Here is a 57,671-nt window from a genome sequence, read left to right as displayed (position 1 = left end):
CGTTGACCACCGGCGCGACCGCGATCGCGTTGTCCGAGCTGTACGCGCCGGCGACGATCACGCAGCCTTGCTCGACGAGCCACTTGTAGCCCGCGATCGCGTTGTGCGCGGAGCCGTTCGGCAGCCCGTCCTCCTCGTGGATCACGTGCTCGACGCCGCGCGTGAAGACGCCTTGCTCGCGCGCTTCCTCGAACGCCATCCGGTGGATCTTGTCGTAGCCGCCGCCCTCGCCGTCGAGGCAGGCGCCGAGCCAGCCGACCTTGACCGGCAGGAACTCGTTGCGCGCGCGTCGCGCCATCGTCTCAACCCTCCCTGCGGCCGGGCGTGAACGAGATCGGCATCGCGGCGAAGCCGCGGACGTTCATCGAGTGCACGCGCTCGAGGCCGCTCGGGTCGATCTCGAAGTCCGGCAAGCGACGGCACACCTCCTCGAGCGCGACCCGTCCCTCGAGGCGCGCGAGCGACGCGCCCATGCAGAAGTGCGTGCCCTTGCCGAAGGCGAGGTGCGCGCTCGCGTCGCGCCGGACGTCGTAGGCGTCGGGATTCGGGAAGACGCGCTCGTCGCGGTTCGCGGCCCCGATCAGGATCAGCACGCGCTCGCCGTCCTGCAGGCGCTCGCCGTGCAGCTCGTAGCCGCCGCGCACCGTGCGCGCGAGCATCTGCGTCGAGGGATCGTAGCGCAGCGTCTCCTCGACCCACGCCGGGATCAGGCTCGGATCGGCGGCGACCAGCGCGCGCTGCTCGGGGTTGCGCCACAGCCAGTAGAGCGCGTTGCCGAGCAGCTTGGTCGTGGTCTCGTTGCCGGCGATCACCATCAAGAACAGAAACGAGATGATCTCCTTGTCGGTGAGGCGGCGGCCGTCGACCTCGGCCGCGAGCAGCGCGCTCGGCAGATCCTCCGTCGGCCGCGCGTGGCGGTCCTTCACCAGGTCCTGGAAGTAGGCGACGATGTTGAGCGCCGCCTCGATGCCCGCCGGCGGGATCTCGCGCACGCCGTCCTCGCGGTGCAGCAGCGTGTCCGCCCAGTGGCGCAGCGTGTCGCGGTCGGCGACCGGGACGCCGAGCATCTCGCTGATCACGTCCATCGGCAGCTTGCCGGCGAAGTCCTTGATGAAGTCGCAGCGTCCCTGCTCGATGACGCGGTCGATGTGCTCGGTCGCGAGCGCGCGGATGCGGGGCTCGAGCTCGGCGACGCGCCTCGGCGTGAAGCCGCGCGCGACGAGCCCGCGCATCACGTCGTGGCGCGGCGGGTCCATGGCGAGGAACGACGCCGTCTCCGACGGGTCGCCGTGCGACGACTGCTCGAGCGACACGCCCTTCGCGTTCGACAGCCGCTCGGTGTCCTTGAACGCGGCGAGCACGTCCTCGTAGCGCGAGATCGCCCAGAAGCCGACGCGCGGGTTGTGGTAGGCGGGCGCCTCGTCGCGCAGCCAGCGGTAGGTCGGGTAGGGGTCCTCGTGGAAGCTCCAGTCGTAGGGATCGAACTCGCGCATCGTGTCGCTCGCTTCGCTCATGTCCCGACCGTCAAGAAGAAGCGCGCGCGGCGTTGCCGTCGAGGACGGTCGCGAGCTGGCGCAGGACGTCGCCCGCGGTGACCGGACGGTCGTGCTCGGCGGGCGGCTTGCCGGCGCGCTCGGAGAGCGGCGTCAGGTCGACGTCCTTCGCCTGCGCGCGCAGCGCGCCGACCGTCGCCTGGTCGCGTCCGCCGACGAGCCCGAGCGCGTCGAAGTGGAAGAAGCGCAGCGCGTTCTGGTGCGTGATCTTGTCGATCTCGTCGTCCGGCACGCCGTGGAGGCTCTTCATCAGACGCTCCGGCGCGTGCGGCCAGGTGCTGTCGGAGTGCGGGTAGTCGCACTCCCAGGAGATGCCGTCGACGCCGATCGCGTCGCGCAGCCGCACGCCGGTCGGGTCGTCGATGAAGCAGGTCAGGAAGTGACGGCGGAAGACGTCGCTCGGACGCTCGCCGCCGAGGTCCCAGCGCGTCCACGCGCGGTGACGCTCGTGCAGGTAGTCGAGGCGGTCGAAGAGGTACGGGATCCAGCCGATGCCGCCCTCGGACAGCGCGACGCGCAGCTCGGGGAAGCGCCGAAAGACGTCGGAGTAGATGAAGTCGGTCGCGGTGTGCAGGCACGCGATCGGCACGCCGGCCATCATGGTCTCGGGCGCCGAGTCGCGCGACGGCGGCTGCGGCTGCCAGACGCTGCCGATGTGGATCGCGAGCACGACCCGCTCGTCGCAGCAGGCGCGCCAGAACGGATCCCACGCGCGGTCGTGGATGCTCGGCAGGCCGAGCAGCGTCGGGTTCTCGGGGAAGGCGACCGCGTGGCAGCCCTTCTTCGCGACGCGCCGCACCTGTTGGGTCATCAAGTCGATGTCCCACAGCGGCAGCTGCGCGAGCGGGATGAAGCGTCCGGGGTAGGACGCGCACCACTCGTCGATGTGCCAATCGTTGTAGGCCTCGAGCATGACGTGCGCGGCCTGCTTGTCCTTCGAGCGCACCCAGAGGATGCCGCAGAACGACGGGAACGAGCCGAAGCACATCGACGCGAGCACGCCGTTCACGTTCATGTCGCGGATGCGCTCGTGCACGTCGTAGCAGCCGCGGCGCATCTGCTCGAAGCTCGTCGGCTCGAAGCCGTACTCCTCGGGCGCGCGCCCCGCGACCGCGTTCAGGCCGACGTTGGGGCGGATCTGGCCCTCGTACGACCAGACGTCGTCGCCGTTCGGCGTGCGGATGACGCGCGGCGCCTTGTCGCGCCACGCCGCCGGCACGTGCCGCTCGAACATGTCGGGCGGCTCGACGACGTGGTCGTCGACGCTGACGAGAACCATGTCTTCGAGGCGCATCGCTCGTCCCTCCGTTCAGACTCGTTCAACCGGCGCGGCGCGCGCGTCGTGCCGGCGTCGCGCGGTGCCCGCCGCTGCGCACGGCGTCGCCGCGTACCGCGGCAGCGAGCTCGGGATGATGCTCCGGGCGCACGACGCCGTAGAGCAGCAGCCGCTTGAGCTCGCGCAGGTAGCGCCGCGTCGCGGCGGCGCTCGCCGACCCGCTCTGCACGCGCAGCGACCACAGCATGGTCGCGCCGAGCAGGATCACCGCGAGCATGTCGGCGTCGATCCCCTCGCGGCTGCCCGGCCCCGTCGCCAGCGCGCGCACGCGTGCCACGTAGTCGCGCCACAGCTCCTCGCTCGGGTGCGGGATCCCGGCGAGCATGCGGAACAGCGACACCCGGATCAGCTCCGGGTGCTCGACGAAGTACTTGACGGTGGCGTCGACGCGCGCGTCCAGGCTCGGCGGCGCGTCGGCGTCGAGCGCTTCCTTGGTGCGACGCCCGAGCCGGTCGAGCACCTCGGCGATCAGCCGCTCCCGGGTCGGGAAGTGCTGGTACGCGGTGCCGCGGTTCACGCCGGCGCGCCGCGCGACGTCGCTCACCGTGACGCCGGACGGCCCGTGCTCGGCCATCATCGCCTGCGCGGCGGCGAGGATCGCCTCGTGCGTCGCCTCCGGGTCGCGCACGCGAGGACGCGTCGCTCCGCGCGCCGGCTCGCTCGTCCGCATGCGCGCGCACTATCCGCGCTCCGGGTGGGTAGTCAACAGGGTTGTTCATTTGGGCGGGCCGTCGTCGGACGCCTGCGCGTCTGCTAGAGGCTCGCGCGATGAACGGCGTACGTGGCTACGAGGACGTGGTGGGGCAGGTCGACGAGGGCGCCCGTGCGCTCGCCGAGCAGGCGCAGAGCGTGCGCGGGATCGCCGCGACGCGAGCCTGGCAGGCGCTGGTCGATCGCATCGTGCGGCGCGCGGAGCGCACGCCGTACCTGCACCTCGACGGCTACATGGAGCGCTTCTGGCTCTTCCGCACGCCGCTGGTGTCGGCGCGCGTGCACCGGATCCTGCGCAGCGACCTCGACCGCGACCTGCACGACCACCCGTGGGACTACGCGAGCGTGATCCTGCGCGGCGGCTACCTCGAGATCACCGAGTCGGGCGAGCGCTGGTACGGTCCGGGCTCGGTGATCGTGCGCAGCGCGACGCACCTGCACCGTCTCGTGCTGCCGCCGGGCACGGCGGCGACGACGCTGTTCATCCACGGCCGCAAGCGCCGCGAGTGGGGCTTCGCGACCGAGCGCGGCTGGGTGCACTGGCGGCAGTACGTCGCGGCGCGCGGCGAGGAGCTGATCTGAGCCCGTGCGCCGCCGCGCCGCGGCCGCGTGTGCGAACCGTCTGGCGTCAAGCAGCGCGCACGCGGCGGGCGTCTTCGGTCGCCCGCGAGCGTCGGAGCGTTCCGAGTCCGGCTCAGCGCGCGTGGCACACCGCGCACTGCACGGCGGAGTCGGCGACCAGCTCGGGATCGTTCGAGGGATCGTCGTCGCTGAAGCGCGCGGCGAGCTCGTCGGCGGTCGCGATGCGCTCCTCGAGCAGCGGGCGGAAGCCCCAGCTCGCGTACGACTCGAAGAGCTGCGCGTTGCCGTAGAGCGCGCGCGCGAGCTCGCCGCGGCCCGCCTTGGCGTACGCGTCGCCGACGAAGAGCCACGTGCCCTCCCAGTTGTGCAGGGCGAGCGGGCCGTTCCAGCACACGCGGTCGGGACCCGAGACGTCCTTCCGTGGAGCCTCGAGCGCGAGCGCCGGGGTCGCCTCGCTCACCGGCAGCTCGCAGGCCGCCATCGTGCGCTCGATCGCGGCGAAGGTGCCGGCGAAGCGCGGATCGTCGCGCTCGAGCCGCGACAGCACGAGGATCGCGACGAACGCGTTGAACTCGGGGTGACGCGCGATCCCGGCCTCGATCTCCGCGAGCCCGCGCGCGACCAGGTCCGCGTCGCCGACGCGGAGCCCGATCCGCATGCGCACGGCGCCGATGAAGCCGTCGATGCGCGCGTCGTCCGGCGCGAGCCGGCTCGCGCTCTCGAGCTGGGCGAGCGCGTCGAAGGCGTGCGTCGCCTCGCGCGCCGGATCGCCGCCGATGCGGCTGATCTCGGCCGCCCCCCAGAGGTTGGCGAGCGCGAGGGTGAGGCCGACCCTCGGGTCGTCGGGCGCGGCGGCCGCCGCGCGCTCGAGGTCCTCGACCAGCGCGGGGACGAGGTCGTAGCGCTGCGTCTCGAACGCTTCGCGGAAGGCAAGGACGGCCGGCGGGTCGCTGGCCGGGCCGGAGAGCTCGGCGCTTCCGCCGCCGTCACCGCACGCGGCGAGCACGGCGAGCGCGAGGAGCGCCGCGCGCGCGGCGAACCGTTCCCTCGGCGCGGCGGCGCAACGCGGACCGTGCCCGGCGTGCGGGCGGAGCAGGGCGCGATGGACGGTCGATGCGTTCTTCATGCCGTGCACGCCTAGCGCAGCTCGCGTCGCGCGAGGATGACCGATCGCGACGAAGGATTGACAAGTCGCGCCACGGGCCTCCTTGATCGGCTCGTGCCGCCGCGACCCACGCAGCCGAGCAGCGACCTGCGCGCGCAGCTCGCCGCGCTCGCCCGGCTCGGCTACGACGCCGAGCGGCTCCGCGCCGCCGCCGGCGTGTCGCGCGAGGACCTCGACGACCCGGAGAAGCGCTTTCCCTACGAGGTGTCGGCGGCGGTGCTCAAGGGCGCCATGGCGGAGCGGAGGCTCACGCACTTGGGTCTCCGCCTTGCGGCGAGCGTCCCGTTCGGCGCCTACGACGTCGTCGACTACCTGGTGTTCAGCTGCGACACCGTGCGCGACGGGCTCGAGCGCCTGGCGCGCTACTTCGCGACCGTGACCCAGGCGGTCTCGCTGCACGTGAGCGACGAACCGGACGAAGCGGGCGTGCGCTTCGAGGTGCGCGACGCGCTCGGCGCTCCGGGCACCTTCCGCTTCGTCTCGGAGTTCACCGCCGCGATCACCGCGCGCCGCCTGCACGAGGGAACGGGCGGCCGCTGCCGCGCGCGCTACGCGGCCTTTCAGCACGACGGCGCGAGCGACGCCGAGCTCGAGGATCTCGTCGGCTGCCCGATTCGCTTCCGCGCCGCGTGGTCCGGGCTCGCGCTGTCGCGCGACGCGGCGGCGCTGCCGTTCGAGCGTCGCGACCCGGTGCTCCGCCGGCTCCTCGAGGACCACGCGCGCGAGCTCGACGCGCGCGTCCTGCCGCTCGAACTCGGCGTCGCGGTGATCCGGCGCGCGGTCGCGGCCGAGCTCGCGAGAGGTGATGCGCGGCTCGCCACCGTCGCGCGACGCCTCGGTACGACGTCCCGCACGCTGCAGCGCAGGCTGCGCGCCGAGGGGCTCTCGCACCAGCAGCTGCTCGACGAGGCGCGACGCGAGGCCGCCGAGCGCTACCTGCGCGAGTCGTCGCTCGCGATCGCCGAGATCGCCTACCTGCTGGGATACTCCGAGCCGAGCGCCTTCCACCGCGCGTTTCGCCGCTGGTCGGGGACGACGCCGAGCGAGGTGCGCGCGCGGGCCGCGGCTCTCCCGTCCGGCGCGACTCAGCCGCCGGCGAGCGGCGCGAGAAGGTAGATCTCGTCGCCGTCGGCGAGCACGCGCTCGCGGTTCTCCTCGACCGGGCAGCGCTCGCCGTTCAGCATCAGCGTGTGCGCGAGGTGCGGGCTCGTCGCGAGCGCCTCGCGCAGACGGATGCCGCGGCGCTCGGCGGCGTCGAGCAACGTCGCGAGGGTCGCGCCCTCGGGCAGCGCGAGCTGCTCGTCGACGTCGTACCAGCCGCTCCCGGTGCGACCCTTGAGCAGGACGCGCACGCGGATCGTGCCGCCGCGCGCCTTGCGGCCGGCGAGGCGCTCGCGCAGGCGGCCGAGGAGCGTCATCCCGCGCTCACCCGTCGACGTACCCGGCGAGGAGCTCGCTCATGCCGAGCCGCTCGGCGCGCTCGCGCGACAGGTGGCCGGTGACCGGGTTCCAGCCCATGGCGCGGTAGTAGTCCTCCTTGAGCTGGATCAGCGGCACCTTGATGCCCTTGAGCGGGCCCTTCTGCAGGTTGCCGTCGCCCTCGCCGAGCATGCGCGGGTGCGGCTGGAAGTCCGACGGCTTGATGCCCTCGCGGCGGTTGAACGCGGCGCGCAGGTTCTGGATGCGCTCGCCGGCGAGCAGCAGGTCCTTCTCGGTCATGCCCCAGCCGGTGAGGGCGTTGACCAGATCGAGCCACGGCAGCCCGCCGGTCAGGTTGGTGAACATGCAGAGACCGAGGCCGTTCAGCACCTGGTGCGCGTTCGAGAAGTGCGCCTGCGCGACGCCCTTGCCCTCGGTGCCGTGCCACGCGACCGTGACCTCCTTTGGGTCGACCGCGTTCGGGATCGGGAACTTCGAGTTGAAGGTCTCGTTCCACGACGCGCTGCCGGCGGTGTGCCGTCCGGGCGTCGGATCGGCGATGTAGGTGACGCCCATCAGCGAGGTGAAGCGCGAGTCGTGGTAGGCCGGCTCCTGGCCGTGCACGTGGATCGCGAAGCGCTCGGCGCCGCGTCCGATGTGCGCCGCGGCGCGCGCGCTGCCGTGACGCAGCCAGGCGCCGCAGCCCTCGCCCTTGCCCATCTTGATGGTGAGCGCGAGCGCCGCTTCGCCGTTGCCCCAGCGCATGTCGATGCCGTCGAGGTCGTCCTTGGTGAGGATGCCCTCGTCCATCAGGTCGCAGACCCAGGCGAGCGTCGCGCTCGCGCTGACGGCGTCCATGCCGTAGCGGTTGCAGGCGTCGTGGCAGGCGGTGACGATCTCGAGGTCGTCGTTGAGCAGGTTCGCGCCGAAGCCGACGATCGTCTCGTAGTCGGGACGACGCACGTCGGAGAGCCCGCGCTTCTTCACCGCGACGATGCCCTTGCACGGCATCGGGCAGTCGCCGCACGACAGCTTCTTGGTGATGTACTTGTCGACTTCCTTGCCATCGAGCTTCCAGCCCTTGCTCGCGAGCGGGAAGTCGACCGCGCCGACGCCCTTCCAGTTCTTGATCGGCGCGTCGCCGTTCTCGACGCTGATCGCGACCGCGCCGGTCGTGCCGCGGTCGCTCCACAGCTGACGCATCGCCTGCGCGGGCGCCTCGACCTTCATCCCGAGGCGCGTCATCAGGCGATACATCCAGCCCATCCAGCGCTTGGGCTTGGTCATGTAGACCATGAAGCGCATCCGCCACGAGAGCGCGCTCTTGTACTCCGCGGTGATCTGCTGGCAGAGCTCGCGGAAGCGCTTCGGATCGGCGATCGGCACCTCGCCCGAGCCCGAGACGACGATCGCCTTCAGGTTCTTGCTGCCGTAGATCGCGCCGAAGCCCTGGCGGCCGAACGCGTGGTAGCGGTCGTTCATCACGCTCGCGATGCGCGCGAGCTGCTCGCCGGCGGGACCGATCGCGCTGACGCCGACCTCCGACTTGCCGCCGTAGCGCTCGCGGAGCGCGTCGAACACCGGCGGGATCTCCTGACCCCAGAGGTCGCCGGCCGGATCGAAGCGCACCTCGCCGTCGCGCACCACGAGCACGGTCGGCTCGCTCGCCTTGCCGGTGACCAGCAGCGCGTCGTAGCCCGCTTTCCGTAGCTGGATCGCGACGCTGCCGCCCGAGTTCGAGTCGGCCCAGGTGCCGGTCAGCGGCGACTTGCCGACGATCTGGATGCGGCCCGAGAACGGCGTCCGCGCGCCGGTCAGCAGCCCGGACACGATCGCGAAGCAGGCCTCGGGCGCGAGCGGATCGGTTCCCGGCGGGAAGTGGCGCCACATCAAGTATGCACCCAGCCCGTAGCCGCCGAGGAACATGCGGTAGACCGACTCGTCCAGCTCTTCCGTCCGGCTCGTCCGGGTGGTGAGATCGACGATCAGCACCCGACCATGGGTGCCGTAGCGTCCGTTACCGCGAGGCGATTGCTCGGTCATCTGCCGTCCTCCGCGCGAGACTGTACCCGGAATCTCGACGCGCCGTAAGGGCGCGGCAGCGAGGCGCGAGGGGGACGCGAGGCTCATGGAGGACAGCGGCTGTCGGCGACGACGACTAACCCGGCGAGGGTCACCATTTGGGTGATGCGCGCGCGCCTCGTCCGCGGCACGCTCGCCCCCATGGCCAGGGAATCAGCAATGGTCTCCGAGTCCGAAAACGAGTCGTCCTACGCTCGCTACGCCGCCGCGTATCGAGAGGCGGCTGGCCGCGACCCGCGCGACTTCCCGTTCGGCTACCTCGCCGGCGACCCGGCGAGCGGAGCACGCGGCTGCTTCGTGTGGTTCGCGACAACGGGCGAGCTGATCGACTTCATGATCGATACCGAGGTCGGCCTGCTGCAGTTCGACGAGCCCGACGCGAACGTGATCGCCGCGGGCATCCGGCGCGTGATGGCGCGCACGTTCGACCTGTCGCGCGCCCCGCGCGACGAGCTCACCGAGGCCTTCTGCGGCTGGTGCGAGATCCTCTGGCTCGGCACCTTCGGGAACCTCTGCTCGCGCGGCGGCGACGTGCAGACCAGCGTCCGTCTCGCGTTCCGTCGCGCGCGCTCGCTCGGCGAGCACGCGGGGCCGATCGCCGACGACGAGGTGGACGCCTTCGTCGAGTTCCTGCGCGAGCTCGCCATGGCGAGCGTCGAGCTCTGAGCCGCGCGCCGCGCGCGGCTCTCGCGGGCGCGCGCGGCTAGTGCTGCGGATCGGGCTTGCTGCCGAACCAGATCACCGCGAACTCGCCCTTCATCGCGGCGCCCATCGCGGGGAAGGGATCGTACTTCGCCCACGTCTGCTGGTTCAGCAGCACCGCGCGGTGCGCGGGGCTGCTGGTCATGAAGTCGAGCACCATCTGCGGCGTCGCGTACCAGCCGCGGTAGGCGAGCTCGAAGCCGTTGCCGGTGTAGCGGACGTAGCCGAGGGCCGAGCTGATCTCGCCCGGCTTGTTCCACATGCAGCTCGCCTGCGAGTGGCTGTCGTCGTAGCAGCAGCCGCTCCACATCGAGCTCGACGACCAGCTGTGCAGGTTGCACGGCGGGGTGGGGAGGTTGGGGTTCTGCGCCAGGTCGTGCACGTGCGCGCCAGCGACCGCCATCATCGTCGGCGTCACCGGGACCGGCGCCTTGCCGTGCGCGACGCGGTACTGGTTGACGAGCTGCGCGAGCTGCGCGCCGCCGGATCCGGTCGGGAAGGGCTGCGGCCCCGGCGCGGTCGGCTGCGGGGTCGGCGTCGGGTGCGGGGTCGGCGAGGGCGCGGGGTTGCAGAGCCCGCTGTCGCGATCGTCGAGCAGCAGGTCGCCGTTGGTGTCGGCGGCGTCGATGCAGTGGGTGAACCCGAAGCACGGGTGCTTCGTCTGCTTGCCGTTGCCCACGCAGCGATCGCCCGGCGCCTTGATCGCGCACGAGACCTTGCCGTTGCTCGCGCGACGTACGCAGGGCGCCGCGTTCGCCTCGGGCTTGCGGCCGCACACGGAAACCGACTCGAGGCGGCGCACCTGGCTGCGACACTGCGGACGCAGCGCCCCGCTCGCGACGCCCGCCTCGACGACCTCGCGCACGCAGCGCATGTAGGCGCCGCGTGCGCGATCCTTCGAGCCGTCGAAGCGCGAGCACGGACAGCTCGCCGCGATCGCGACGCGCAAGTCGGCGATTGCAGCCGCGTCGGTCTCGCGCCACGAGCCCGTCAAGCAGCCGGATGCGCCCCAGGCCGGCGTCGTCGACGTGGCCAGAAGGGCAACGACGAGCGGAACGGACAGGAGCGGCGCGATCGCGGCCAGCCAGCGGGCTCTCATCATCACCTGCACCTCCGGACCTTCGCTGCCAAAGCGCGACGTCCGCGCCCGTGGTGCGCTGGGTCGGGGCCGGACCGCGTCGCGCGTTTATCGCGACCGAGCAAGCGGCGGTCAAGGCAGAAACCGCTTCCGGCCGCGCCGTGGGCACGATCCGTCGGGCACCACGGCCGGAGGGGCGCGATCCTCGCCCTTCTCCCGGCAGTCGTGGTAAGCGCGCGCCGGTGGGAATCGCCCTCGTCACCGGAGCGACCGGCAACGTCGGCAACGCGATCGCGCGTGCGCTGCTCGCGGAGGGCCGCGCGGTGCGCGCGCTGGTGCGCGATCCCGAGCGTGCGCGGCCGCTGCTGCCGTCCGCGTGCGAGCTCGTGCGCGGCGACGTCACGGCGCCCGAGACGCTCGCGCCCGCGCTGCGCGACGTCGAGGTCGTGTTTCACGCGGCGGGACTGCCCGAGCAGTGGCTGCCGGATCCGACGACCTTCGAGCGCGTCAACGTCGGCGGCACGGAGAACGTGCTGCGCGCCTCGCGCGAGGCCGGCGTGGCGCGCTTCGTCTACACCAGCACGATCGACGTCTTCGCCTGGCGTCCCGGCGTGGCGTTCGACGAGTCGATCCTCGACCCGCAGCCGAAGCACACCGCGTACGAGCGCTCCAAGCAGGCGGCCGACCGCATGGTGCAACGTGCGGTCGACGAGGGAGTGCACGCCGTGTTCCTGCACCCGTCGGCGGTCTACGGCACGTCGCCGACCACCTCGCCGGGCGTCAACGATCTCTTGAAGCGCCTCGTCGCGGGCGAGATCCCGCTGCTCTTGCCCGGCACGATGCCGATCGTCTTCGCGGACGACGTCGCGCGCGGGCATCTGCTCGCCGAGCGCGCCGCGCCCGGAAGCCGCTACATCCTCAGCGAGTCGGTGTGGACGCTGCCCGACCTCGCGCGCGAGATGGCGGCCGCGGTGCGCGACGTGCTCGGGATCGAGGTGCGGCTGCCCGGCGTGCTGCCGGTGTGGGTGGCGCGCGGCGTGTCGATCGCGACCGAGGCGCTGTCGAAGATCACACGGCGCCCGCCGCTGCTGCCGGCGGGACAGCTCGAGTTCCTGCTCTCGGGCGCGACACCGGTCGCGGATCGCGCTCGACGTGAGCTCGGCTGGAGCCCGTGCAGTGCACGCGACGGCTTGCGCGCCACCGTGCGCTGGCTCGCGGACCGCGGCGAGATCCCGCGCGCGCGTTGACCTTCGGCGTGACGCGCTCTAGAAACGCCCGTTCGCGCGCCACGGGGGGCTGGGGCACTTGCACACCGTAGCGCCAACGCAGTAGCTCGTGAAATAGGATTCGCCCCTGGAGGGAGACGATGACGCCAATTCGTTCTCGATGGATGCTCGCCGTGGCGCTGCTGCTGACGGCCTCGGTGAGCCACGCCGCTAATCCCGGCGAACGCTACGACGCCTCGAACGTCGACAAGATCGCGGACCTGATCTCGCCCGGCGTGCGGTGGTGCGTCGAGCGCGGCATGCCGATCACGATCGTCGAGACGAAGTCGATCGCCATGCCGAAGCGCTACCTCGAGGCGACGGAGAAGTACTCCGGTCAGGTGCGCCTCTCGGCCGATGGGCGTCGCGTCGAGAACTACACGGCGGGTCTGCCGTTCCCGAACATCGACCCGAACGATCCGCAGGCGGCGATCAAGATCATGTGGAACTACGACTACAAGCCGCTGATCACGGACGACGTCGACCTGCGGAACTTCGACGCCGACACCGGCACCATCGGCACCGGTGGCAGCGAGCTGTCGATCGAGCGCCACTTCCTGCTCGACCACCTGCGCGCGATGAGCTTCATCGGGCGCCTGTTCGTCGACCCCAAGCCGGAGTTCACGCCGAACCCCGACGGCGTGCGCTCGAAGCAGGGCCTCTACCCGATCCTCGAGCCGTTCGACCTGAAGGGCGTCGGCACGATCTCGTACCGCTACCTCGACCCCGACCGTCAGGACGACACCTGGCTCTACCTGCCGTCGCTGCGTCGCGTGCGCCGTCTGTCGTCGGCGCAGCGCTCGGACGCGCTCTTCGGCCAGGACACCGACGTCGACAGCTACTACGGCTACGCCGGCAACCCGGCCTGGTTCGACTGGAAGCTGCTCGGCGAGAAGGAGATGCTCGGCGTCTTCCACGCGCAGAACTTCCCGGTGAAGTGGGCCGAGGGCAGCGCGAACTTCGCCTTCGACGACGTCTGGGAGAAGCGCAAGGTCTGGGTGATCGAGGGCACGCCGAAGATGGCGCAGTACGCGTACTCGAAGCGCCTGATCTGGATCGACAAGGAGACCTACGCGGTCCTCTACTCGGACATCTTCGATCGCGCCGGCAACCTGTGGAAGGTGTGGCTGAACGACTTCAGCTTCCGCAAGCAGGCGTTCCCGGGCGCGTCGATCACCTACGAGGACGAGATGGGCTTCCTGCCCGCGATCGTCATGGTCGACATCCAGGCGGCGCACGCCACCAAGGCGAGCCTCCCGAGCCCGCGCTTCCCTGGCGAGCAGGGCTGGTACTTCAACCAGGGTGCGAAGAGCGGCACGACGCCCGACTACTTCACGGTCGCGGCGATGATCTCCGCCGGCCGCTGATCCATCACGCTGCTCGGGGGCTCCGACGCGGAGCCCCCGAGCACGCTTTCCCTCCGGAGCGCCGCCCGGCGTCGCGGCGCTTTGGTTGACAATCGCCGGCAAAGGGAAGAAGCCCGACCCATGCCGGCGCAGCCCGACGCCGCCCTCCCGCCCGATCCGTCGTTCGCGCCACCGCTCGCCGATCCGCACTTTCACGCCGGCGATCCGTTCGACGTCTACCGCGCGCTGCGCGCGGCGCCGACGCTGCACCGCCACGCGGAGCCCGCGTTCTGGGCGGTGACGCGTCTCGAGGACGTCGTCGCGGTGTCGCGCGACCCCGAGACCTTCTGCTCGAGCCGCGGCACGCTGCTCTCGGACATCTCCCGGCCGATCATCCCGCGGCAGTCGGTCCTCTACATCGACCCGCCGGAGCACACGAAGTACCGCAAGCTCGTGCAGCCGGCGTTCTCGCCGGGGCGTCTGCGCGCGCTCGAGCGCTGGATCCGCGACACGACGCGCGCGCTGCTCGACGCGATCCCCGACCCGAGCAGCGTCGAGTTCGTGTCGGCGTTCGCCGCCGAGCTGCCGCTGCTGGTGATCGCGGAGATGCTCGGCGTGCCGGGCTCGGATCGCGATCGCTTCAAGCGCTGGTCGGACGCCACGATCGCGGCCGGCACCGATCCGACGCCGGAGAACATGGCGCAGTCGGCCGAGCTCTTCGAGTACTTCGCGGCGGCGCTCGCCGAGCGCCGCGTGCGTCCCGGCGACGACGTGCTGTCGACGCTGGTCGGCTCGGAGATCGACGGCGAGCGGCTCTCCGAGTTCGATCTCTCGAGCTTCTGCTTGACGCTGCTCGTCGCCGGCAACGAGACGACGCGCAACCTGCTGTCGCACGGTCTGCACGCGCTCGCGACGCACCCCGACGAGCTCGCCCTGCTGCGCGCCGACCCGAGCCTCCTGCTGCGCGCGGTCGAGGAGATGCTGCGCTGGGGGAGCCCGATCCTCGCCTTCATGCGCACCGCGACGCGCGACGCCGAGGTGCGCGGCACGCGGATCCGTGAGGGCGACCGGCTCTTCCTGATCTACGCCGCGGCGAACCGCGACGAGAGCGTGTTCGGCGACGACGCGGAGCGCTTCCGGATCTCGCGCGACGCGAGCCGGCACGTCGCCTTCGGCTTCGGCGAGCACTTCTGCCTGGGCGCGGCGCTCGCGCGCATGGAGGCGCGGATCGCCTTCGAGGAGCTGCTCGCGCGCTTCACGCGCTTCGAGATCGTCGGCGAGATCGAGCGCGTGCCGTCGATGATCGTGCGGGGCATCGAGCGCCTGCCGGTCGCGCTGCGCGCCTGAGCGCGTTTCGCCGCGTGGCACGCACGGGACGGCTCGCCGCGTCGTGCGCGGGACCGGGGCGCCAAGACGCACGCGGCGCGCGCCGCCGGGTGAGGCCGGGCGACGCGCGCCGCGCAGAGCGAACGAGCAGGGCGCGCCGCACGACGTGGCGCGCCCGCCGAGGTCGGAGATCAGTACGTGATGACGCTGCGGATGACCTCGCCCGCCTCCATCGCCTTGAACGCGGCGTTGACGTCCTCGAGCTTGATCTTCTTCGACACCATGTGCGTCGTGTCGAGGCGCCCGGTCTCGATCAGGTCGATGAAGCGCTGGAAGTCGCGCCGCACCTGCGCCGAGCCGTACTTGCTGCCGAGCACCTTCTTCTCCTCGTAGAAGAGCTGGAAGGCGGGCAGGGTGACCATCGCGTCGGCGCGCGCCATGCCGACGATGCACACCGTGCCGCCGTTGCGCGCCATGTTGTAGGTCGTGACGATGGTCTCGGGCAGGCCGACGACCTCGAACGCGTAGTCGACGCCGCGGCCGCCGGTGAGCTCCTTCACCTGCGCGACGGGATCGCCCTGCGCCGGGTCGACCGTGTCGGTGGCGCCGAACTTGAGCGCCTGCTCGCGCTTCATCGCGACCGGGTCGACTGCGATGATGCGCGCCGCGCCGGCGATGCGCGCACCCTGCACGACCGCCTGCCCGACGCCGCCGCAGCCGAGCACCGCAACCGTCGAGCCGGGCTGCACCTTGGCGGTGTTGAGCGCCGCGCCGACGCCGGTGGTCACGCCGCAGCCGATCAGCGCGAGCTGCTCGGCCGGGATGTCGGTCTGGATCCGCACCACCGAGTGCTCGCTGGTGGTGACGCGCTCGGCGAAGGTGCCGAGGCCGGTCATGCAGATGTAGGGCGAGCCGTCGGGACGCGTCCCGCGCGGCGTCATCATGATCTGCTGCTCGAGCTCGCAGTGGTTCGACTGGTCGTGCTGACAGAACCAGCACGAGCCGCAGGCCGGGATGAACGACGCGACGACGCGGTCGCCCTTCTTCACCTTGGTCACGTCCTTGCCGACCTCGACGACGCGGCCCGTGCCCTCGTGGCCGAGCACCACGCCGGGCGGCAGCGGCACGTAGCCGCGCGCGAGCGACAGGTCGGAATGGCAGACGCCGCTCGCCTCGATCTCGACGACGACGTCCTGAGGCCCGGGATCCGCCGGCTTCAGGTCCTCGATCGCCAGTTGCTCGCTTCCCACGAAAACTGCTGCTCGCACGTGCTCACCTCGTTGTCTTGAAAAGTTGCGCCGCGCACGCGGCCGACGTCCCGGGCGGGACCGTGGTTCGTCGTCGTAGCAGGTTCCACGGACGGGGCGGAAGCGCAATGACGCGCCGTGCCAGACGCGAGCGCCGGGCAGCCACTTGCTCCGCCGCCGAGCCGCGTGCGACTTTTCTCGCCATGTCCACCACCGGGACGGCCCGCTCGACACGTCGACGTGCGCCCTCGCGCGCACCCAACTACGGCTCCGCCGGCCGCATGATGCGCGCCCTGGTCGCGATCCTGCGCGCGCCGCACGGCCGTGAGCTGTCCGCGCTCGCCGACGAGCTCGACGTCTCGCACAAGACCGCGGAGCGCTACGCCCGCGTCATGGTGAACGAGCTACCGGCGCCCGACGGGCTGCCGCTGCTCGAGCTGGTCAAGCCGAACGGACGGCCGCTGCTGCGTCTGCGCGGCTTGGCTGGCGCGGTCGACTCCACCGCGTACCAGGCGGCGTCGGTGTTCTTCGGGCTCGCGGCGTTGCGCGTGCTGCAGGGCACGGTCGTGCACGACGGCGCGACCGAGGTCTGGGACAACTTCAAGAAGAACTTGCCGAGCGACACCCGCAGGCTGCTCGAGCACGTCGAGCGCAAGTTCTTCTACGTCCCGTTCGCGGGCAAGAGCTACGCGAAGCTCGACGACCACATGGACACCATCCTGCGCTCGGTGCTGAAGCAGGAGGTGCTCGACATCGACTACCGGCACGCGAACCGGCGACGGACGAAGCACCGCTTCTCGCCCTACACCGTGGTGCTCTACCGCGACGCGCTCTACCTGCTCGGCGCTTCGAACCGGCACCAGAAGCCGATCTACCTCGCGGTCGACCGCATCGAGAACGTCAGGCGGACCGGCGAAAAGTTCGCCCTGCCACCGAACTACTCGCCGCGCGCGCTCACCGACGGCGTGCCCGGCATCTGGTCGGGCCCCGAGACCACGGTGTCGCTGCGGCTGCGCGGTCGCGCGGCGGAGCAGATCCCCGAGCGCCTGATCCACCCGTCGCAGATCTTCACCGAGCTGCGCGGCGGCGAGACGCTGATGCGCATGACGGTGCGCGGCTGGCAGGAGCTCGCCTGGTGGATCCTGTCGTGGGGCCCGGACATCGAGGTGCTCGAGCCCGAGGATCTGCGTCGCTTCGTGAAGCGCACGCTGCAGGCGGCGGCCGCCGTGTACGCGCGTCCGGCGCGCGCTAGCTGACGCGACCGGTGCTCGCGCGTGCCGCGTGACGTGGCAGCGGTCGCGCGTCGACTGACGCGAGCGCTGCCCGCGCGCGCGGCAGGCGCTGCCGAAACGCGCGGCACACGCCGCGCGAGCGCGCAGAATTTGCCCGTCGCGGCACGCGTTTCTCGCGTCGCCGCGTGGCTCGGGCGTTGCTTCGCTGTCGCGTCGTGCTCGGTCTCGTCCTCACCGCGGGCGGCGCGCGAGGTGCCTACCAGGCTGGCGTCCTGAAGCGGATCGGCGAGATCCCCGCGCTGCGCGACGGGCCGTCGCCGTTCCCGATCGTCACCGGCGCCTCGGCGGGCGCGATCAACGGCGCCGCGATCGCGGCGCGCAGCGACGGCTTCGGCGAGGCGACGCGCGAGCTCGCGCGTCTGTGGTCCGAGCTGAGCGTCGAGCAGGTGTTCCGCACCGACGCATCGTCGCTCGCGCTCGGCGCGCTGCGCTTCGCGCGCGACCTGGCGCTCGGGCCGCTGCTCGGCAGCACCGTGACGCAGTCGCTGCTCGACGCATCCCCGCTGCGCGCCTTCCTCGCGCGCGTGCTGCCGCTCGACGGCATCGCGGACGCGATCCGCGCGGGCCACCTCTACGCGGTCGCCGTGCTCGCGACGAGCTACCACTCGGGGCGCTCGTTCACCTTCGTGCAGGGGCGTCCGGGACATCCGGTGTGGGTCAAGAGCCGGCGCGTCGTGCTGCCGGTGCGCTTGACGGTCGACCACGTCGCGGCGTCGGCGGCGATCCCGATCGTCTTCCCGCCGGTGCCGATCTCGTCCGCGGTCGGCGACGTCTACTTCGGCGACGGCGCCTTGCGCTTGACGACGCCGTTCAGCCCGGCGATCCGTCTCGGCGCCACGCGCGTGCTCGCGATCGGCATCCGCTCGCCGCGCGCCGCCGACGCGCTCTGGCAGGAAGAGCTCGGCGTCGCCGACCCGTCCGGCGTGCACGCGCCCGGCATCCTCGCGCCGCCGCTCGCGCAGATCTGCGGCGTGTTCCTGAACGCGATCTTCCTCGATCACCTCGACAGCGACCTCGATCACCTGAAGCGGATGAACGAGCTGGTCGCGACCTACGGCGCGCACGCGCCGTCGGCGGAGCAGGCGGGGTCGCAGGTGCGCGAGCCGATGCGCATCGTCGAGCCGCTCGTCGTCTGCCCGTCGGAAGACCTCGCGCTCGTCGCGCAGCGCTTCGCGCACCGCATGCCGCGTCTCGTGCGCCTCATGCTCGAGGGGCTCGGCACGCCCGACGCGCAGAGCGCCGACATGATGAGCTACCTCCTGTTCGATTCCTTCTACACCCGCACCCTGGTCCAGATCGGCTACCGCGACGCGAGCGAGCGCATCGACGAGATCGAGGCCTTTCTGCGCGAGGCGCAGGAGGCGAGGCAGCGCGCGAGCGCGGACGACGAGCCGCGCGCGAGCGCAGACGACGCGATGGACACGGGGGAGGCGGCTGCGGTCGACGGCGCCGCGGAGCGCGCGGTCGGCTGAGGGAGCCGGTCGCGCTGGGGAGGAATCGTGAACGAAGGACGTTACGTCAGGCTCTCGGGCCTCGACCACGCGTTCCTGCACTTCGAGAGCGAAGCGGCGTACATGCACGTCGCATTGACGGCCGTCTTCGAGGCGGGCTCGCTTGCGCGCGCGGACGGCGGCATCGACATCGCGCGCATCCGCGCGCACGTCGCAGGGCGTCTGCACCTCTTGCCGCGCTACCGGCAGCGCCTGCACTACGTGCCGCTGACCAACGATCCCGTGTGGGTCGACGACGCGGACTTCGACCTCGACTTCCACGTCCGGCACAGCCACCTGCCGCGTCCGGGGAGCGAAGCGCAGCTCAAGACGCTGGTCGCGCGCCTCCTCGAGCGTCCGCTCGATCGCCGCCGCCCGCTCTGGGAGATGTGGTTCATCGAGGGGCTGCCCGGAAACCGCTTCGCCATGCTGTGCAAGGTCCACCACTGCATGGTCGACGGCATCGCCGGCATCGACCTGCTCGCGGCGCTGCTCAGCCCGACGCCCGAGGCGCGCATCGAGCGGCCGCGGCCGTGGACGCCGGCGCCGCCGCCGACCTCGGCGCAGCTGCTGCGCGACGAGCTGCGCCGCCGGCGCGACGCCTCGCTCGACGCGCTCCGCGGCCTCACCTCGCTCGGCGGACGCGACGTCCAGTCGCTCGGCGCGCGGCTCGGCAGCCTGTGGAGCCTGCTCAGCACCGGCGTGCGCGGCGCGGCGCCGACGCCGTTCAACGCGCCGATCGGCCCGCACCGCCGCGTCGAGTGGCTCGGCTTCGACATCGCCGAGATGAAGGCCGTCAAGCAACGCCTCGGCGGCACGCTCAACGACGTCGTGCTCGCGACCGTCACCGGCGCGCTGCGCCGCTACCTCGCGCACCACGGCGCCGGCGTCGCCGACGGCGAGCTGCGGGCGCTGATCCCGGTCAGCACGCGCGCGCCGAGCGAGCGCGGCGAGACGGGCAACCGCGTCTCGGCGTGGCTCGCGCCGCTGCCGATCGACGAGGCGCGGCCGCTCGAGCGCTACCGGCGCATCCGCGCCACGACCGAAGCCTACCGCACGAGCCACCAGGAGCGCGGCGCCGAGGTGCTGGCGAAGACCGCCGAGTGGACGACCGCGCTGCCGCTCGCGGCGGCGGTGAAGCTGATCGGCCGCACGCGCGCCTTCAACGTCATCGTCACCAATGTCCCGGGGCCGCCGGTGCCGTTCTACCTGCTCGACGCGACGATGATCGCGGGCTACCCGCACGTGCCGCTGTTCGAGAACCAGGGGCTCGGCATCGCGCTCCTGAGCTACGCCGGCAAGCTCTACTTCGGCCTGGTTGGCGAGTGGGACCTGGTGGCGGACATCGACCGGCTCGCGCACTGGGTCGAGGCGTCGTACGCCGAGCTGCGCGAGGCGGCCGACGTCGAGCCCGTGCGGCCGCGGTCCGAGCGCAGGCTGCGGCGCGTGCACGCGGTGGCCTGAGCGGGCGCGCGTCGCCGTCCTGCGTGAGGCGTGGCGTCTGCAGGATGCGTGTCGTCTGCAAGCGGTGGGGTGACGCGACGCCCGCGAGCCCGCGTCAGGCGGCGTCGTGCGCGACGGTGCGGACCGGCGTCAGCGGCGGCACGGGCCGCGCCGGCAGGGCGCACACGCCGTCCGCGCTGAAGCCCTCGGCGCCGTAGCCGAGCGCGTGGTTGATGCGCGCGCGCAGGTTCTCGTGCGCGATCGCCGCGGTGAGCTCGACGATCTGCGCCTCGTCGAAGTGCTCGCGCAGGCGCGCGAACTCGTCCTCGTCGATCACCACGGGCGTCGCGGTCATGCGGTCGGCGTAGGACAGCACGAGCTTCTCGAGCGGCGAGAACGCGTCGCTCCGGCGCCAGTCGTGCAGCTCGCGTACTTGACGATCGCTGACGCCCGCGCGGCGCACCAGCGCCGAGCCGATGTCGAGGCAGAACGGGCAGCCGACCAGCGAGGCGACGCGCAGCTCGGCGAGCTGCCGGAGTCGTGGGTCGACGCGGCGCGCGCGCTCCATGCCGACCTCGAGCGCGACCGTCGACGCGAGCACGGCCGAGCTCGTGGCGTAGCCGCGCAGCGGCTGCACGTCGCGTCCGAGCTGGCGGCGGACGTACCAGAAGACGAAGCGCACGAACGGATTGCGCGTGCGCGGCGAGGCACCCTCGATGCGTGGCATGCGAACCTCCATGCGAGGACGTCGCGCGACGCGGCATTGCGTCGTGCGCGCCCTCGACCCCACCACGCTCGAGAGACGCGCGAGATTACACGTTCTGGTCGAGCCGCTCGTGCGAGCCGCTCCGTCAGCGGCCTGGGCGCGCTCCTGCGAGCGCGCGCTCGCGCGCAGCGACGCCGCGCGGAGCACGCGACGCGCTGCGCGCCCGCGTCGGCGTCTCAGCCGCCGTAGAAGGTCTTCTCGCCCAGGTCCTTGAGCCACAGCGTCGCGTCGTCGGGACGCCCCTCGGGCTCCTTCGCGACGCCGGCCTCGACCACCTCGCCGACGAACACCGAGTGGTCACCGCGCTCGACGGTGTCGACCAGCTTGCACTCGACGTAGGCGGGCGTGCTCTCGAGGATCGGCGCGCCCGTGGATCCGGCGCGGAAGCGCTCGCCGGAGATGGTGTCGCCCGAGACCTCGGCGGGCTTGAAGAAGGTGAAGGCGAGCTTCTGCTGACCCTTGCCGAGCACGTTCAGCGCGAACGCGCCGGACGTCTTGATCACCTCGTGCGCCGCGGAGTCGGTCTTGACGCCGACCACGACCAGCGGCGGCGCGAACGACGCCTGGGTCACCCAGTTGACGGTCGCGGCGGCCACCTGGCCGTCGCTGGTGCGCCCGGTGAGGACGTAGAGGCCGTAGGGGATCATGCGCAGAGCGGTCTTCTTCGCGTTGGGGTCCATGGCTGCTCCTGAAATTGATCTGCGAATGGATCGTGCTCGCTGACCTTCTACGCCACGAGGGCCGTCGCCGAAAGCCCGTCGGCCAGCGCGACGTCGTGATCGGTGCTACAAGCGGCGCCGCGAGGGAGAGGAGGCGGCGGCGATGTGGCTCGAGGGCGCGTTGGTGGTGGGGTTCGTCGTGGCTTCGCTGCTCGCGCTCCTCGCGGTGCGCCGGCGCGTGCCGCTCGAGGCCCTCCAGGAGCAGCACGACGTCGCGGCGGCGTGCTTCGCGGTGATCGGCGGTCTCTGCGGCATCGTCGTCGCCTTCGTGATGGTGTCGTCGTGGGAGCGCTTCGAGGAGGCACGTGAGCGCACCGAGGTCGAGGCGGACGCGCTCGCGGACCTCTATCGCCACGGTGCGGCGCTGCCGGATCCGGGCGGCGCGCGGTTGCGCGAGCTGACGCTCGCCTACGCGCGCAGCGTGGTCGAGGACGAGTGGCCGGCCATGGTCGAGGGCCAGCCGAGCGAGAAGACCTACGGCATCTTCCGCGAGCTCTGGCGCACGCTGCTCGCCACGAACGCGAGCGAGGCGAAGGACGTCGCCGTCTTCCAGAACACGCTCGGCAAGATGGACGACCTGAGCGACGCGCGCCGCGACCGTCTGACGTACGCGCGCGTCGGGCTGCCGTGGATCGTGTGGGCGTTCCTGATCGGGTCGGGCGCCGTGACGGTCGCCTTCAGCTACTTCTTCGGGCTGCGTCAGATCGCATCACAGCTCATCATGACCGCGGCGCTCGCGCTGACGATCGCCGCCGCGCTGCTGCTGATCGCGGAGATGCAGACGCCGTTCACCGGCGCCGTGCAGGTGCCGCCGCACGGCTTCTCGCGCCTGCTCCAGAGCACGCACGAGGAGGCGCGCTAGCCTCGCTCCGGGCAGGCGGGCGAGGGCCCGCGCTGCGCCCGGGATTCAAGCAGAGAATCACTGGGCCCGCGCGGAACGCACGGCCTTCAGTCGAGCGGCCCTTCGACCGCGGAGCTCGGATCCTCGCCCCACTCGGCGAACGCGAAGCGGAAGTCGTCCCAATTCGTGACCAGCATCGCGGTCATGAGAAAGCCGAGCAGGGCGACGACCAGGGCGAAGAGCGTCTCCTGGCGGCGCGTGATGGTGCGCGGACGGGTCCGGCGAATGGTTGCGTGCCGTGCGATCATGGTTCTTCCGGGTCGGTGGGGGAGAGATCGGGTCTACGGTCGGGGGATGGGCAGCGCGACCACGCGGCCGCTTGGCCTCTCGAGTGGCTCCCTTTTCGCGTTCGCGTCGGTTGGAATCAAGTCGGTTCTCGACAAAAATTCGCGAAAGCGCAGTCTTTTCAGGTGCATGAAAGATCGGGCGGCGGCGCGCGCGCGCCGGCGCGTCCGTCCGGTCGGTCGCGAGCCGGCGTGCGCGCTGCCGGGCGGATCGCTAAGCGGACTCTCCGCTCACGTCATTCACACCTGCCAGGAGTTCGCCACGCATGCGTCGAGACGTCTTCACCGAGGACCACGAGATGTTCCGCGAGCAGTTCCGCCGCTTCGCGGAGCGCGAGATCGTCCCCAAGATCGAGGGCTGGAACGCGGCCGGGATGACCGACCGCGAGACCTGGCGACGCATGGGCGAGGGGGGCTTCCTCGGTGCGCACGCGCCGGCCGAGTACGGCGGCGCGGGCGGCGACTTCCTCTACGACGTGGTGGTGATGGAGGAGCTCGCATCGCTGCGCGCGCACGCGCTGATGATGTACCTGCACTCCGACATCTGCATGCCCTACATCACCGTCTATGGCAGCGAGGAGCAGAAGCGCCGCTACCTGCCGCGGGTGATCTCCGGCGAGATGGTGATGGGCATCGCGATGACCGAGCCCGGCACCGGCTCGGACCTCGCGAACGTCCAGACCCGCGCCCGGCGTGACGGCGACGGCTGGATCCTCAACGGCTCGAAGATCTTCATCTCGAACGGGCAGATCGGCGACCTCTTCGTCGTCGTCGCCAAGACCGACCCGGACGCGCGCCCGCCGCACAAGGGGATCAGCCTGTTCCTGGTCGAGTCGAGCTTCCCGGGCTTCGTGCGCGGCCGCAAGCTCGACAAGCTCGGGCTCAAGGGTCAGGACACGAGCGAGCTCGCCTTCGAGGACTGCCGCCTGCCGAAGGATGCGCTGCTCGGCCGCGAGGGCGAGGGCTTCCGCATGCTCATGGAGATGCTGCAGCAGGAACGGCTGTGCATCGCCGTGACCGCGCTCGCGTCGTGCCGTCGGTCGCTCGCCGACACCATGGCCTACGTCAAGGAGCGTCGGGCCTTCGGTCAGCCGATCGCGGCGTTCCAGAACACGCAGTTCAAGCTGGTCGAGCTCGCGACCCAGGTCGAGGTCGGACAGGCGTTCGTCGACAAGCTGCTCGCGGCGCACGTCCGCGGTGAGAACATCGTCACCGAGGTCAGCATGGCGAAGTGGTGGACCACCAACCTGCAGAAGCGCCTCACCAGCGAGTGCCTGCAGCTGCACGGCGGCTACGGCTTCATGACCGAGTACCCGATCTCGCAGGACTACGCCGACGCCGCGGTGCAGACGATCTACGCCGGCACCAACGAGATCATGAAGGTGATCATCGCGAAGCGGCTCGGGCTCGCGTCCTGAGCCGCGCGCGTCGCGTGCCTCAGGCCATCTCGGCGCGGATCGCGGCGCCGTGCTCGTCGAGCCGCGGCGCGCGCGGACCCGTCGGCGGATCCGCGTAGCCCGCGATCTTGATCGGGTTGCCCGGCGCCTTGAGCCCGTCGACCTCGACCAGCATGTTGCGCGCCGCGACCTGCGGGCTCTCGGCGATCGTCGCGACGTCGTTGATCGGCGCGCAGGGGATGCCGGCCTCCGTCAAGCATGCGAGCCACTCGGCGGCGGACCGCGTGCGCAGCGTGCGCTCGAGCTCCGACTTGAGCGCCGGCTCGTTCTCCGTGCGCCGCGCGTTGTCGGCAAAGCGCGGGTCGTCGGCGACGTCGTCGCGGCCGAGCGTCGCGCAGAGCCTGCGGAACAGCCCGTTCTCGCCGGCGCAGATGACGATCTGCGCGTCGGCGGTCGCGAAGGTATCGAACGGCGTGATCGACGGATGGCGGTTGCCGATGCGTCCCGGCGCGCTGCCGTAGGCCGCGAGGTGCATGAAGCCGTGCTCGAGGAAGCTCAGCATCGCGTCCAGCATCGCGACGTCGATGCGCTCGCCGCGGCCGGTCTGCTCGCGGCGGTAGAGCGCGGTCGTGATCGCGGCGACGGTGTAGACGCCGGTCGTCAGGTCGGCGATCGAGGCGCCGACCCGCGTCGGCGGTCCGTCGGGAAAGCCCGTCTCGCTCATCAGGCCCGACACCGCCTGGATCACGGTGTCGTACGCCGGTAGCCGGCTCCACGGACCGGTCTGCCCGAAGCCCGACGCCGAGGCGTAGATCAGGCGCGGGTTCTCGGCCGAGAGCGCGTCCCAGCCGAAGCCGAGACGGTCCATCGTGCCCGGACGGAAGTTCTCGACCAGCACGTCGGCGCGGCGCGCGAGCCGCAGCAGGACCTCGCGGTCGGCGTCGTTCTTGAGATCGAGCGCGATGCTCTCCTTGCCGCGGTTGATGAACTCGAAGTACAGCGAGCGCCCGTCGAGGAACGGGCCGAAGCCGCGCGCCGGGTCGCCGCGCGGGTGCTCGACCTTGATGACGCGCGCGCCGAGCTGCGCGAGCAGCAGCGTGCAGAACGGACCCGCGAGCACGCGGGTGAGGTCGAGCACGAGGATGCCGTCGAGCGGTCTGGGTGCGGACGCTTGCACGCGGCGCAGTGTCGCGACGGCGAACGGCGGCGTCAAACCGCGTGCGGCGCCGCGCTCATCGCGGCGCGCACCGCGATGCGCTCACTGCGGCGCGCACATCGCGACGCCGTCCTTGCGCCAGCCGTTCTGCGCCATCGTGGCGTAGACGCTCCAGCTCGTCGTGTAGCGGAAGTGCACCGCGCGCGCGCGGCGGACCGACGTCCGGTAGACCGGGTCGAAGCCGCTCGGACAGGCGCCGTTCTCGGGCGGGTAGAGGTAGAACGCGACCTCGTCGTTCCTCGGCGCGGGCTCGCCCCGCACGTGGCTCCGCACGTTGCGGAACGTGAGCAGGCTCGAGGTCGGGAGCCCGTCCTGCGATCTCGCGCGTACGACCGCGCGCGGTCCGGGGATCGAGTTCGCCGGTCGCCGCCACGCGGGGAACGAGTACCCGGTGCGCCGCCAGCCCGCGGGGCCGAGCGTCGCGAGCAGCGCCGCTTCCTCCTCGAGCGACGCCGCGAGCAGGTAGCGGTCGAGATCCGGGTGGTAGAGCTCGACCACCTCGACCAGGTCGCGCCCCGCGGGATGCTGCGGGTCGCGCGGCTCGGCGAGATCGCGGATCCACTCGCTCACCAGCCCGACGGCCGCGATGTCGACGACGTGCGGTCCGAGCGGCGGCATGCGCGGCAGGTCGGGCGCGCCCGCCAGCATGAGGAGCAGCGCGCTGCGCTCCGGGGCGCCGGGCTCGATCAGCGTGCCCCGTCCGCGCCGCGAGGTGAGGCCGATCGCGCTCTCCGTCTCGCGGTGCTCGAGGCTGAAGCCGAGCGTGGTCGCGAGGCCGCCCTCGGCCGAGTGGCAGTGCGCGCAGTTCGCGTGCAGGTAGCCGCGCGCGGCGGCGTGCAGCCAGTCGGCGCCGGCGACGGTCGGGGGCGGGGCCGCGTGCCGCGTCGAGAGCACGCCCGCGTCCTCGAGCGCGCGCACGGTCGCGAGACCGAGCTGCATCGGCTCGAAGCCGATCACGACGTCCGCCTGGCGCGCGTGGCAGGCGCGGCACTGCGCGACGCCCGGGATCTCGTAGGTGAAGCTCGGCGGCACGGCGCCGCGCACGCCGGACATCGCGAGCTCGATCGGGCGTCCGTCGCTCAGCGTCGCCTCGGTCTGCTCGGCGTTCCAGACGTAGGTGCCGAAGCGCCAGCCCTCGGGTCCCTTCTGCAGCACGCGCGTCTCGATCTCGCGCCGCGTGCCGTCGTGCCGCGTGTAGCCGAAGTGCTTGACGACCAGCGTGCCGACCGGGAACGTCCAGCGCTCCGGATCCGAGCTGTCGATCGACGTGCCGGGCGGCAGCAGCAGGAAGCGCTGCTTGTCGGCGCCGTCGCTCCAGAGCGCGAACTGCGGCGCGAAGGGGATCGCGCGCTCGAGCGGGGTGAGCTTCGGGAACTCCGGGTAGAAGCCCGTGTCGGAGAGGAACTTCGGCAGCGGGTTCGTCGGGTGGTCGACCAGCGGCGGACCGCCGATCGGCGGATCGGGCGGCGGCGCGACGTTCGGCCCCGTCAAGCGATGAATCTCGACGTGGCCGAGGTCGTTGCCGAGCAGGTAGACGTAGCCGTCGGGACCCTGCACCAGGCCGGGGATCAGGCCGTCGTAGTGCAGCAGGTGGCGGTCGGCGAGCACGCGGCCGTCCTCGCTGAGCAGCGCGCCGCGCACCCAGCCCTGCACGAAGTCGGTGTAGAGCAGGACGTCGTCGAGGTAGCCGTCGTAGCGGTCGCCCGAGTAGACGGGTCCGACGACCAGCGCGGTCACGTAGACCGTCCCCGGCGGGCCCGGCGTCGCCTCGGGATCCTCGTCGAGGAACGGATCGTCCTTGCGGTAGCCGTGGATCGGGTCGACGAAGCCGGCGCAGGCGTCGAGCGACGGCGCGAACGCCCAGCACGGTCCCTGGAAGATCGGCCAGCCGTAGTTCGGCGGGCTCGTCACCGGCGCGGTCGCGTTCGCGACGACGTTGACCTCCTCCCAGGCGGCGCCGTCGTCGGCGCCGACGTCGCCGATCACGAGCGAGTCGCCGAAGAACGTGCTGGTGAACGGATTGCGCAGGCCGCGCGCGACGATCACCGGCGGCTCGGCCCCGGTCGGGTCGACGCGCAGCACCTTGCCCCAGAAGCTGTCGAGCCTCTGCGCCTGGTTGTCCTGCAGGTTCTTGCCGCCGATGCCGCCGTCGCCGATCAGCACGTAGAGCTTGCCGTCGGGGCCGAACAGCGGGTTGCCGCCGTTGTGGTTGTGCAGGTGCAGCGGGTCGCTCGCGATCTGCGGCTTCGGCACCTCGAGCACGAGGTGGCGCGAATTCCAGATCCCCGCGAGGTTCGTCGGATCCCACGTCAAGCGCCAAATCTGAATGCCGCTGCGCGGCTTCGGGTTCAGGTGGACGTAGAAGAAGCGGTTGCTCGCGAACTGCGGGTCGAAGGCGATCCCGAGCGCGCCCTCGTTGTCGTGGAACTCGCCCGAGCGCTGGAACTCGGCGAGGCTGTTCGCCGACGGCACCGCGAACGCGCCGCGGATCGAGAAGTCGGCGCCGAGCCACACCACGGTGCCGGTGCTGAGCAGCAGCAGCGACTCGCCCGAGCCGTCGGGGAAGAACTCGAGGTCCGACGGTGCGATGCCGGGCGGCGGCTGCGGCGTCCCGGTGCTGAGGTCGGGGAAGGCGTCGACGTCGAAGCGCTTCACGAGCTCGAGGCGCATCTCGGCGCCCGGGGGAGGGGAGAGGAAGCTCAGCGAGCCGGCGCGCGACGGCGGTGCGAAGGCGAGAAGGAGCGTGACGACGAAGAGCACTGCCCGCGCGAAGGGCCAGGTGGAACCGCGCACGCGACCTCGCGTAGCAGACGCACGGGCGCCCTGCAGGCGCGGCGCACGACGCGCGCACGCGTCGCCTCGGCGTGCTTCCTTTCGACGGTGGAGCGGCAGCGTTCCCTCCTCGGCCAGGCGACCTCGGTCGATCGTCGGAGCATGTGGAAGATCGTCGGGTGATCGCCGGGCCGCGTTCGTAAGGACGCGCGAAGGGCCGCGGTCTTACCCCGCTCGTCCGTCCGATTCCGCCTTGCCCCGCGCGCCGGGGGCGTGGTTCATTCGACCGTTCGCGTCGCAGCGTCTTTCGCGACCGACGAGCGAAGGAGCTGACCGTCCATGACCGAGACGACCCACTCGAGGCTTGCGCGGCGCGGCGTACGCCGTCGACTCGGGAGCGCGGCCGTGGTGGCCGTGCTGCTCTCCACCAGCGTCGCCCAGGCCGCCGTCAACCACCCGTTCGGCTCGCATCCGTTCACCTACGTGAACGGCGCGATCCGCCCGAACCACGTCACGCAGGCGCAGCTCGATCAGGCCGTGCGCACCTTCTACGACGCGTGGAAGGCGCAGTACCTGGTGCAGACCTGCGGCCCCGGCCGCTGGGTCGTGCGCGCCAACGCGGGCGGCGGCAACCTGACGGTCTCCGAAGCGCACGGCTACGGCATGATCATCATGGCGCTGATGGCCGGGCACGATCCGCAGGCGCAGCAGATCTTCGACGGCATGTTCGCCTACTTTCGCGACCATCCGTCGGCGATCACGCCGAGCCTGATGGCGTGGAACCAGAACGACTCGTGCCAGAGCGTGGGCGGCGTCAACACCGCGTCCGACGGCGACCTCGACATCGCGTACGCGCTGCTGCTCGCCGACAAGCAGTGGGGCAGCTGCGGCGCCGTCAATTACCTCGCCGAGGCGCAGAACGTGATCGCCGGCATCAAGAGCGGCGACCTCGACCAGTCGGGACAGTACGTCAAGCTCGGCGACTGGGCGCACCCGTCGAACCCCTGGTACTACGACTCGACGCGCTCGTCGGACTTCATGCCCGACCACTACCGGAGCTTTCTCAACGCGACGGGCGATCCGGTGTGGACCAACGTCCTGAACCGCACCTACCAGATCGTCGCGTCGCTGCAGGCGTCGCACAGCCCGGCGACGGGTCTCTTGCCCGACTTCGTGCGCTTCCCGCTCGGCACGCCGGAGCCCGCGCCGCCGGGCTTCCTCGAGGACGCGCAGGACGGCGCCTACGACTACAACGCCTGCCGCGACCCGCTGCGTCTCGGCACGGACTTCCTGGTGTCGGGCGACGCGCGCGCGAAGACCGCGCTCGACAAGATCAACGCCTGGATCCGCAACGCGACCGGCGGCAACCCGAGCGCGATCCGCGCCGGCTACCGGCTCGACGGCACGCCGAGCCCGGGCACGGACTACCGGTCGATGGCGTTCATCGCGCCGTTCGGCGTCGGCGCCATGGTCGACGCGACCAACCAGGCGTGGCTGAACGCGATCTGGGATCTCGTCGTCGCGACGCCGATCGGCGCCGAGCACTACTACGAGAACACGCTCAAGCTGCTGTCGATGATCGTCATGTCGGGCAACTGGTGGCCGCCGCAGGCGGTCACCGGCGGCTGCGAGCCGAGCGGCAACTCGCTCTGCACCGGCGGCGGGACGATGCAGCGCGTGCGCATCCAGCTCGGGCGCCTCGGCGGCAAGCCGAACGACGAGACGCTGCAGCTCCGCGCGCGGATCTTCTTCCCGCAGGGCGTCCCCGTGACGTCGCTCACCGAGGGAGCGCAGATCCGCGTCGAGGACCTCGGCGCCGGAAGCGCGGCGATCTTCGACTTGACGGAGGAGGCGAGCACCCCGGTCCCGGCGGTGTCGGCGGGCGTCTGCGACGCGAAGAAGGACGGCTGGAAGGTGACCAAGGTGATGACGCGCTACCGCAACGGCTCCACGGCGCTCGATCCGCCGACCTGCACGGCGGGCTCGGCGCGCGGGCTCGCGCTGCTCAAGTACCGCAAGCTGGGCGACCGCGACCTCGACGTCGTCGTGCAGGTGCGAAAGAGCTCGCTGCCCACACCCGTCGGACCGCTGCGCGCGACGCTCGTGCTCGGCGCCACGCAGGCCGCGGGCGACGCCGGCGCCTGCGGCACCAGCGCGCCGGTCGCCTGCAGCGGCAAGGGCGGCGTGCGGCGCTGCAAGTAGGCTCGCGAGGCCGGGCGAAGGAGAAGACCGCCGCGCCCGCGTGCGGTCGCGGAGCGGCGGCGGGCGCTCGAGTATCTTGCACTGAGGCTGCGAATAGATTTGCGTCCGAGCGAGCGCCGCTGCTACGAGGACGCATGGGCCGCAAGATCCTCCTCGTCACCACCGACCAGCAGCGCTTCGACGCGCTCGGGTGCAACGGCGGCACGATCGCGCGCACGCCGGTCGCCGACCGGCTCGCCGCGACCGGCGTCAATTACAAGCGCGCGCACAACCAGAACGTGGTGTGCATGCCGGCGCGCTCGACGATGCTCACCGGTCAGTACGTGCGCACCCACGGCGTGACCGCGAACGGCATCCCGCTGCCGGTCGACGCGCCGAGCGTCGCGGCCTACCTGCACGAGAAGGCGGGCTACCGCACGGCGCTGCTCGGCAAGGCGCACTTCGAGCCCGCCTTCGACCCGCAGCAGCGCTGGTTCGAGAACCGCATGGCGCGCGAGGGATCCACCGGCCCGTTCCGCGGCTTCGAGCACATGGAGCTCGCGATGCACGTACCGCTCGGCGGCTGGCACTACTCGCTGTGGCTGCGGCGCAACCACCCCGACGCCGTGAAGGGCTTCGCGCCGCTCTTGAGCGCGGCGGGCGGCGGCGAGACCGGCGCGCCCGAGGTGACCTACAACCCGATCCCGCGCGAGCTCTACCACACCGACTGGGTCGCCGATCGCACGATCGCGTTCCTCGACTCGCTGTCCGACGACGAGGACTGGTTCGTGTGGATGAGCTTCCCCGACCCGCACCACCCGTGGGATCCGCCGGCCTCGGAGGCGAAGCGCGTCCCGTGGCGCGAGCTCGACCTGCCGCCCGGCCACCCCGGCTCGGACGAGAAGATCCGGCAGATCCTCGCGCAGAAGCCGCGCCACTGGCTCGCCTGGTACGAGGGGCGCTGGCCGAACATGGAGGGCGGCCCCGCGACGTTCGCGCCCTGCACGCTGACGCACGACCAGATCCGCGAGGTGAACGCGCTCACCCACGTCGAGATCGAGCTCATCGACGAGGCGCTCGGCCGGGTGCTGGCGCGCATCCGCGAGCGCGGCTGGGACGCCGACACCGACGTGATCTTCACCACCGACCACGGCGAGCTGCAGGGCGACTTCGGCCTGCTCTACAAGGGCCCGTACCACGTCGACGCGCTGATGCGGATCCCGCTGATCTGGCGTCCGGCGCCGTCGGCCGGGATCGCGCCGGCCGTGATCGAGGAGCCGGTCGGACAGCTCGACCTGGCGCCGACCTTCTGCGCCATCGCGGGCCTCGAGCCGCCCGACTGGATGCAGGGCGAGCCGCTGCCGACGGCGCCTGGCTCGGGCCGCGAGCGGGTCATCACCGAGTGGGACAGCCAGTTCGACCGCTGCGGCATGCACCTGCGGACGATCTACCGCGACGGACTCGTGTGCACGGTCTACGAGCCGAGCACGTGCGACGTCGGCTTCCCGGCCGAGCCGGTGCTCGCCGCGAGCGGCTGGCAGGGCGAGCTGCCGTCGATCGTCTACGACGGCAGCGAGGGCGAGCTCTACGATCTGCGCGAGGATCCGCTACAGTGGCGCAACCTGTGGAACGACCCCGCCTGGCAGAAGCGCAAGAAGGAGCTGATCGCGGATCTCTACGATCACCTGCCCGCACCGCGCACGCCCGGGCTCGCGGTGGAGGCGCCGGCGTAACGCGGCCGCCGGCTTCGCGCGCATGCGCGTGCTCGTGATCGAGGACGACCGCGAGGCGGCGCGCTACCTGACCAAGGGCCTCGCGGAGAGCGGCCACGTCGTCGACCACGCCCCCGACGGCCCGCAGGGCCTCGTGCTCGCGACGAGCGGCACCTACGACGTGCTGATCGTCGACCGCATGCTGCCCGGGCTCGACGGGCTGTCGATCGTCGAGGCGCTGCGCAAGAACGGCAGCACGGTGCCGGTGCTGATCCTGTCCGCGAAGAGCAGCGTCGACGACCGCGTCGCCGGGCTGCGCGCGGGCGGCGACGATTACCTGACCAAGCCGTTCGCCTTCTCCGAGCTGCTCGCGCGCCTCGACGCGCTCGTGCGCCGCAGCCGGCCGACGGCGGTCGAGACCGTGCTGCGCGCCGCCGACCTCGAGATGGATCTGCTGTCGCGCACGGTGACGCGCGGCGGCCGCACGATCGAGCTCAAGCCGCGCGAGTTCCGCATCCTCGAGTACCTGCTGCGGCACAAGGGGCAGGTCGTGACGCGCACGATGCTGCTCGAGAACGTCTGGGACTACAGCTTCGACCCGCAGACCAACGTCATCGACGTCCACATGAGCCGGCTGCGCCAGAAGATCGACGCCGACACGGACCGGCCGCTGCTGCAGACCGTGCGCGGCGCCGGCTACCGGCTGCGCGACGATTGACGCGAGGCCGGGTACGGAGGGCGACCTGAAGCGCAGCCTGATCTTCCGTTACACGCTGGTCTACTCGGCGATCTTCTGCGCGCTGGTCGCCTGCGTGCTGGGCTTCGTGTACTGGTCGACCCTCGCCGTGCAGCAGAGCCGCGTCGACGCCGACATCGCGCGCGAGACCGAGCGTCTCTACGGTCAGTTGCGCGACAGCAGGACGGTCAGCGAGCGCGCCGCGGTCGTGACACGCACGACGATCGGCCCGCGCGGCCGCACGACGATCTACATGCTCGCGACCGAGCGCCGCGAGTACATCGCGGGCAACCTCCACGACTGGCCCGGATTCCGCGAGGGCGCGAACGGGACGCAGGGCGTGCAGGAGTTCCCGCTCGGCAAGACGGAGCAGGGCAGGGACGCGGTCGCCCGCGGTCGCGTCGTCACGCTGCCGACGGGCGAGCGCCTGCTGGTCGCGCGCAACGTGACGGAGCTCGTCGAGCTGCGCGACCTCGTGACGCGCTCGCTGCTCGCGGCGCTCGGCATCACGGTCGCGCTCGGGGTCGGCGGCGGCTGGCTCGTGAGCCGGCGCCTGTCCTCGCGCCTCGACGCGGTCGCGCGCAACAGCCAGGCGATCCTCGAGGGCGACCTCTCGCGGCGCATGCCGGTCTCGTCGCGCGGCGACGAGTTCGACGCGCTCGCCGAGAGCCTGAACCGGATGCTCGACCGGATCGAGGCGCTGATGAACGGCATGCGGGAGGTCTCGGACTCGATCGCGCACGACATGCGGAGCCCGCTCTCGCGGCTGCGGAGCCGCATCGAGGTCGCGCTCATGCAGCCGCCCGACGCGCACGCGTACCGCGAGGTGCTCGAGCAGACCGTGCGCGACATGGACGGCATCCTCGCGATGTTCAACTCGTTGCTCACCATCGCGCTCGCCGAGTCCGGCGCGCCGCGCGAGCGCTTCGTGCAGGTCGACCTGCGCGCGATCGCGCAGGACACGGTCGAGACCTACGAGCCGGCCGCCGAGGAGCGCGGCTTGCGCTTGACGCTGGAAGCCCCCGAGCCGGTCACGCTGCGCGGCGATCCGCACCTGCTCGCGCAAGCGCTCGCGAACCTCCTCGACAACGCGATCAAGTACGTCCCCGGTCCGGGCCGGGTGACGGTGCGCGTGCGCGGCGGCGAGAACGCCGTGCTCGAGGTGGCGGACGACGGACCCGGCATCCCGCCGTCGTTCCGGGCGCACGCGTTCGATCGCTTCACGCGCGTCGAGCAGAGCCGTACCACGCCGGGCAGCGGGCTCGGGCTGAGCCTGGTGCGCGCGGTCGCGCGTCTGCACGGCGGCGAGGTGACGCTCGCCGACGCCAGCCCCGGCCTGATCGTCGGGCTCCACCTGCCGCGCGCATGATCCTGCCGATCGGAGACGCCCCGAACGTCCGCGGCCACGTGCCGTGGGTGACCTACCTGCTGATCGCGGCAAACGTCGCGGTGTTCCTGCTGATCTCGATGCCGCTCTCCGAGATGCGTCCGCCGCGCGGCCCGCTGCTCGACGAGTACATACGGATGCTCGCGCGCGCGGCCGACAGCCGCGCGGAGTTCCAGCAGGCGCTGCGCTCGATCACGGCCTACGACCTGTTCGTCTTCCAGTACGGCTTCCGTCCGGCGTCGCCGTCGCTCACCGATCTCTTCACCTCGATGTTCCTGCACGCGGGCTTCCTGCACCTGTTCGGGAACATGCTGTTTCTTTGGATTTACGGCGACAACGTCGAGCACCGCCTGGGCTCGATCCGCTACCTGCTCGCGTACCTCGGGACGGGGGTGGCGGCGGTCGCGTTCCACGTCGTCTCGTCGCCGGGATCCGAGGTGCCGATGATCGGCGCGTCGGGCGCGATCTCGGGCATCCTCGGCTTCTACTTCCTGTTCTTCCGCCGCAACCGCGTGCGTCTGCTGTTCCTGCTGCCGCCGTTTCTCATGCAGGTCTTCGAGGTGCCGGCGCGCCTCGTGCTCGGCATGTACCTCGTCTTCGACAACCTGCTGCCGTACCTGTTCGCGGCGCGCGACGCGGGCATCGCGCACGGCGCGCACATCGGCGGCTTCATCGCCGGGCTCGCCGCCGCGTGGCTGATGGACCGCCGTCAGGTCGAGGCGCAGCCGCACGCGTTCGAGGCGGGACCGACGCCGGCGACGATCGGCGAGAGCATCGCCGAGGCGATCGACGACGAGGACTTCGAGCTCGCGGCGCGCAGCTACTTCGCGCTGCCCGCGCACGCGACGCGCAGACTCTTGACGCCCGGCCACGCGCTCGAGCTCGCGCACTGGCTGCGTCGGCACGGCTACGACGACGCGGCGCTGACCGTCCTGCGCCGCACGCTGCGCGACTATCCGATCGGACCGCCTGCTGCTGCGGCGAGCCTCGCCGCCGGCGAGATCCTGCTCGAGGACGAGGACCAGGGCGCCGCCGCCTACCAGTACTTCCTCGACGCGCTCGACCAGGGCGGCGACGATCCGACCATCGCGGGCGCCGCGCGGCGCGGGATCGCGACCATCGAGGCGCGCCAGAAGCGTCAGATCGGCAGAAGGTACGGACGATGAAGGTCTTTCTCGTCTCGCACACGCACTGGGACCGCGAGTGGTACCGGACGTTCCAGACCTTCCGCGCGCGTCTGGTCGACACCGTCGACCGCGTGCTCGAGCTGCTCGAGGAGGACGAGGGCTTTCGCTTCCTGCTCGACGGCCAGACGATCGCGCTCGAGGACTACCTCGAGGTGCGGCCCGAGCGTCGCGCCGCGCTCGAGGCGGCGTGCCGCGCGGGGCGGATCGCGATCGGTCCGTGGTGGGTGCAGCCGGACTCGCTGCTGCCCGCCGGTGAGGCGCACGTCCGCAACCTGCTCGAGGGACGCCGCGTCGGCGACGCCTTCGGGCCGACGTCGCGCGTCGCGTACACGCCGGACTCGTTCGGCCATCCGGCGCAGCTGCCGCAGCTCTTCGCGGGCTTCGGGCTCGGACCGTTCGTCTACTGGCGCGGCAACGGCGACGAGCTCGACGACCTCCCCGCCGAGTGGACCTGGCAGGGACCCGACGGCAGCACGGTGCTCGCGCACCATCTCGGCGAGGGCTACTTCGCGGCGTCGGGTCTGCCGCACGATCCGGACGAGGCGGCGGCGTTTCTCTCCGATCTGGTCGCACGTCTCGCGGCGCGCACGCGCAACGACGCCGTGCTGCTGATGAACGGCTTCGACCACGCGCCGCCCGAGGCGCACGGCGGCGTCGCGGCGGCGGCGCTCGCCGCCGCGAGCGGCCACGACGTACACCGCGCGCTGCTCGAGGACTTCGCGGCCGAGCTGCGCGCGGACGCGCCGACCTTCCGGGGCGAGCTGCTCGGCGCGCGCACGGCGAACCTGCTGCCCGGGGTCTGGTCGACGCGCATCCCGCAGAAGCTCCGCAACCGCCGCGCCGAGACCGAGCTGCTCGCCTGGGCCGAGCCGTGGAGCGCGCTCGGCTCGCTGCTCGGTGGTCCGGACGAGCGCGCGGCGCTGCGCGCGGCGTGGCGCGAGCTTTTGCGCAACCAGGCGCACGATTCGATCTGCGGCTGCTCGCAGGACCGCGTGCACGAGCAGATGGAGGCGCGCTACGACGCCGCGACCGAGCTCGCGCGCGAGACCGCGACGCGCGCGATGGAGCGCATCGCGGGGCTCGGCGTCGAGCGGCGCACGCCGCCCGGCGCCGAGATCGAGCTCGCGGTCTTCAACCCGTCGCCGCACCCGCGCACCGACGTCGTGCGCTTCGCGCTCGATCCGACGCGCTGGTTCGAGTTCGGCGGCGACGGCGGCCATCGCCTCGATCTGCACCCGCTGCTGCGCGCGAACCTCGAGCGCGGCTTCACGGTCGACGGCGAGCCGGCGCGCGTCGTCGCCGACGACGACCCAGGGCGCGTCCGGCTCGTGCCCGAGCGCGCGCCGCTCAGCGTCGAGTTCGTCGTGCGCGACGTGCCGGCGCTCGGCTGGAAGCGCGTGCGCCTCGCGCCGGCTCCGGACGCGGCGGAAGAGCAGGTCGACGACGGACGCGAGATCGCGCAGGGCGACCTCGCGGTTCGCGTCGCGGACGACGGCACGCTCGACGTGCGCTTCGGTGCGACGACCTTCACCGGGCTCTGCGCCGTCGAGGACACCGGCGACCGCGGCGACACCTACGACTTCGATCCGGTTGCGGGGGAGGGCGCGCGCACCGTGGGCGTGCGCGTGCGCCGTCTGCGGGACGCGAGCGGGCTCGAGCACCTGGTGGTCGAGCGCGAGCTGTCCGTGCCCGCGGCGCTCGCACCCGACCGCAGCGCGCGCAGCGACGAGCGCGTCTCGATGACGCTCGAGGTCGAGGCGCGGCTTGCGCTGGGCGTGCGGCGCGTCGACCTGCGCGTGCGTCTCGTGAACACGGCGCGCGATCACCGTCTGCGGCTGCTCTTCCCGACCGGGCGCCCCACGGAGGCCTGCGACGCCGCGACCACCTTCGACGTCGCCCGCCGCACGACGGCCCCGCGCGAGGCGCACGGCTGGGTCCACCCGCCGCCGCGCACGTTCCCGCAGCAGGGCTTCGTGCACGCGAACGGCTTGACGGTGGTGGCCCCGGGTCTGCCGGAAGCGGAGGTCACGGAAGGCGGCGTCATCGCGCTGACCCTGGTGCGCGCCGTCGGCTGGCTCGCGCGGATGGATCTGCGCAGCCGTCCGCAGATCGCCGGGCCGACCGTGCCGACGCCCGGCGCGCAGTGTCTCGGGGCGATCGAGGCGCGGCTGCATCTTGTCGCGGGCCTCGATCCGGCAGCGGCGCACGATGCCGAGGTCGGACTGCGCGCCGTGGGAGCGGGTTCTGCGCCGCTCGCGCCGGAGGGTGTGGCGCTGCTCGAGGTCGAGCCCGGCGCGCTCGTTCTCTCGGCGCTCAAGCCTGCCGAGCGCGAGCGGGGCGTCGTTCTGCGCCTCCTGAATCCGACGGACGCCGAGCACGAGGCGCGCGTGCGGCTCGGCTTCCCGGTGTCGCGCGCGCTCGCCGTGCGCCTCGACGAGACGTCCTGCGAGCAGCCGGTCGAGCTGCGCGGGCGCGAGCTCTGCCTGCGCGTTCCGGCGCACGCCCTGCGCTCGGTGCTGCTGCTGCCGTGAGCGAAGGGGCGCGACGTCCTCGCGCCCCATCGTCCGACCCGGGCCGAAGCGTGCGCGCCCGGGCGAGCGCTTGCGGACGCGTCTCTGCAGGGAGCGTCAAGCGCTTTCTCGCGCACTCTCGCTGCAGCGCACTCAGGGATCTCCCCAGTCGCCGCTGGCTCACGACGCTCGCGCGCGCCGACTAGGGTGATCCACCTAGTCCTCGCAAAAAAATCGACCATCGGCGAACCGTTGAGACAAAATTTTCTTGACACGACATGTGCGCCGTGAGATCCGTCTAGCCCTCGGAATTCGACGTCCGACGCTTCGTGCGACGGCCAGGGACGGTCATGTCAAGGCGAGGATTGCGCATTTCGGCTCGCCCTTCTGCTGTGTGGCCCCAACCGGGCCCGTCGGCGGTTCGAACCGCGGGTCGTGTCTCGCGTCCTCGCGCTCGAGGCGTCGACGCCGAAGCGGCGACTCGGTTGGCCGTGCTGGGGTCGCGCATGGTGTCCCGCCGCGGAAACGGAGGCGGTCTATGCGATAGGCAGAGTCGAGCCCACTGAAGCACCGGGCGACCGTCGGAGCGTCAAGCTGAAAGCTTTGCTGACGCTCGCAGCTTCCACCGTCGTGACGCGGCGGACGCTGCGACGCGACACCGAAGCGAGCCTTCTCTCGGAGGAGGATCCCGGTCGACGGCCGCGCTTTTCGTCCGCAGAGCTCGCACCGCACGAATCCCGGCGCTGCGAGCGCAACCTCTGAAGGAGAAAGTCATGGCCAGGAACATGCGTTTGCTTCCCCTCGGGGTGATCCTCGGTGCCGCCTTCGCGCTGCTGCTCGGCGTGCAGCCGGCGCTCGCGATCCAGTCGGGAGCGTCGCTGTCGTTGATCCCGAGCAACTCGGGACCGTTCACGGTGAACGGAACCACGTTCACCGTCGAGGTGCGTGCCAACAACACGAGCACGAACACCGTGCCGCCCGACACCGCTCCCGTGCCCGCGACGATCACCGGGCCGATCACGATCGGCTTCGGCTGCGTCGATTGCGAGTGCTTGACGAACAACAACAACAACCTCGCGTTCGTTCCGGGAGCGGTCTCGGGATGTGACGCCAAGGACCCGGCCGTCACGAGCTGCGCCAAGGGCGCCGGTCAGACGCTGGTGATCAACCTCGCGGGCGGTGGCCTCAACGTCCCGGCGGGCGGCAGCGTGTCGGTCGCCACCGTGACCTTCACCGTGCAGAATCTCAACCCGGCGGCCCCACCGCCCCCCGTCACGCTCCGCGGCTTCACCGAGCCGTGCGCCGTCACGGCGTGCCGCGTCGCGAACGGGCAGACCGACATCACCGCGTGCGTCTCGTGCGAGGCGCAAGGCTGTACGAAGATCTTCTTCGAGGCGACGATCACCAACGACTGCCCGCACCCCTGCCCGAACAAGATCACCTGCCGTCAAGGCACCAATCCCGACAAGTTCGAGTTCCACGCCATTCCGGCGACGCCGCCGGGCTTCGACCCGCCGAGCTTCCCGGTCAGCGTCGACATCACCAAGGGTCTGCCGCCGATGGGGCTCACGGTGAATCCGCCGTTGCCGCTGACGCTGCCGGTGGGCGCGCTCGTGTCGAAGGGCGACTGCTTCGCCTACCAGGACGCGCAGGCGGACAACGTCGGCGGCCTCGCGGTCGTCAAGGCGTGCGAGCGTGACGATCGGCCGAACGCGCACCGCATCGACATCCAGGGCTTCACCCAAGGGCTCTGCGCCGCTCTCAACACGAGCCAGTTCGCCGTGGGTCAGCTGCAATGTATTTCTTTCACCATCGACATCGGCGGCATCACGGTCGCCTCGGGTCCGCTCGCGTGGGAGCGGAAGGCCTTCGGCTGGCAGCGCAACACGCTGTCGGGCCCGCCGGCCTGCCCGTAGAGCGCATATTCCGTCATGCGGTTGGGCCGGCCCGGGGCGGCCGGCCCGCCGCTCAGTTTTGACGGGGACGTTCTCCCCGTCTTCGCCCCTCTGAGCTCCCTCCCATACCGCCGAGCGTCGCTCGCGGCGCTCGGTGGTATTTTTGTGCTCGACGCATCTGGCGCCGACGCCGTGGTGACGCCGGCGTCAAGATTGCGTCGCCCCACCCGCGAGCGTCAAGCGCAGACGCGCACAACTCCCTAGCAACCGTCTTGATCCAGCCATGGCACTTTGCTTGCGTCGCCGGACCGACCGACGGCGGGTCGCAGACGCGTCGGATGGGGCATTACGGGGGGTTGAAGCATGCGAAGGATGGGGGTGCGGCGAGGCGCAGGTAGGACGTGGCGGCTCGCAGGGAACGTGTTGCTCGCATGGGTGCTGGGCACGGCGAGCGCGTGGGCGGCAGACAGGCCGCCCTCGAACGACGAGTACGCGCTGCTGGTGCTCGCCAACGAAACGCGGTCGGATCCGGCGAGCTACGGCTTGCCGCATCTTCCGTCTCCGCCGCTCGCGTGGAGCGCGGACCTCTACGCGGCGGCGCGTTTCCACAGTGACGACATGGCGGCCCATCCCGGCTGCTTCGGTCACTACTCGTGCAACGGGGAAACGTTTCAGCGTCGGCTGGCGCGCTTCTATCCGGGCTACGGCTACATCGCGGAGAACGTATCGTCGTTCTCGAGTCTTCCGGAGCTGATTCACGAGGGCTTCCTCGCGTCGCAGGCCGGCCACCGGGAGACGTTGCTGTCGCCGATCTACATGGAGTTCGGCGCGGCGATCTCGATCGGCTCGACGCCGTCGGGGCTGGTCGCGTACACGACGCAGAACTTCGGCACGCGCGACTGGGTCGTGCCGCCGCCGATTCCGGCGGGCTGCGTGCTGCCGCGCGTCACGCAGAGCAGCATGTCGCGGAAGTTCCTCGTCAACTACTACGACCCGAGCGGACGCGCGCCGCGCTCGGTGCGGGCGATCGTCGGATCGAGCTGCATCGATCTGCCGCTGGTGGCGGGCAAGCCCGATCACGGCACGTACGGCGCCACCAAGAACGTCGCCGGCAGCGGCTGTGTTCCGATGGTCTACGAGGCGGTTCGCGCCGACGGCACGCTCTACCGCTGGCCGGAGAGCGGCGCGGTGCTGATCGGCGTGGGCACGACGAGCTGCGCCGAGCGCGCGGCTTCGGCTCCCACGCCGAGCTGCGCCGGCGGACCCGGTCCGCAGCCGACGCCGACTCCGACTCCGACGCCGACGCCCAAGCCGCCGACGGACGACGCGGCACCGCTCGCCGCGCTGAAGGGCGCGCTGCGCGGCCGGGCCGCGGATCCGACCTCTGGCTCGGTCCAGCTCACCGGCACCTTCGCCGAGCCGGCGGGCTTCGCGCCGAGCGCGAACGGCGCCGAGCTCACGCTGACATACGGCGCGAACCAGCGCTTCTCGGTGACGCTGCCGAAGCTCTGCTCGGGCGCGCCGTGCCTGAAGGGCAACGCGCGGCAGACGAGCTTCACCGCGAAGTACCCCGGGAACCGGCGCTTGACGCTGACCCGGAACGCGAAGGGCGTGTGGCGCTTCCGCTTCAACGCTCCGAAGGAGAAGGTCGGCACGCTGGGCAGCGGCCCGGTCGAGGCGACGCTCGAGGTCGGAGGCTCGACCTTCACGGGACGTGCGAGCGGCACCCTGCGTGGGCGCGCGCTGACCGTGAAATAGCGCCGTCTGGGGCGGCGAGCCGCGGCCGAGCCGCGGCGCACGGACGGGCGCGACGGCCCCGGTGGATTGCCGGGGTCGTTCGCGCCCGTCGTGGTTTCTACGTCCCGCTCGCGGCTAGGAGATGCAGGCGGACGAGGTCGGGTAGAGCGGGGGAAGCGGCGTCGCCGCGTCGTCGTGCGCATCGCGTGCGCGCCGACCGCGCGCCGTGCGGAACTCGCGCCACAGCGCGTCGCCGTCGAACGCGGCGCCGCGCGGCGCGTAGAGCGCGTCGTCGAGCCGCTCGACCGCGCGCTTCAGTCCCGCGTGGCCGAGACGGCGCGCCACCTCGCGCGCGGTCGCCGGCGCCGCGTGCGGCCACTCGGCGCGGCCCCACGCAACGAGCGCGTCGCGCGCCGCCCGCGCGTCGCCGCTCGCGCACGCCTGGCGGAGGGCATCGACCAGGGCGCGCGGGGCGACGTGCGAGGCGGCGGGCGACGCGCCGCTCGCCGTGGCGGCATCGGCGGCGGGGGTGCGACGCGCGAGCCGCCACGTCGCGGCGAGGAGGAGCAGCAGGACCGCGACGGCGCCGGCGGCGAGCACCGCCGGATGCGTCGCGAGCGCGGTGAGCTCGGAGGGCAGCGTGTCGTCGCCGGTTGCGACGGCATCCTTGACGCTCGACGGGACGCCGGACGCGGCACCGGTCGCGACCTCCGACGCCGGCGCGGCGACGGACGCGGCGCCCTTCGCGGCAGGCGCCGCAGCCGAGCCCGCATCCGCGTGCTGCGTGCCCGGCGCCGGCAGCACCTCGATGGTCTGCGCCGGCAGCGTCGCCGTGCGCGCGACCTTCGCCTCGACGTCCCACCACTCGACCTCGACGGCGGGCAGCGTGAAGGTGCCGGCGCGCGTCGGCACGAGCTCGAAGGTGTGCACGGACTCGGCGACGTCGCTGCCCGAGGTCGTCCGCGGCGTTCCGGCCGCGTACTGGCGGATGCCGTCGGGCGTCGTCACCTCGAGCGGCGGGAGCTGCGCGGCGGACGCGCCCTCGGCGCGCAGCAGGATCGTGCGCCGCACGGTCTCGCCAACCCGGAAGGTCGGCTGCGCCGGACGCCAGCTCTCCTCGAGCGTCACCGAGCGCGCGGGCAGGAACCAGCCTTGACCCGCGTCGGCGGGACGCGCCTGCACCGAGAGCTCGACCGGGTTCGAGCGCACGCGCACCTCGCGCCCCGGGTTCATCATGCGGTCGATCAGCGACGAGCCGAAGAACGAGCGCGAGCGCATGCGGGCGAGCATCTCGGCGAGGACGTCGTCGCCCGGGAAGCCGCCGAAGGCGTCGTCGAACGCGTCGTCGAACGGCGAGCGCGCGGCGCCGCGCTGCGGGTCGCGGACGCGCGCCTGCAGCACGACCGGCGGGATCGTCACCGTGCCGCTCTCCTGCGGGTAGAGCGCGTACTCGCGCTCGTGCACGACGTAGCGCCGTCCGTCGACGATCTCTTCGTACGTCCGCGTGTCGCCGCGCGGCTCGACGCGCACGCCGTCCGCCGCGGGCTCGGTGAGCGCGCCCTCGCGGATGCCGACGCCGTCGAAGACGCGCACCGTGTAGCGCACCTCGCCCTGGACGAACGGGTCGTCGCGATCGACGGTGGCCTCGACGAACAGATCCGGCGCGTCGTGGCGGTCGGTGACGGACGCGGCGTTGCTCGCCGTGCCCGCGGCGCCGCGGCCCGCGCTCGTCGCGCCGCGGCCCGCGCCCGTCGTGCCGCGGCTCGCGCCCGGCGCCGCAGCGGCGTCGAGCACCGAGACGGTCAGCGGCGTGGTGCTCTCGTCGCCGACGCGCAGCGCCGGGATCTCGAGCTCGCCGGAACGCTTCGGCCGCAGCAGCACCTCGAGCTCGCGCTTCGCGTCGACCCGGCCGTTCACGATGCTCACGCTGTGGCTCTGCTGCGTGCCGAGGATCTCGAAGTCCCGGGCGAGCGGCGTGAGGTCGGGCTCGCCCTGCGCGTCGCCCGACAGCGTCAAGCGCAAGGTGTCATCCTCGTGCACGACGTCGCGGTCGAGGCTCGCGTGGACCGCGGCGCTCGCGACGCCTGCGCTCGCGACGATCGCGACCGCAGCCAGCGCTGCGAGCGCGCGGCGGCAAGAAGTCGATCGAATCACCATGGCGAGATGTCCTCCCGTTGCGAGTAGCGTTTCTCGGCGTAGTGGCGGCGGATCTTGGCGCGCAGGAGCCCGCCGGGATCGTCGGGGATCGCGCGCAGCGCCTGCTCGCGCGCCTGCTCGCGCTCGGTCAGCGGACGACCGCTGCCGGCGCCCTGCGCCTGCTCGCGCGGCTCCTCGGGCTGCTCCGCATTGGCGTCGTCCTGCGCCTCGTCGCCCTGCAGGGCCTGCGTGAGGCGCTCGGCGAGCGAGCGATCCTGCTCGGCCTGCTCGTCGTTCGCGTTCTGCTCGGCGCGCGCGGCAGCGCCGTCCGCGGCGTCGTCCTCGGGGGACGCGCCGTCGTCGGATGCTCGACGCGCGCTCGCCTGCGCGCCGTCCTGCTGGCTCTCGGGCTGCTCCTCGGACCCTTGCGCGGTCTGCGGCTCGGCCGGCTGCGGCTCGAACTGCTCGCCGCCGGCGTCGGCGCTGCGCGACTCGTCCGCGGACGAGCCGGACTGCGGCTCCTGCTGCTCGGCCGACGCCTGTGCGTCCGTGCCGCCGTCGCCGCTCTGGCCTTGCGCGCTCTCGTCCTGCCCGCGCTCGTTTCGTGCTTGCTCGCTCTGCTCGTTCTCCTGCTGCGAGCCACCGCCGGAGCTTTGCTCCTGCGGCTCGCGCTGCTGCTGCTGCTGCTGCTGCTCTTGCTGGCGGCGCTGGTCGAGCAGCTTCTGCACGAGGTCGCGGTTGAACTTCGCGTCCGCGTGGTCGGGGACGCTCGCCAGCACGCGATCGTAGGCGGCGATCGCCTCCTCGAGCTGGCCCGAGCGCGCGAGCGCGTTGCCGAGGTTGTAGACGTTGTCGTCGCCCGGCAGCTGGCGGTAGGCCTCGACCGCGGCGGCGAAGTCGCCGCTCTCGTACTGCGCCGCCGCCTTCCACGCGGGATCCTCGAAGAGCTGCGCCGCGGTCGCGGGATCGCCCGCCTGGAGCGCGCGCTGCGCCTGCTGGTCGCGGCGGCTCCACAGGTCGCTCCACACGCTCGCCTCGGCGCGCGCCGGGGCCGCCGCGAGCAGTGCCAGCGCCACCGCGGCGACGAGCCCGCGGCGGAAGGCGAGGGGTGCGAGCAGCAGCGGGATCAGCACGAGGTAGACGCCGGCGTCGCGCCAGACGTCGGCCTGGGCGCTCGACGCGCCGGGCGCGAGCGCGCCGCCGGTCGCTGCGCGACGCGGCAGCACGACCTCGAGGTCCGCGTCGTCGGCGGTGAGCACGGCGAAGCGGCCGCCGCCCGCGCGGGCGAGCTGCTCGAGCGCTTCGACGTCGAGGCCGTCGCGCTCGCCGACGCCGAGCACCGACACGCGGTGCCCGCGCGCGGCCGCCGCGCGCGCCGCGGCGAGCGTCTCGTCGCGACGCTGATCCACGCCGGCCGTCAAGAGCAGGATGTCGCCCGACGCGACGCCGGCCTGCTCGAGCAGCGTGCTCGCGCGAGCGATCGCGAGATCGGCGCGCGCCGGCCGCGGCGGCATGAGCCCCATCTCGAGCGACGGCACCATCTCTTCGATGACGCGCGCGTCGTCGGTGAGCGGCGAGGCGACGAAGGCGTCGTCCGTGTAGAGGACGAGCCCGACCTGGCCGCCGCGCGTGCGCTCGAGCACGTCGTGCAGCTCGTGGCGCGCGCGCCCGAGGCGCGAGGGCCGCACGTCGCTCGCCGCCATCGACGGCGACATGTCGAGCGCGACGACGACCGGCTGCGACGCGGTGAAGGTCGGCTGCGGGACGCGCTCCCAGGCGGGGCCGGCGAGCGCGACGCAGGCCGCCGCGAGCGCCACGCCGGCCGCGGCGAGCGGCCAGCGGCGCGCCGTGCCGCCGTCGGTCAGCATCAGGTGGCGCAGCAGGTGCTCGTCGACCACGCGCCGCCACGCGCTGGCGCGGGTCGTCGAGCGCAGACCCAGCCACAGCAGCAGCGCGACCGGCACGAGCGCGAGCAGCCACGCCGGGCGCAGGAAGTGGAAGCTCTCCGGAATCACGACAGCACCTCCGAGCTCGACGTCGCGCCGAACGTCGCGAACGGTCGCGCGAGCGCGGCGCCGATGCCGAGCGTGAGCGCGAGCGCGACGCCGAGCGGCCACGGGAAGAGCTCCTTGGTCGGCCGCAGGTAGAGCGGCTCGGCGGTCGCGGGCTCGAGCTCGTCGATCTTGCGGTAGATGGTCGCCAGGCCCTCGACGTTCTTCGCGCGGAAGTACGCGCCGCCGGTCTCGTCGGCGATCGCCTGCAGCGTCTCCTCGTCGAGGTCGGCGGACGGGTCGACGACGCGGCGGCCGAACGGCGTCGCGACCGCCATCGCGTCCGCGCCGACGCCGATCGTGTAGACCCGGATCCCTTCCTCGGCGGCGATCTTCGCGGCCTGGCGCGGGTCGAGCGTGCCGGCGTTGCTCGCGCCGTCGGTCAGCAGCACGACGACGCGGCTCTCGGCCGGACGCTCGCGCAGGCGCTTGACGGCCATGCCGAGCGCGTCACCGAGCGCGGTCTCGTCGCCGGCGAGTCCGACCTGGGCCTCGTCGAGCAGCGTGCGCACGGTGTCGCGGTCGAAGGTGAGCGGCGCCTGCAGGTACGGCCGCGTGCCGAACAGCACGAGGCCGACGCGGTCGCCTTCGCGGCGCGCGATGAACTCGTCGGCGACTTGCTTGACGACGGTCAGGCGGTCGGTCGGCACGCCGCCGAGCGTGAAGTCGTCGCGCGCCATGCTGCCCGAGATGTCGGTGACCAGCATCAGGTCGCGTCCCTCGGCGGGAAGCGGCAGCGGCTCGCCGACCCACTGCGGGCGCGCGGCGGCGGCGACCAGCGCGACCCAGGCGAGCGTCATCGCGCCGAGCAGCCAGCGACGACGCGTGCCGGCGTGTGGGCCGGCTTCGGTCGTCGCGAGACGGGCGAAGAACGGGACGCGCAGCGCGCCCGCGCGCCCGAGCGGCGCGGCGGGCAGCAGCGCGCGCACGACGAACGGCAGCGGCAGGAGGGCGAAGGCCCACGGCCAGGCGAGCTCGATCATGCGTTCTCCTTGATCCACGCGCGGGCCGCCGCGAGCAGACCCGCGCGATCGAGGGTGGCGCCGGCGAGCGTCAAGCACTCGGCGCCCGCCGGCGCGTAGGGCGCGAGCGACAGCAGGAGTCCGGCGTCGGCGTCGAAGCGCGCGCGACGCGAGCGGGGCGCGGTCTCGGAGAGGAAGCTCTGCCAGGCGCGGCCGTGCAGCGCGGCGACCCGCGCGCGTCCGAAGCGGACCAGCGCGAGACGGCGCAGCAGCTCCGACACCGCGGTCGCGAGCGCCTGCAGGTCCTCCGTTCCGCTGCGCACCGCGAGCGCGTCGAGCTCGCGCAGCGCGTGCCGCGCGACGCTGCGTCGCCGTGCGCGGCGCCAGAGCCACACGCCGACCGCGGACGCGACGAGCAACCCCGCCGCGATCCACCAGCCGGGCGCGGGCGGCCAGAAGCCGACCGGCTCGGGGAGATGCAGCCCGCGCAGCGCGGCGAGCGGATCGCCGGCGGCGGTCGGGTCGATGGTGGGCGTCATCGGAGACCTCCGTGTGCTCTCCTCGCCACGCGCGTCGCCTCGGAGATCGGGGCCGCCGTGGCGGGCCTCGCAGCGACCGGCGTCGCGGGCGTCGCGGCGGCAGCCGCGAGCGCATGCGCACCGCGCACGTGGCGCGCGGCGGCGGCGCGCAGCACCGACGGCACGTCGTCGCCGGTCGCGAGCGCGACGAAGCCGAAGCCGCGCTCGCGGCAGATGCGCTCGAGGCGCGCGCGCCGCTCGGCGAAGCGCGCGGCGTACTTCTCGCGCCAGGCGCGCGACGTCGGCAGCTCGATCACGCGCTCGCCGTCGCTCACCCGCAGCCCGGAGGCCGACGGCAGCGCCGCCTCGAGCCGGTCGTAGACCAGCACGCACGCGACCTCGCGACCGCGCGCGAGGCGGGCGAGCTCGCGCTCGGCCGCGTCGTCGAGGTCGACGAAGTCGCTGATGACGTGGATGAGGGTGCCGGGCCGGCTGGAGCGCGCCAGGGAGGACAGCGCGTCCGCGAGCGAGGGGGGATGCTCGTTGCCGGCCACGGCAGGCGTGCGCGACGTGGCGTCGCTCAGCTTGCGCAGCAGGTGGAGGAGCCGCGCGCGGCTCCGCTGCGGCGCGGTCATCGACTCGCGCAGCGTGGCGTCGGACAGGATCAGCGCGCCGACGCGGTCGCCGGCGTCGCGCGCCGACCACGCGATCGCCGCCGCGGCGCGCGCCGCGACGACCGACTTGAAGGCGTCGCGCGTCCCGAAGCGCATGTGCGGCCGCTCGTCGACGAGCAGCAGCACCGGACGCTCGCGCTCCTCGTGGAAGAGCTTGGTGTGGACGCGGCCGGTGCGCGCCGTCACGCGCCAGTCGATCGCGCGCACGTCGTCGCCCGGCTGGTAGGCGCGGGTCTCGTCGAACTCCATGCCGCGGCCGCGGAAAGTCGAGGCGTGGACGCCGGCGTGCAGCGTGCGGACGCGTCCGCGCGGGGCGCCGTGCAGACGCCCGGCGGCGGATCTATGCTTGACGAGCTCCGCGACGGTCGCGGTGATGCCGTAGCCCTCGTGCATGTCGGACTCCGAAGTCGGGTGGCGTCAGACGAGCGGGACGCGGCGGATCAGCTCGTCGATGAAGTCGTCGGGCGTCACGCCGTCGGCCTCGGCCTCGAAGGTCAGCAGCACGCGGTGGCGCAGGACGTCCTTGGCGATCGCGTGCACGTCCTCGGGCGTGACGAACTCGGCGCCGCGCAGCCAGGCGTGGGCGCGCGCGCAGCGGTCGAGCGCGATGGTGCCGCGCGGGCTCGCGCCGCAGCGCACGAGCCGGGCGAGGTCGTCGCCGTATGGCGAGGGGTCGCGCGTCGCGAGGACGAGCTGGACGACGTACTCCTCGAGCGCCGGCGCGAGGTAGGTGTCGAGCACCTGGTTGCGCGCGGCGAAGATCGTGCTCTGCGTGACGGTCGGGATGGTGGGCGTCGTGCCCTCGCGGGCCTCGGCGCGCACCAGCTCGAGGATTTTCCGCTCCGAGCTCGCGTTCGGGTAGCCGACGCGGATGTGCATCAGGAAGCGGTCGAGCTGCGCCTCGGGCAGCGGGTAGGTCCCCTCCTGCTCGATCGGGTTCTGCGTCGCCATGACCAGGAACAGCCGCGGCAGCGCGTAGGTGTGGCGCCCGACCGTCACCTGGCGCTCGGCCATCGCCTCGAGCAGCGCCGACTGCACCTTGGCCGGCGCGCGGTTGATCTCGTCGGCGAGGACGAGGTTGTGGAAGATCGGGCCGCGCTGGAAGACGAAGCTGCCGTCCTCCGGGCGGTAGACGTCGGTGCCGGTCAGGTCGGCCGGCAGCAGATCGGGGGTGAACTGGATGCGGTGGTCGTCACCCTCGATGGCGCGCGCCAGCGCGCGGATCGCCTTGGTCTTGGCGAGACCCGGCGCGCCCTCGACCAGAAGATGGCCGTCGGCCAGCAGCGCGATCAGCAGCCGGTCGATCAGGGTCTCCTGGCCGACGATGCAGGTGTTCAAGTGCTCGCGCAGGCGCGCGAGCTGCGTCTGTGGCTTCGTCGCGTCGGCGGGAAAGACGGCAACCTGTTCGTTCATCGAACCGTATCCTCCTGGCTTCGGGCGGGGTATCCGCCGCTCGCCAGGTTGATACGTTCGCCGCCTGCGCGATTTCCTTTCCGGCAGATGAACTTCCGTTCATCTACCGGTGACGACAGGCGACGCGCCCGCCGCGCGGGCGGGCGCGCACGCCGTGCTGCTCAGTCGCTCAGCTCGCGAGCTGCTGCTCGAGGCACTCCTGCGTCGCCGGAACGGTGCCCGCCTGCGTGCAGACGATCACCGCGCAGGCGGCGCGGTTCGAGCCGTCGGCGGTCGTGAAGTCGACCTGCCCGCCGATCAGCTCGCCCGCGGCCTCGAGCGTATCGATGCGCGCCTCGTCGACGTCGTTCGGCGCGAGCGACGGGAAGCAGTTCGGCGCGCCGCTCGGGCAGGACGCGCGCACCATGCAGCCGGGGTCGCCGAACGACTCGGTGCCCGCGACGAGGAACAGCCCCGCCGTGCAGGCGACGTGCGTCGTGCTGTTGAAGTCGGTCTGCGTGACCGAGCCCAGACGCGACGAGATCAGGCCGCCGATCTGCCCGCCCTGCGAGTTGACGGTCGCGACGACGATCACCGTCCGCTGGCCGTCGCCCGGCGGCAGCTGGCCGTTGCTGCGCTCGGGACAGGTGTTCGGCGTCGAGGTGTCGTAGATCCCGCGCTCGTTGGTCCGCACGCACTTGATGATGCGCGGCGGTTGGTTCTGCTCGAGCTCGAGGAGCTGCGCCTCCACGTTGACGCTCGTGCAGCCCTCACACTGCTGCTCGGGCGGCACGATGATGATGCCGGTGTAGATCGTCTCGCCCGGCTCGAAGCTGTCGCCGCTGCAGGCGGCGACGGCGGCAGCCAGCACGATCCCCGCGGCGACGAGCCGCACGAAGCTTCCGGGAAGGGACATGGTGACCTCCTCGAAACGTCTCAGAACGGATAGTCGAGCGACACGGCGACGATCTCGCCCGGACGGTATCCGTCGTCGCTGACCGGCGTCGACGCGTACGCGCTGACCGACAGATCCGACCACGGGTTGAAGCGGATGCCGCCGCCGAAGTTCACCTCCTTCGTGCCGAGCTGCGAGCTGCCCGCGACGATGCGGGTGCTCGGCAGCACGACGTCGAAGCGACGCGAGTCGAACAGGTCGATGTCCTTGCGGTAGAAGTTCGCGTTCATGCCGACCTCGGCGAGCAGCGCGGGAATGATCTGCGCCGTGAGGCTCGCGGAGATCGAGCCGTTCGACAGCACCTCGGTCGAGAAGTCCTGCTCGTAGCCGCCGGCGAGGTAGAAGCCGAGCACCTCGGACTGGTAGCTCGCGAGCAGCAGCGCGCGCAGGCTCGTCGAGTCCGTGCCGGTGAAGCGCGCCTCGCTCGCCGTCGGTAGCCGCAGCTCGAGCTGCGCGCCCAGCGCGACGCCCTCGATGTCGAGCGGGAAGCCGTACTTGGTGTCGAGCACCATGTTGCCGAAGTCGAAGTTGGTGCCCTCGTTGAAGCCGCCGGGGAAGGCGATGCGGTTGAGCCGCGTGTCGATCAGCGTGTTGCCGAGGTCGGGCGCGTGCACGCCGCGGCGCGCGAACTGGGCGATCTCGTCCTGGCCCTGGAGCTGCTGGACGAGATAGCGGCTCGAGACGTCGGTGATGATCAGCGGCAGCGTGATGCCGACGTCCATGTTGTCGAGGATGGTGTAGCGACCGGCGAGCCGGACCACGTAGACTTCTGTCTTGACGCGCGCGGCGACGCCCAGGTCGAGCCGCGGCCCATCGGGATTGAAGCGGTCCGCCGGCACGTTCACCACGACCGCCGTCGAGTCGCGGCCGGCAAGCTCGTCGAGCTCGAACCAGGCGAACGACACGATGCCGGTGAAGCTTCCCTTGCGCGCGAAGCGCGCCGACGGGACCATGCCGCTGCCGAGGCTGTCGCGCACCGCGACGTAGGTGTCGAGCTCGGGGTCGTAGCGGTAGCTCAGGCCGACGTTGGTCACCGGCGGCAGCTGCGACACCGTCTGCAGGATCGAGCGCGCCACCGCCTTGTCGATGTTGCGCGGCGCGAACTCGCTGATCGGGATGGGCTGCGCCGCGGCAGCGCCGGCAAAGGCGAGCACCGTGGCGACGAGCGCGGCAGCCCGCCCGGTGGCCCTGATCGCCATCCTTTCACGCATGGATCGGTCCCCCTCTGCGTCACCTCCACGCCCAGCCGCGAACTACGGCGACCGGATCGCGCGTCGGGCCCCCCGCATATACGACCCGTCAGGGATGTAAATAGCTGGCGAGGGCGTGCGTGCGGTCCGGCGTCGGCGAGCCGCGGCAGGTCCGCGTCCGCGGCCGACGCGGCGCCGCGGGCGTCGGCATGCTACGCGTGGCCTGGTGAGCCTCGCCGCCTACGCCGCGCTGGTCCTCGGCTGGAACGTCGCCGTCATCTTGTGGGGCGCCTTCGTGCGGGCGACCGGCTCGGGGGCGGGCTGCGGCGCGCACTGGCCGCTGTGCAACGGCGAGGTGGTGCCGCGGGCGCCGGAGATCGAGACGCTGATCGAGCTCACGCACCGTCTGACGAGCGGCGTCGCGCTGCTGCTCGTCATCGGCCTGCTGGTCTGGACGCTGCGGGCGCGGCCGCGCGGCGACCGCACGCGGACCTGGGCGATCACCAGCATGGTCTTCATCATCGCCGAGGCGCTGCTCGGCGCGGGGCTCGTGCTGTTCGAGCTCGTCGCGTACGACGCGTCGGCGATGCGCGCCTTCGCGATGGTCGCGCACCTGCTGAACACCTTCGCGCTGCTCGCCGCGCTGACGCTCACCGCGCGCTGGGCGGCGACGCCGCCCGAGAGCGCGAGCGCGCCGCGCGCGCACTCTACCTGGCCCGTGCTGCCGATCGCGGCGATGGCGGCCGTGGTGGCGATCTCCGCGACGGGCGCCATCGCGGCGCTCGGCGACACGCTGTTCCCGGCGCGCTCGCTGGTCGACGGCATCCGCCAGGACTTCTCGCCGACCGCGCACTTCCTGCTGCGCTTGCGTGTCCTGCACCCGATCCTCGGCGTCGGGCTCGGCGCGTTCGTCGCCGTGACCGCGGCCGTGGTGGCGCTGCGCAGCGCCGAGCGTCGAGCATCACGGATCGCGTGGGCGGCGGTCGCGACCGTCGTTCTGCAGGTCGCGTGTGGCTTCGTGAACCTGCTGCTGCTCGCGCCGGTGTGGCTGCAGCTCGTGCACCTGCTGCTCGCCGACGCGCTGTGGATCGAGCTCGTTCTGCTCGCGTCGCTCGTGCGCACGGCCGTGCCCGTGGTCGCCGTGGCGCCCGCGACCGTCGCGCCCGCTCCGCTCGTCGCCCGCGAGGGCTGAGCGCGCAGATCGCGGATCGCGCGCGGCCGAGTGCGCGTCACAGCGTGCGCGCCTCCGAGCGCGCGGCACGGCGCCTCGCAAGGCTCGATGCTCCGCGCCCGCTGCGGCGCGCGCGACGTTTCGCAAGTCGCAACCAGAATCCGCCGAAGCTTCCGGCAGAGGCCGGCCGGAACGCGGCCCGGGGAGCAAGGCACGATGTTTCAGACGACGGTGAGCTTCAAGCACTTCGGCGGCGGGCAAAAGGGGATCTTCCTCGTCCTGCGCTACGTCTTCATCACGGTCGCCGCCTACCTGCTGATCTTCCAGAACCCGGACGGGCAGATCGGCACGATGCAGGCGGTGATGGTGGTCGCCGCGCTGGCGAGCAACCTCGTGCTGTCCGCCGTGCCGGCGAACTTGCTGTTCGCCTGGTACGTCGAGGCGCCGGTGCTGATCGCCGACACGCTGTGGGTGTCGTGGGCGATCCACTCGACGGGCGCGATGGGGCAGGAGTTCTTTCTGCTCTACTTCTTCGTGCTGTTCCTCGCCGCGACAAGCCAGAGCCTGCCGATGGTGCTGTTCGGCGCGATCTTCGTCAGCGCCGCCGACATCTACTTGACGCCGAGCGGCCAGCTGCTGACGACGCCGCGGCTGCTGCACGTGGTCTTCTTCTTCACGGTCGCGCTGTTCTACGGCGAGGTGCTGAACCAGATCCGTCGCGAGCGTCAGCGCGCCGACCGCGGCTTCGCCTGGGCGCGCGAGATCGAGGGCAAGGTCAACAAGCGGACGAGCGCGCTGCAGCGGATGTACGTCGACCTGCTGGTGGCGACCATGGCGCGCGCCGATCGCACCGCGGCGGCGTGCCGCGAGCTGCGCGCCAAGCTGCAGTCGATGCACGAGGACGCAAGCCACCTGCTCGACCCGAGCACGGCCGCGGACCCGGTCGAGCAGCGCCGCCTGCTCGGCGGCGTGCGCGACGGCGCGCACGCGCTGCTGCACGTCGTCGGAACCCTCGAGGGCGTCGCCAACGCCGACGACACGCGCGCGCAGGTCAGCCTGCAGCCAGTGCGCGTCGACAACCTCGTGGCCCAGGCGCAGCGTCGCGAGCGCCCACGGCTCAACCCCGAGGTCGAGCTCGTGTGGAAGGTCGATCGCGACCTGCCGACGATCGAGAGCGATCCGCTGCGCCTGCGCATCATCCTCGAGAGCCTGATCGACAACGCCGTCAAGTTCACCTCGAAGGGCTCGATCACCGTCGGCGTGCGCAACGTCCCGGAGCGGCGCGAGGTCGAGCTGCGCGTCGACGACACCGGCATCGGGCTCGACGTGCGCGAGCTGCCGCGGCTCTTCCAGCCGTTCCGCCGCCTCGAGGAGAAGGGCGATCCGCACGCGCGCATCGGCATCGGGCTCGCGCTGGTCGAGCGGCTCGTCGAGCAGCTCGGCGGCGAGCTGACGGTGCGCTCGTCGCTCGGGCGCGGCTCGAGCTTCATCGTGCGCGTGCCGCACGAGGCGGCGCGCGAGGCGCAGCCCGAAGCTGTCGCGACGACGGCCGAGGCCGCCGAGACGTCGCCCGCAGACAAGACGACGTCAGCGCCGGCCGCGGGACCGCTGCCGACGGCGGGCGTGGCCGCGTAGCGCGCGGGCTGCTCCGAGAGCGGCTCGCTCGGGCGCGCTCTCCGGGAGCTCGTTCAGCCGTCGGCGGGCAGCAGACGCAGGTGTCGCGCCGGCAGACGCAGCCAGGCGTCGCTGCCGGGCGCAAGGTGCGCCGCGGGCTCGTCGGGGCGCGCGAGCGCGACGATCTCGTCGCCGCTCGCCGTGCGCACGACGACGCGCACCGTCGCGCCCTGGAAGGCGGTCGCGGCGACGCGCACCGCGAGCGCGCCGTCCTGCGGCGGTGCGACGTGCAGCTCGACGTGCTCGGGACGCGCGAGTAGGGCGGCCGCCGCGCCGCGCGCGAATGCCGGAGCGTCATCCGGCAGATCGACCTCGAGCACGAGGACTCCGGCGACGCGCACGCACGCGCGCCGCTCGCGCACGTCCTCGATCGTCACCGGCAGCACGTTGCCGCCGCCGATGAAGCGCGCGACGAACGCCGTGCGCGGCGCGCGGTAGACCTCCTGCGGCGTGCCGATCTGCTCGATCCGTCCCGCGCGCATCACCGCGAGGCGGTCCGAAAGCGCCAGCGCCTCGTCCTGGTCGTGGGTCACGAAGACGAACGCGATGCCGACCTCGCGCTGGATCCGCGTGAGCTCGTCGCGCATCGCCTGGCGCAGCTCGACGTCGAGGGCGGAGAGCGGCTCGTCGAGCAGCAGCGCGCTCGGGTGATTGACGAGCGCGCGCGCGAGCGCGACCCGCTGCTGCTGCCCGCCCGACAGCTCGTCCGACCGTCGCCCGCCGAGGCCCTCGAGCCGCACCATGGCGAGCATGCGCTCGACCCGTCGCCCGACCTCGTCGGGTGCGAGCCCCTTGGCGCGCGGCCCGAACGCGACGTTGTCCGCGACCGTCAGGTGCGGGAACAGCGCGTACTGCTGGAAGACCGTGTTGACGTTGCGCCGGTACGGCGGCACGCGCGTCACGTCGGCCCCCTCGAGCAGCACGCGTCCGGAGTCCGGCGTCTCGAAGCCGGCGAGAAGTCGCAGGAGCGTCGTCTTGCCGCAGCCCGAGGGTCCGAGCAGCGAGAAGAACTCGCCGCGCGCGACCGCGAAGCTCGCGCGGTCGACGGCGAGGACGTCGCCGTAGCGCTTGGTGAGCGCGTCCGCGGCGACGACCGGAGCGGTGGAAGCGGTGGACGCGAGCTCGTTCATGGACAGCGTGGCCGACGCTCGAGCTCGAACAGCCAGACGGTGTTGGCGTCCATCGGCCGCGGCGCGAGCGTGACGCGACCGTCGTCGGCGCGCGTGCAGCCGGCGTCGTGCCAGCGCAGCGGGCTCGATCGCTCGCCTTGCCAGACGACGCCCTCCGGACCGCCGACCGTCAAGTAGCGCGCGACCCAGGCGCCGGACGGCAAGCCGACGACGTCGAGCTCCACGTCGCGGGCGAGCGCACGGCGCAAGGGCGCGTCGTCCTGCACGGGCTCGTTCTGGTGGTAGACGACGAGCACGCGCACGCGGTTGCGGCTGCGGGTCGCGAGCGCGTCGAGCGAGCGCGCGATGCGTCCCGCCGCGTCGCGCGCGGCCTCGTCCGTGGAACGTGCGACGTCCGCGCGCCAGCGCCGGCCGCCGTAGACCGCGACGCGCGGCAGGCCGTGCGTGCGACCCGTCGGCGCGAACTTCAGCGTCTCGCCGTCGTCCACCGTGCGCAGCTCGCCCGCGAGCACGCCGAGCATCCCGTACACCGCGGCCTTCGGGTACGGCGCGAGGCCGTGGCCCTCGTCGAACGAGTGCGTGAGCCAGCTCGCCGTCGACACCACCTTGCCGGAGTCGAGAAAGAGCCGCTGCGCCTCGGCGTGCCAGCTCGCCGCGAACAGCGTCGTGTCGAGGCGCTGCGCGCTGCGCTCCTCGAACGGCGCGCGGACGTCGTGGTGGATCTCGAGCTCGTCGACCTTGATCGGCTTCACCTCGAGGCCGGCGTCGCGCTGCGCCTTCTCGAGCCGCGCGACGCGCTTGGGCAGGAACTCGTACAGCGTCGTGTCGGGCGTCTCGTAGAGGCTGAGCGAGATCACCGGCAGGTCCTGCCAGCGCACGTCGCCGGACGCGTCGAGCTCCTCGCGCAGCGCGCGCAGGTAGATCGCGAGGTTGTCCTCGCCCGGGAAGGTCGCGCTGGTGACGTAGTTGCCGGCCTGGATCGAGACGGCGGGCGCCGCACGCCGGATCGCGCGCACCGTGGCGACGAAGGTGCGCGCGTAGTCCTGCGGCGAGCCCGAGTAGCCGACGTGGTGCGGCTTCGGATCGTCGCCGAGCAGGATCAAGCAGTTCGGCTCGTTGATGATCGACACCCGCCAGCCGTCGGTGCCGAGGTCCGCGAGAGTGCGGAACGCGCCTTCGACGAACGCGCTCCAGCCCTCGAGGTCGGCCACCGGCGCGCCGTTCCAGTGGTAGAAGCCGTAGTCGACCTTGCCGCCGGTGAAGGCGGACGGCGCCGACGAGATGTTGAGGTGCGGCGCGACGCCGGTCTTCAGCAGGCGCTCGACCGCGAGGCGCAGCGGGCGGTAGTCGACCACCAGCTCGCCGTCGACGCGGCCGACGAGCTCGTTCGCTGCCGCGGCGCCCGGCACGCCGTCCTTGCCGCACTCCCACGGGTGGACGTCGGGGTGTGCGTCCGACTTCTCGGCGCGGTCGCACCACGGCGCGATCTCCGGCGCCCAGTTGCCGCCCAGGATGGTATTGACGCGCGCAAAGCGCAGCCACGGCGCGCGCTGCACGAGCCAGCCCTCGCCGACGTACTCGCTGACGTCGGGCTGCTGCACACCGAACCTGAGGTAGAGCTTCCACAGGTTGATCTCGTCCCAGATTGGCGCGATCCGCCCGATGCGGTCCGACGCGTCGACGGTGAGCACGACGTCGGCGGTGCTGCGCCGCTCGCGCGCTTCGAAGACGGCGACGACCACCGTCGCGAGGACGGCGAGCACGACCAGCAAGCGGGCGAGCAGGGTCGTGAGGTTGCGCGGCATGCGGTCAGCGGACGTAGCCGAGCGCGCGCAGCTTCGCTTCGTGCTCGGCGTCGATCACTGGCACGTCGGCCAGGTTGGCCGGGCGCGGCGCGGCGGCGAACGCCTCGAGCGACGCGCGCAGCTCGGCGGCGGCGCGCGGGTCGTCCAGCGGCTTCTCCTCGCCGGGGTCGCGCGCGAGGTCGTAGACGAAGGTGTACGTGCCGGCCTCGGCTGCACGACGAACGACCTTGTGGTCGCCCGCGTAGCCGACGAGGACGCGCTCGCCCTTCTGGTCGATGTCCTCGACCCACACGTCGTGCGGCTCGTCGAGCGAGGGCACGTTCGTTCCCTCCGGCGTCGGGACGCCGAGCTCGCGCAGGATGGTGGCGAAGATCGCCGCGGTCGACACGCGGCGCGCGACGCGCTCGCCGGCGCGGCGGTCGCCCGGATACTTGACGATCAGCGGCACGTGGACCATCGGCTCGAAGGGCGGCGTGCCGTGGCTGTACATGCCGTGCTCGCCGAACAGCTCGCCGTGGTCGGACGTGACGACGATCAGCGCGCGCTCGTAGCGTCCTTGCTCGCGGAGCGCGTCGA

At 72.2% G+C, this 57,671-nt stretch carries 46 protein-coding genes (2 of these 46 running past the window's edge); 21 read left to right on the top strand and 25 right to left on the bottom strand.

Annotated elements, in window-relative coordinates:
* The 4 genes in view from VIS07_00980 to VIS07_00965 are tightly spaced (at most 25 nt apart) and all read right to left on the bottom strand, a layout consistent with a single transcriptional unit that may run on beyond the window.
* A protein-coding gene (locus VIS07_00980) for an ABC transporter substrate-binding protein (GenBank protein HEY8514069.1) crosses the window boundary here: on the bottom strand, positions 1 to 298 show its start. The gene continues 809 nt to the left of window position 1, outside the view; only the first 298 of its 1,107 coding nucleotides appear in the window; it begins with the start codon at positions 296 to 298; its stop codon lies beyond the left edge, outside the window.
* Between the two features lie 4 nt (positions 299 to 302).
* Positions 303 to 1,514, bottom strand: a complete 1,212-nt coding sequence (locus tag VIS07_00975) for a cytochrome P450 (GenBank protein ID HEY8514068.1) — start codon at positions 1,512 to 1,514, stop codon at positions 303 to 305.
* Positions 1,515 to 1,524: 10 nt separating this feature from the next.
* Positions 1,525 to 2,847, bottom strand: coding sequence for an amidohydrolase family protein (locus VIS07_00970; protein ID HEY8514067.1), 1,323 nt, complete (start codon positions 2,845 to 2,847; stop codon positions 1,525 to 1,527).
* A 25-nt stretch (positions 2,848 to 2,872) separates the two neighbouring features.
* The gene (locus tag VIS07_00965; GenBank protein ID HEY8514066.1) at positions 2,873 to 3,517 is read right to left on the bottom strand and encodes a TetR/AcrR family transcriptional regulator; all 645 of its coding nucleotides are present in this window, start codon (positions 3,515 to 3,517) and stop codon (positions 2,873 to 2,875) included.
* 140 nt (positions 3,518 to 3,657) lie between these two features.
* Between VIS07_00965 and VIS07_00960 the strand changes: the two genes are divergently transcribed.
* Positions 3,658 to 4,182, top strand: coding sequence for a hypothetical protein (locus tag VIS07_00960; GenBank protein HEY8514065.1), 525 nt, complete (start codon positions 3,658 to 3,660; stop codon positions 4,180 to 4,182).
* 112 nt (positions 4,183 to 4,294) lie between these two features.
* Here VIS07_00960 and VIS07_00955 read toward each other — a convergent pair whose 3' ends face one another.
* Complete coding sequence (locus tag VIS07_00955; GenBank protein ID HEY8514064.1) at positions 4,295 to 5,308, bottom strand: hypothetical protein; 1,014 nt, start codon at positions 5,306 to 5,308, stop codon at positions 4,295 to 4,297.
* Between the two features lie 93 nt (positions 5,309 to 5,401).
* Between VIS07_00955 and VIS07_00950 the strand changes: the two genes are divergently transcribed.
* Entirely contained in the window at positions 5,402 to 6,463 is a 1,062-nt protein-coding gene (locus tag VIS07_00950) for an AraC family transcriptional regulator ligand-binding domain-containing protein (protein ID HEY8514063.1), read from the top strand.
* On the opposite strand, the gene VIS07_00945 is transcribed toward VIS07_00950, so the two are convergent.
* Both VIS07_00945 and VIS07_00940 read right to left on the bottom strand, forming a co-directional pair.
* The gene (locus VIS07_00945) at positions 6,433 to 6,765 is read right to left on the bottom strand and encodes a MoaD/ThiS family protein (GenBank protein HEY8514062.1); all 333 of its coding nucleotides are present in this window, start codon (positions 6,763 to 6,765) and stop codon (positions 6,433 to 6,435) included. The genes VIS07_00950 and VIS07_00945 overlap by 31 nt on opposite strands.
* Positions 6,766 to 6,772: 7 nt before the next feature.
* Positions 6,773 to 8,809, bottom strand: a complete 2,037-nt coding sequence (locus VIS07_00940) for an aldehyde ferredoxin oxidoreductase family protein (protein ID HEY8514061.1) — start codon at positions 8,807 to 8,809, stop codon at positions 6,773 to 6,775.
* Positions 8,810 to 9,007: 198 nt separating this feature from the next.
* Between VIS07_00940 and VIS07_00935 the strand changes: the two genes are divergently transcribed.
* Complete coding sequence (locus tag VIS07_00935; GenBank protein ID HEY8514060.1) at positions 9,008 to 9,514, top strand: hypothetical protein; 507 nt, start codon at positions 9,008 to 9,010, stop codon at positions 9,512 to 9,514.
* A gap of 37 nt (positions 9,515 to 9,551) precedes the next feature.
* Here the strand turns inward: VIS07_00935 and VIS07_00930 are convergent, their stop codons facing one another.
* The gene (locus VIS07_00930) at positions 9,552 to 10,652 is read right to left on the bottom strand and encodes a hypothetical protein (protein ID HEY8514059.1); all 1,101 of its coding nucleotides are present in this window, start codon (positions 10,650 to 10,652) and stop codon (positions 9,552 to 9,554) included.
* A gap of 218 nt (positions 10,653 to 10,870) precedes the next feature.
* On the opposite strand from VIS07_00930, the gene VIS07_00925 reads away from it, so the two are divergent.
* From VIS07_00925 to VIS07_00915, 3 genes are all read left to right on the top strand, one after another.
* A complete protein-coding gene (locus VIS07_00925) occupies positions 10,871 to 11,875 on the top strand; it encodes an NAD-dependent epimerase/dehydratase family protein (protein ID HEY8514058.1) in 1,005 nt (334 codons plus the stop codon).
* 119 nt (positions 11,876 to 11,994) lie between these two features.
* The gene (locus VIS07_00920) at positions 11,995 to 13,260 is read left to right on the top strand and encodes a DUF1329 domain-containing protein (protein ID HEY8514057.1); all 1,266 of its coding nucleotides are present in this window, start codon (positions 11,995 to 11,997) and stop codon (positions 13,258 to 13,260) included.
* 120 nt (positions 13,261 to 13,380) lie between these two features.
* Positions 13,381 to 14,586 carry a cytochrome P450 gene (locus tag VIS07_00915; protein HEY8514056.1) on the top strand — a complete coding sequence of 402 codons (1,206 nt, stop codon included), beginning with the start codon at positions 13,381 to 13,383 and terminating at the stop codon, positions 14,584 to 14,586.
* 170 nt (positions 14,587 to 14,756) lie between these two features.
* On the opposite strand, the gene VIS07_00910 is transcribed toward VIS07_00915, so the two are convergent.
* Positions 14,757 to 15,815, bottom strand: coding sequence for a Zn-dependent alcohol dehydrogenase (locus VIS07_00910; protein HEY8514055.1), 1,059 nt, complete (start codon positions 15,813 to 15,815; stop codon positions 14,757 to 14,759).
* A gap of 278 nt (positions 15,816 to 16,093) precedes the next feature.
* Here VIS07_00910 and VIS07_00905 point away from each other — a divergent pair, with 278 nt between their 5' ends.
* The 3 genes from VIS07_00905 (at position 16,094) to VIS07_00895 (ending at position 20,058) form a co-directional block, all read left to right on the top strand.
* A complete protein-coding gene (locus VIS07_00905) occupies positions 16,094 to 17,068 on the top strand; it encodes a WYL domain-containing protein (GenBank protein ID HEY8514054.1) in 975 nt (324 codons plus the stop codon).
* Between the two features lie 191 nt (positions 17,069 to 17,259).
* Positions 17,260 to 18,576 carry a patatin-like phospholipase family protein gene (locus VIS07_00900; protein HEY8514053.1) on the top strand — a complete coding sequence of 439 codons (1,317 nt, stop codon included), beginning with the start codon at positions 17,260 to 17,262 and terminating at the stop codon, positions 18,574 to 18,576.
* Positions 18,577 to 18,603: 27 nt separating this feature from the next.
* Entirely contained in the window at positions 18,604 to 20,058 is a 1,455-nt protein-coding gene (locus VIS07_00895; protein HEY8514052.1) for a wax ester/triacylglycerol synthase family O-acyltransferase, read from the top strand.
* A 94-nt stretch (positions 20,059 to 20,152) separates the two neighbouring features.
* Here the strand turns inward: VIS07_00895 and VIS07_00890 are convergent, their stop codons facing one another.
* Together VIS07_00890 and VIS07_00885 are read right to left on the bottom strand one after the other, a co-directional pair.
* Positions 20,153 to 20,764 (bottom strand): carboxymuconolactone decarboxylase family protein, encoded by a 612-nt coding sequence (locus VIS07_00890; protein HEY8514051.1) that lies wholly within the window; start codon positions 20,762 to 20,764, stop codon positions 20,153 to 20,155.
* 215 nt (positions 20,765 to 20,979) lie between these two features.
* A complete protein-coding gene (locus VIS07_00885; protein ID HEY8514050.1) occupies positions 20,980 to 21,483 on the bottom strand; it encodes a flavin reductase family protein in 504 nt (167 codons plus the stop codon).
* 178 nt (positions 21,484 to 21,661) lie between these two features.
* Between VIS07_00885 and VIS07_00880 the strand changes: the two genes are divergently transcribed.
* Positions 21,662 to 22,384, top strand: coding sequence for a DUF4239 domain-containing protein (locus VIS07_00880; GenBank protein ID HEY8514049.1), 723 nt, complete (start codon positions 21,662 to 21,664; stop codon positions 22,382 to 22,384).
* A gap of 86 nt (positions 22,385 to 22,470) precedes the next feature.
* Here the strand turns inward: VIS07_00880 and VIS07_00875 are convergent, their stop codons facing one another.
* Entirely contained in the window at positions 22,471 to 22,671 is a 201-nt protein-coding gene (locus tag VIS07_00875; protein HEY8514048.1) for a hypothetical protein, read from the bottom strand.
* A gap of 302 nt (positions 22,672 to 22,973) precedes the next feature.
* Between VIS07_00875 and VIS07_00870 the strand changes: the two genes are divergently transcribed.
* Positions 22,974 to 24,125, top strand: a complete 1,152-nt coding sequence (locus tag VIS07_00870; GenBank protein HEY8514047.1) for an acyl-CoA dehydrogenase family protein — start codon at positions 22,974 to 22,976, stop codon at positions 24,123 to 24,125.
* A gap of 19 nt (positions 24,126 to 24,144) precedes the next feature.
* Here the strand turns inward: VIS07_00870 and VIS07_00865 are convergent, their stop codons facing one another.
* Positions 24,145 to 25,281 carry a CoA transferase gene (locus VIS07_00865; protein ID HEY8514046.1) on the bottom strand — a complete coding sequence of 379 codons (1,137 nt, stop codon included), beginning with the start codon at positions 25,279 to 25,281 and terminating at the stop codon, positions 24,145 to 24,147.
* An 81-nt stretch (positions 25,282 to 25,362) separates the two neighbouring features.
* A complete protein-coding gene (locus VIS07_00860; protein HEY8514045.1) occupies positions 25,363 to 28,113 on the bottom strand; it encodes a PQQ-dependent sugar dehydrogenase in 2,751 nt (916 codons plus the stop codon).
* A gap of 384 nt (positions 28,114 to 28,497) precedes the next feature.
* On the opposite strand from VIS07_00860, the gene VIS07_00855 reads away from it, so the two are divergent.
* From VIS07_00855 to VIS07_00820, 8 genes are all read left to right on the top strand, one after another.
* Entirely contained in the window at positions 28,498 to 30,294 is a 1,797-nt protein-coding gene (locus VIS07_00855) for a glycosyl hydrolase family 8 (protein HEY8514044.1), read from the top strand.
* A 134-nt stretch (positions 30,295 to 30,428) separates the two neighbouring features.
* A complete protein-coding gene (locus VIS07_00850; GenBank protein ID HEY8514043.1) occupies positions 30,429 to 32,006 on the top strand; it encodes a sulfatase-like hydrolase/transferase in 1,578 nt (525 codons plus the stop codon).
* A 22-nt stretch (positions 32,007 to 32,028) separates the two neighbouring features.
* Complete coding sequence (locus VIS07_00845) at positions 32,029 to 32,703, top strand: response regulator transcription factor (GenBank protein ID HEY8514042.1); 675 nt, start codon at positions 32,029 to 32,031, stop codon at positions 32,701 to 32,703.
* Between the two features lie 94 nt (positions 32,704 to 32,797).
* Positions 32,798 to 34,090: a HAMP domain-containing sensor histidine kinase gene (locus VIS07_00840; GenBank protein ID HEY8514041.1), complete on the top strand. Its 1,293-nt coding sequence runs from the start codon at positions 32,798 to 32,800 to the stop codon at positions 34,088 to 34,090.
* Positions 34,087 to 35,274, top strand: a complete 1,188-nt coding sequence (locus VIS07_00835) for a rhomboid family intramembrane serine protease (GenBank protein ID HEY8514040.1) — start codon at positions 34,087 to 34,089, stop codon at positions 35,272 to 35,274. Before VIS07_00840 ends, VIS07_00835 begins: the two co-directional genes overlap by 4 nt.
* On the top strand, positions 35,271 to 37,826 hold the full coding sequence (locus tag VIS07_00830) for a glycosyl hydrolase-related protein (protein HEY8514039.1): 2,556 nt from the start codon (positions 35,271 to 35,273) through the stop codon (positions 37,824 to 37,826). The genes VIS07_00835 and VIS07_00830 overlap by 4 nt, the downstream gene beginning before the upstream one ends.
* A 752-nt stretch (positions 37,827 to 38,578) precedes the next feature.
* On the top strand, positions 38,579 to 39,721 hold the full coding sequence (locus VIS07_00825) for a hypothetical protein (GenBank protein HEY8514038.1): 1,143 nt from the start codon (positions 38,579 to 38,581) through the stop codon (positions 39,719 to 39,721).
* A 399-nt stretch (positions 39,722 to 40,120) separates the two neighbouring features.
* Positions 40,121 to 41,458 (top strand): CAP domain-containing protein, encoded by a 1,338-nt coding sequence (locus VIS07_00820; protein HEY8514037.1) that lies wholly within the window; start codon positions 40,121 to 40,123, stop codon positions 41,456 to 41,458.
* 114 nt (positions 41,459 to 41,572) lie between these two features.
* On the opposite strand, the gene VIS07_00815 is transcribed toward VIS07_00820, so the two are convergent.
* From VIS07_00815 to VIS07_00780, 8 genes are all read right to left on the bottom strand, one after another.
* The gene (locus tag VIS07_00815; protein ID HEY8514036.1) at positions 41,573 to 43,594 is read right to left on the bottom strand and encodes a BatD family protein; all 2,022 of its coding nucleotides are present in this window, start codon (positions 43,592 to 43,594) and stop codon (positions 41,573 to 41,575) included.
* The gene (locus VIS07_00810) at positions 43,588 to 45,588 is read right to left on the bottom strand and encodes a VWA domain-containing protein (GenBank protein ID HEY8514035.1); all 2,001 of its coding nucleotides are present in this window, start codon (positions 45,586 to 45,588) and stop codon (positions 43,588 to 43,590) included. Before VIS07_00810 ends, VIS07_00815 begins: the two co-directional genes overlap by 7 nt.
* Positions 45,585 to 46,607 (bottom strand): VWA domain-containing protein, encoded by a 1,023-nt coding sequence (locus VIS07_00805; GenBank protein HEY8514034.1) that lies wholly within the window; start codon positions 46,605 to 46,607, stop codon positions 45,585 to 45,587. The genes VIS07_00810 and VIS07_00805 overlap by 4 nt, the downstream gene beginning before the upstream one ends.
* The gene (locus VIS07_00800; protein HEY8514033.1) at positions 46,604 to 47,125 is read right to left on the bottom strand and encodes a DUF4381 domain-containing protein; all 522 of its coding nucleotides are present in this window, start codon (positions 47,123 to 47,125) and stop codon (positions 46,604 to 46,606) included. The genes VIS07_00805 and VIS07_00800 overlap by 4 nt, the downstream gene beginning before the upstream one ends.
* Positions 47,122 to 48,171 carry a DUF58 domain-containing protein gene (locus VIS07_00795; protein HEY8514032.1) on the bottom strand — a complete coding sequence of 350 codons (1,050 nt, stop codon included), beginning with the start codon at positions 48,169 to 48,171 and terminating at the stop codon, positions 47,122 to 47,124. The genes VIS07_00800 and VIS07_00795 overlap by 4 nt, the downstream gene beginning before the upstream one ends.
* Before the next feature lie 24 nt (positions 48,172 to 48,195).
* Positions 48,196 to 49,191, bottom strand: coding sequence for a MoxR family ATPase (locus VIS07_00790; protein HEY8514031.1), 996 nt, complete (start codon positions 49,189 to 49,191; stop codon positions 48,196 to 48,198).
* A 169-nt stretch (positions 49,192 to 49,360) separates the two neighbouring features.
* Positions 49,361 to 50,086, bottom strand: coding sequence for a hypothetical protein (locus VIS07_00785; protein ID HEY8514030.1), 726 nt, complete (start codon positions 50,084 to 50,086; stop codon positions 49,361 to 49,363).
* A gap of 20 nt (positions 50,087 to 50,106) precedes the next feature.
* Positions 50,107 to 51,324 (bottom strand): hypothetical protein, encoded by a 1,218-nt coding sequence (locus VIS07_00780; protein ID HEY8514029.1) that lies wholly within the window; start codon positions 51,322 to 51,324, stop codon positions 50,107 to 50,109.
* A gap of 217 nt (positions 51,325 to 51,541) precedes the next feature.
* Here VIS07_00780 and VIS07_00775 point away from each other — a divergent pair, with 217 nt between their 5' ends.
* Both VIS07_00775 and VIS07_00770 read left to right on the top strand, forming a co-directional pair.
* Positions 51,542 to 52,507 (top strand): COX15/CtaA family protein, encoded by a 966-nt coding sequence (locus VIS07_00775; GenBank protein HEY8514028.1) that lies wholly within the window; start codon positions 51,542 to 51,544, stop codon positions 52,505 to 52,507.
* Between the two features lie 195 nt (positions 52,508 to 52,702).
* Positions 52,703 to 54,121: a HAMP domain-containing sensor histidine kinase gene (locus VIS07_00770; GenBank protein HEY8514027.1), complete on the top strand. Its 1,419-nt coding sequence runs from the start codon at positions 52,703 to 52,705 to the stop codon at positions 54,119 to 54,121.
* Positions 54,122 to 54,174: 53 nt separating this feature from the next.
* On the opposite strand, the gene VIS07_00765 is transcribed toward VIS07_00770, so the two are convergent.
* The 3 genes in view from VIS07_00765 to VIS07_00755 are tightly spaced (at most 4 nt apart) and all read right to left on the bottom strand, a layout consistent with a single transcriptional unit that may run on beyond the window.
* Positions 54,175 to 55,290 carry an ABC transporter ATP-binding protein gene (locus tag VIS07_00765; protein ID HEY8514026.1) on the bottom strand — a complete coding sequence of 372 codons (1,116 nt, stop codon included), beginning with the start codon at positions 55,288 to 55,290 and terminating at the stop codon, positions 54,175 to 54,177.
* Positions 55,287 to 57,095, bottom strand: a complete 1,809-nt coding sequence (locus VIS07_00760; protein ID HEY8514025.1) for a hypothetical protein — start codon at positions 57,093 to 57,095, stop codon at positions 55,287 to 55,289. Before VIS07_00760 ends, VIS07_00765 begins: the two co-directional genes overlap by 4 nt.
* Before the next feature lie 4 nt (positions 57,096 to 57,099).
* Positions 57,100 to 57,671, bottom strand: the 3' end of a protein-coding gene (locus VIS07_00755) for a sulfatase (protein HEY8514024.1). It continues 787 nt past the right edge of the window; only the last 572 of its 1,359 coding nucleotides appear in the window; its start codon lies off the right edge, out of view; the stop codon is at positions 57,100 to 57,102.

It is taken from the genome of Candidatus Binatia bacterium (assembly GCA_036563615.1).
Classification (GTDB): Bacteria; Desulfobacterota; Binatia; order UBA12015; family UBA12015; genus DATCMB01.
Note: the sequence above shows the minus strand (reverse complement) of the source record. Positions and strands in the feature narration are given on the sequence as shown.

Coding starts and splice junctions, on each gene's coding strand:
- VIS07_00975 (HEY8514068.1), bottom strand. CDS start 1,514: ATGAGCGAAGCGAGCGACACGATGCGCGAGTTCGATCCCTACGACTGG.
- VIS07_00970 (HEY8514067.1), bottom strand. CDS start 2,847: ATGCGCCTCGAAGACATGGTTCTCGTCAGCGTCGACGACCACGTCGTC.
- VIS07_00960 (HEY8514065.1), top strand. CDS start 3,658: ATGAACGGCGTACGTGGCTACGAGGACGTGGTGGGGCAGGTCGACGAG.
- VIS07_00955 (HEY8514064.1), bottom strand. CDS start 5,308: ATGAAGAACGCATCGACCGTCCATCGCGCCCTGCTCCGCCCGCACGCC.
- VIS07_00945 (HEY8514062.1), bottom strand. CDS start 6,765: ATGACGCTCCTCGGCCGCCTGCGCGAGCGCCTCGCCGGCCGCAAGGCG.
- VIS07_00940 (HEY8514061.1), bottom strand. CDS start 8,809: ATGACCGAGCAATCGCCTCGCGGTAACGGACGCTACGGCACCCATGGT.
- VIS07_00935 (HEY8514060.1), top strand. CDS start 9,008: ATGGTCTCCGAGTCCGAAAACGAGTCGTCCTACGCTCGCTACGCCGCC.
- VIS07_00930 (HEY8514059.1), bottom strand. CDS start 10,652: ATGATGAGAGCCCGCTGGCTGGCCGCGATCGCGCCGCTCCTGTCCGTT.
- VIS07_00920 (HEY8514057.1), top strand. CDS start 11,995: ATGACGCCAATTCGTTCTCGATGGATGCTCGCCGTGGCGCTGCTGCTG.
- VIS07_00915 (HEY8514056.1), top strand. CDS start 13,381: ATGCCGGCGCAGCCCGACGCCGCCCTCCCGCCCGATCCGTCGTTCGCG.
- VIS07_00905 (HEY8514054.1), top strand. CDS start 16,094: ATGATGCGCGCCCTGGTCGCGATCCTGCGCGCGCCGCACGGCCGTGAG.
- VIS07_00890 (HEY8514051.1), bottom strand. CDS start 20,764: ATGCCACGCATCGAGGGTGCCTCGCCGCGCACGCGCAATCCGTTCGTG.
- VIS07_00885 (HEY8514050.1), bottom strand. CDS start 21,483: ATGGACCCCAACGCGAAGAAGACCGCTCTGCGCATGATCCCCTACGGC.
- VIS07_00875 (HEY8514048.1), bottom strand. CDS start 22,671: ATGATCGCACGGCACGCAACCATTCGCCGGACCCGTCCGCGCACCATC.
- VIS07_00870 (HEY8514047.1), top strand. CDS start 22,974: ATGCGTCGAGACGTCTTCACCGAGGACCACGAGATGTTCCGCGAGCAG.
- VIS07_00850 (HEY8514043.1), top strand. CDS start 30,429: ATGGGCCGCAAGATCCTCCTCGTCACCACCGACCAGCAGCGCTTCGAC.
- VIS07_00845 (HEY8514042.1), top strand. CDS start 32,029: ATGCGCGTGCTCGTGATCGAGGACGACCGCGAGGCGGCGCGCTACCTG.
- VIS07_00835 (HEY8514040.1), top strand. CDS start 34,087: ATGATCCTGCCGATCGGAGACGCCCCGAACGTCCGCGGCCACGTGCCG.
- VIS07_00830 (HEY8514039.1), top strand. CDS start 35,271: ATGAAGGTCTTTCTCGTCTCGCACACGCACTGGGACCGCGAGTGGTAC.
- VIS07_00825 (HEY8514038.1), top strand. CDS start 38,579: ATGGCCAGGAACATGCGTTTGCTTCCCCTCGGGGTGATCCTCGGTGCC.
- VIS07_00815 (HEY8514036.1), bottom strand. CDS start 43,594: ATGGTGATTCGATCGACTTCTTGCCGCCGCGCGCTCGCAGCGCTGGCT.
- VIS07_00805 (HEY8514034.1), bottom strand. CDS start 46,607: ATGATCGAGCTCGCCTGGCCGTGGGCCTTCGCCCTCCTGCCGCTGCCG.
- VIS07_00800 (HEY8514033.1), bottom strand. CDS start 47,125: ATGACGCCCACCATCGACCCGACCGCCGCCGGCGATCCGCTCGCCGCG.
- VIS07_00795 (HEY8514032.1), bottom strand. CDS start 48,171: ATGCACGAGGGCTACGGCATCACCGCGACCGTCGCGGAGCTCGTCAAG.
- VIS07_00790 (HEY8514031.1), bottom strand. CDS start 49,191: ATGAACGAACAGGTTGCCGTCTTTCCCGCCGACGCGACGAAGCCACAG.
- VIS07_00785 (HEY8514030.1), bottom strand. CDS start 50,086: ATGTCCCTTCCCGGAAGCTTCGTGCGGCTCGTCGCCGCGGGGATCGTG.
- VIS07_00780 (HEY8514029.1), bottom strand. CDS start 51,324: ATGGCGATCAGGGCCACCGGGCGGGCTGCCGCGCTCGTCGCCACGGTG.
- VIS07_00770 (HEY8514027.1), top strand. CDS start 52,703: ATGTTTCAGACGACGGTGAGCTTCAAGCACTTCGGCGGCGGGCAAAAG.
- VIS07_00765 (HEY8514026.1), bottom strand. CDS start 55,290: ATGAACGAGCTCGCGTCCACCGCTTCCACCGCTCCGGTCGTCGCCGCG.
- VIS07_00760 (HEY8514025.1), bottom strand. CDS start 57,095: ATGCCGCGCAACCTCACGACCCTGCTCGCCCGCTTGCTGGTCGTGCTC.